Source organism: Ornithinimicrobium cryptoxanthini (genome assembly GCF_023923205.1).
In the GTDB taxonomy this organism is placed as follows: domain Bacteria; phylum Actinomycetota; class Actinomycetes; order Actinomycetales; family Dermatophilaceae; genus Ornithinicoccus; species Ornithinicoccus cryptoxanthini.
The window spans coordinates 2,581,658-2,639,328 of record NZ_CP099490.1; the positions used below are offsets into that span (position 1 = coordinate 2,581,658).

Below are 57,671 nucleotides of genomic sequence, written 5' to 3' on the forward strand. Positions count from 1 at the left end.
CGGCCGTTGAACTTAGGCGGAATCTCAATTAGGGCCTTGTTAATCAGGACCGATACAGGATTAAGGTCTGACGCGCTAGCCTCAAGCCCGAGTCTCTGTGCCTCCAATGGAATCGTTCCGCCGCCCGCAAAAGGGTCATGAATGGTCGGCGGCGAACCGTTCGTGGACTTCAGAATCTCTGCCTTCGCCGCGGCATATAGTTGCTGGTCACCGATGTTCTCCCAGATGACAAGTCGTTCGATGATGCCGTGGAGACGCTCTCGCTCCTTGCGCTGCAGCTCCTCGGTGGGGAATTCTTCTGGACGCGCGCTCGGATCGTCTACGAGTTGGGCGAAGATCACCGCGCGCGCCGTCGCGAGCGGCCGCCGAGCCCACCACAAGTGCAGCGTGGAGGGATGGCCGTGGCGGATCGACTTCTCGCGGCCCGACTCCCTATTCATCGCCTCGAGCGGCAACGCCACCTCGATCAACTTGCGCTTCTGCATTACGACGACCCCTCTGCCCGTTCCCAGACGTACAGCAGCGCAGATGCACCGCTACCTCAAGGTCCAACCTAGCCTCCTCCACAGACAGACTCCGGTTGTACCGCTGCGAGGCTCAGCCGAAGCGCATCAGTGAAGGGCAGATCGGGGTGAGCGCGGTGCGTCCAGCGTTGCCAGCGTGACGGGTGACGCGGCCCGTCTCCGACGACCCATACGGGTCGGGACAGTACATCGATGCGCTTTCGCAGCCAGACGACCTGATCGCAAAAGTGAAGCCGTGCCGGGCCAGACGGCGGCGTCGCGCCATACGCCAGCAGCACACCGTCGGCCGTAGCAAGTGCAGTTGCAAGGGGCTCTCTGGCGGCCACCCAGCCATTCTCGCTGGCTCCCAGCCTGTCAATCGCGGCGGTCGACTGCGAGGGAAAAGCGAAGAGATTCGTCACTACGAACTCGCCAAAGCCCAACAGATCGGCCGCTACCGCAACGCGATTCAACGTCCGCTTCCCGCCGCTCAGCGGAGGATTGGACAGGACGGCGACCAACGTCAGTCTGCAAGCGCTCCCCATCAGAACGGCGCCGAGCCCTTGGACCATGTCCTCGCCCAGTCGCCCCGGACGCCGGTGGCGTCGAAGTCACCGAGGTCGGTGTTGGCGAAGGGGTTGTTGAGGTAGCGGACTTCGTCATGCTGTGGGCCGCGTGGATCGACGCGGACCAAGGCCAGGCGGAAGCGCGGGACGGCATTCTTGCCGGTCATCACCTCGTTGTGGGTGACGAAGAAGTCGGTGGCTCCCTCGATGCGGGCTTTGACCTCGATGCGGTAGGTGTCGCCCTTGGCGTCGGTGGAGAGGATGTCGAAGCCGGGGTTGTTGAAGGCCTGTTCGACGGGCTTGCGGCCGAGTTCTCGCTCCCGTGTCAGGACGAGGTCGACGCCGCGGCGCTCGACTTCCTTGGTTTCCTTGGCGTGGATCGGAGCGGTCGCGGCCAGGTCATTCTCCAGAATCCGGACCGGGAGCACGAGTGCGGCAGTCACGATCCGGGGTGGCTTGATCGACATGAGTTGCTGCTGGTCGAGCAGTTCGAGACGTTTGCGGAGACGGACATCGAGTTCGACGGCCTTGCGGTTGAGGCTTTCCGAAGTCTCCTTGGGCTTGTCGCCGGCCTGCTCCTTCTCCGACGCGATCGCGGCATCGAGCAGGAGTCGGTCGCGTTCACCTTCGAGGCGCTTGGTGACGAGGTCGCGGGCCTTGCTCAGCTCGGCGCGGCGTCGCGGCTGGACCTCGGCGAGGTACTCCGGCAGCTGATTGGCGATGATCCAGCTCGTTGCCTTGTCCTCGGCGTCTGCCAGCCACGGAAGCGCACGTGCAGCTCTGGTGGCCGGGCTGTTTGGTGCGGCGACGCAGTCGAGGTACGGCGCGGGGCCGGCCGGGGTGGCGGTGCCGTGGCTGTCGACGAATGCGTAGCCAAAGCGTCGTGACACGGATTCTCCGGTCGCGTCCGCGACCTCCTCCACCACGCCGACCAGGAGGTGTGGCTCCTCTAGGGTCGAGGACACGAGGACGGTTCCTCGGTTGAGGGTGCCGCCGAATTGGCGCACCGTCTCGTCCATGACGGCGTCGTGGAGGGGGTGACCGGGAGCGAGCAGGTCGGCTCGTCCGAGGCCTTCGCCGTGGACCTTGCCGAGTTCGAAGGTCACGCGGTCGTACTTGGTGGCGATCGGTCCCTTGCGTGTGGCACGGATCTGTTGTGGCACGTTAGCGATTTCGTAGCGGCCGTGCTCGCGCTTGACGATGCGGCCGCCGAGTCGGGTGAACGCTGCTTTGAACGCCAGCTCGATGTAGTGCGGTTGGAGCCGCCGTGCGCGGGCTTCGTCCATTGCAGCGCGGAGCGCTTGAAGGTCGGCCTCAGCGAGGTTCTCTGATGCGAGGGCGCGTTCCTCGAGGAGGTCCTTGAGTCCCGCACCGACGGAGGCGTCGATGACCTGGTGCATCTTCGCTTTCACGTCTGGGCGTTCGCCGTACTGGATGGCGTCGAGTAGGAGGTTGCGCAGCGGGGTTTCGGTGAAGGCTTCGCCGAGGACGTCGAAGACCTTGCCGCCGTAGGTCTGGCGCATCTGGTCGAGCTTTTCCAGGAGGCGGGTGAAGACCTCACCCTCGCGGGTGTTGGAGGCGACGAGGTTCCACAGGCGGCAGACCTCTTCCTGACCGATGCGGTGGATGCGGCCGAAGCGCTGCTCGATGCGGTTGGGGTTCCATGGCAGGTCGTAGTTGACCATCAGGTGCGCGGCCTGAAGGTTGAGTCCCTCGCCGGCGGCGTCGGTGGCCAGCAGGATCTGGACGTCGCGATTCTTGGTGAACTCCTCAGTGATCAAACGACGCTCACCACGCCGGACACCGCCGTGGATCGCCTTGACAGAGTCCGGCTTGCCGAGCAGGGAACCGATCTTGGCCTGGAGGTAGTCCAGGGTGTCGCGGTGCTCGGTAAAGATGATGAACTTCCGCGGCCACCCTTCACCGTCCGTGGTCAGGTGGTTGTCCTGAAGGATCGTGGACAGCTCGATCCACTTGCGGTCCGTGCCGGCCTCGCGGACCTTCCTTGCGGTCTCGATGAGGTCGGCCAGTTCGATGAGTTCGGTGTTGAGCTCCGCCACCGTCTGCGCGGCGGTGGCGGCGTCGAGGAGTTCCTCCTCCATCTCCTCGATCTCTTCGGCGTTGTACTCGTCCTCGTCGATCTCGGACAGGTCGATGCCCGGGTCGGCGTCCGTGTAAGTGCCGTTGAGGATCTCGGTCTTCTTGCGCTCCAGGCGCTCGCTGCGGCGCACGAGGCTCTTGTAGATCGCCTCTGGGCTCGACGCCAGACGGCGCTGCAGGACGGTGAGGGCGAAGCCAACGGTGTTCTTGCGCTTACCGCCCAACTTCTCGGCGCGGTTCATCCCCTCGCGGACGTAGTGGGTGACGTCCTCATAGAGGTCCTGCTCCACCGCGGTCAGCTCGTAGGGCACGGTCTCGGCGATGCGCTCGGGGAAGAGCTTCTTGCCCTCGAAGGTGAGTAGGTCCTCCTTGACCATGCGACGCATGACCCCAGAAACGTCGACCGACTTCTTCTGCTTGCCCTCGAACCGGTCGCGGTCGAGCAGTGTGAGGAAGAGCTGGAAGTCCTCCTCCTTGCCCGAGTGCGGCGTCGCGGTCATCAGCAGCAGGTGACGGGTGACCAGGCCGAGAAGCTCACCGAGCAGGAACCGCTTGGTCTTCTCCAGCTTGCCGCCGAAGTAGTGCGCGCCCATGCGGTGCGCCTCGTCGACGATGATCAGGTCCCACTCGGTCTCTCTGAGCTGCGCTTGGAGTACCTCGTTGCGGGAGAGCTGATCCATGCGGGCGATCAGGAGCGGGTTGGTTTCGAAGACGTTGAGATTGATGTTGGAGTCGATCAACTGGTTGGTCAGCAGGTCGAAACGAAGGCCGAACTTGAAGAACAGCTCGTCCTGCCACTGCTCCACCAGACCGCCGGGGGCGACGATGAGGCACTGCTTCACGTCGTCGCGCAGCAACAGCTCCTTGATGTAGAGCCCGGCCATGATCGTCTTACCCGCGCCCGGGTCGTCTGCCAACAAGAAGCGCAGCGGCGTGCGCGGCAAGAGCTCGCCGTAAACAGCGCGGATCTGATGTGGCAGCGGCTGCACGTCACTCGTCGCCACCGCGAGCATCGGGTCAAACAGTCCCGCCAGCGTGATCCGCTGCGCCTCTGCCACCAGCTTGAAGTCACTGGCGTTCCCGTCGAAGGGTCGACCGCCGGCCCGCGCAATCGACAGGCTGCCCTCGTCCTTGCGGAACACCACCTGCTGGCCGAGACCGCCAGCGGCGTTCTTGTAGGTCAGCTCCACCGCGTCGGTGCCGTGCCACTGCGTCGCGATGACAGTAGTGACTTCGGCTGGGATGAGTCCCTCGATCCTCAGCCCCGGCTTGAGTGCTTCAAGCTGCACGTCTGAACTCCTCATCGACAGTCGGCCAAGGTTACGCGAGCGATCCGACAAGCCGGGCACCAGCGCCTGCCTGCAGGTCAATCTTGGCAGCGGAACGCCCAACGTACGCGAGAGGTAGTGAGAGTCGCGCTATGGGCGCCGCGTGAGCCAGCTCAGCGGAAAGCCGAACACGGCCTGCCGGTGAGCTTCATCACCTTGTAAGGCGAGTGCACAGAGCGCCCAGCGTGCACCCGGAGCGAGGACTGGTTCACCGCGGCGTGGAGCCGGCAAGCAAGTCGTGGCACGGTCTGGAGCACGCGTGTGTTGGACATAGGTGCGTGCCGTCGGCCTAGCTTGCAGCCGTGCCGGATTGATCGGCTCACGGCAGAACTCGCAGACTCCGTATGTCCCACCCTCGAGGCGTTCGATCGCGGTGTCCACCTCTCGCAAGTGCTCTCGAGCTGACGGGTCATGGCCAGCGAGCTGGGCGGCCGAAGGAATCGTCTGGTCCTCTGGGTCGTGCTCGTCATCAGCGTTGGAGTCGCGACGCCTCGAAGAGGGCAGTCATGTCGGCGGTCAGTTGCGAGATGCGTGCTTGAAGGTCGGACTGCTCCTCGTGGAGAAGCGCAGCGGGGTGGTACGGCCATGGCGCGCGACTCGGAATCGGTAGTTGAGGACATGATGGGCCGTCTAACCTGCACGTGAGTCCACCATTCCAGGCGACACTCTCAACACTGACGTTCACCGGGGTCGCATTCGGTGAGTCACTGCCTAGGATGTGCCGACCCGTTTTCCCAACCCTGTAGGAGCCACAGTGGCGCAGAAGGTGCAGACCATCCTTGTCTCGGACCTGACCGGTCAAGAACTCGGCCAGGACGGGCAGACCGTCAGGTTCGGCTTCCTCGGCGTGGACTACGACATCGACCTCTCCCAGGAAGAGGCCGACGAGTTCGCCAACACGATCCAGAAGTACACGGACGCAGGCCGACGGGTTGGTGGCCGGCGCCAGTCTGGATCCGCCAAGACTGCCCCTCGTGACCCCTCCCAGACCAAGGCCATCAAGACGTGGCTGGACGGACAGGGCATCGACTACCCCAAACGCGGACGACTCGCGCAGGACCTCATCGACCAGTGGGAAGCCGCTCACAAGCAATGAGGGTATGACGGCGTGGTCGACTCCTATGCCATCAGCAGCCTGCGCCCGGACACTGGCGATACCTCGCTGGCACTTGGCCGCCTGGCAACTTGCCCACCAAGGCAGGCTGCCAGGTCAGCGACCGCCAATCGACGCTCCCGATGGCGCCCTGCGCTTATCGGCAGTGACACCACCCGTAAGGGTTGACCATGACGTCACAGCCTGGACAGATCTCCGCTGGCTGCAGATCTGGAGCCCGAGGGGGCGCCATCACAGGACGTGCCGGGGGCCGGTCAATTGCCGGGAAGCGCTTGACTCTCGGCCGTTTCGGCAGTGATCGTCCCCGGATGTGGTCTTTGGCCATGGGGAGTGTCACGTGGTGAAAGCCGAGATCGTGCATAGCATCACGCAAGGCCCGTCCTCCCTTGCCGGGGTTCTTCCGCAACCAGGTACGAGCTGCACGCTGCCAGGGTCGCCGTGCCCCATTGGACGTAGCCTTCGGGCGAGGCGATTTGGCCCCTGCCACGCCTTGCCCCACCTGCCGGGTCATGGCTGACCCGTTCACAGGTCCACCACCACTACCGTGACGTTGTCGCGCGCACCGTCAGCGAGTGCTGCAGCGATCAAGGCCTCGCAGGACTCCTGCGGTGACCCCACGGACAGGAGCGTCTCTATCTCGTGCTCTTCTACCTCGCCGGTCAGCCCGTCGGTGCACAGCAGAAGCCGCCCGGACGGTCGCGACAGCACCTGGATCGTGGGAAACGGTGCCACCTCCTGCTGTAGGCCAAGTGCCTTCGTGAGCCACGACTGGCCCGGGTGCTCGCGTGCTCCTTGCTCAGTGATCTCCCCACGCGCGACGAGGTCGGCAGCCTCATTGTCATCCGTGGTCAGTCGCCGTAACTGGCCGCCTGCGAGGAGGTAGGCGCGGCTGTCCCCGACATGAGTGATCCCCACGTCACCGGCGGCATTTCGGTGTGCGGCGACAGCGGTGGTGCCCATGCCGGCGTGGGCTGGCCAGCGCTTCGCGCTCCGCTCGATGTCGGTGTGGGCAGTGAGCACCGCCTCGAGCATGGCCCACTCAATGTCCTCCGAGCCCTCCAGGACCCTGGCGATGCTGCGCACGGCCTGGCCGCTGGCCAGGTGACCGCTGGGGCATCCGCCCATTCCGTCAGCCACCACCCAGCTGGTGGTGCCGATCCAGAAGGCGTCTTCGTTGCGGCTTCGAACGTGGCCCTGGTGCGTGGCCCCGGATGCGGTCTGTGTGCTGGTGTCCATCTGTCACTCCTCGTCTTCAGGACCCCGTGTTGAGGTCGACTGGGAGGAGACTGCACCGATCCGTGTCCCTATATCGGGTCGTTGCGATACCTGGGTATCACGGCCCACCCTGTGTCCAGGTGCCGGTTCACGCGGCTGCTAACTGTCCGGGAAGAGCTGCTCCAGGTCTGCTTCGTTGAGTAGTCCAGCGACGTTGACCAGGTACTCCCCGAGCTCGTGCAGCGTGGCTAAGGCGACCACTCGGTGCATGTTGATCCGCCTTCTGACGCGGTGAGCACGCTGCTTAATCTCTGCATCGGAGACATGCTCGCTCTCTGGGGCGTTCCGGTTGAAGATCCTGGCCGCTGCTGTGACCAGATTGTCAGGCGGTGGCTCTCCGTGGATCAGGTGAGCGAACATGGCAGCCAACTGCTGGCGCTCTCTCGCGCTTAGCTCAACGTGCGCGCCGGGGAGGGCCGTTAGCGCCCGTGCCCGCCGATCAGCCACCGGTCGAGGATGTGCGACTCTGCGGACGTCGATCTCGGAGCGCCGTACCCGCCTGATGTCCAACTCCAGCAACACCCGCTCGTCCAACGGCCACGTCAGTTCCCAGTCACCCTGCTGCAGCATGATCAGCGCGCCCGGCTTGAAGTGTCCCTGATTGATCCACTCACTCGATACCACCACGGGCATGCTCGGTCCGTTGCGAAGATCCACCCATCGGATACCGCAAGGAAGCTGCCGAGGTCGCGCGGCACCCAAGGACAGCGGATACGGATGGCGCAATCGGGACCTCGACCTAAGCCTGCCTCTTCCGAGCGCCGAGGCAGCAAGCCGGAACGAGGTTCATCGGTTCCCACGTGGAGCACGAACTCTCCCCGCCAGACTCGTCTCCCCGCTTCGGCGCGCGGCTCAGCCACGTCGGATCCTCACGCCACCAAGTCAACCACCCGTCCTGTTCCGCCTCTATCCTGAGCGGGGGCCAGTATCACGTGCGTGACCCGACCAGGAGTGCTCCCAGCCGATTCCGCCACGACCGAAGGCCGCACGCTGCCTGGACGGCCAGGGCATCGACTACCCCAAGTGCGGCAGACTCGCCCAGGACCTCATCGCAGTGGGAGGCCGCCCACAAGGCCTGAGGACAGCCACCTCGGAGGACAAGAGGCGACTGGCGATTGATGCGGATCACGAGCTGACTCGCGCAGGGCCTCGCAACGTACTGTGCAGCCGCACTGCGGACGGCGACGCTTGCCGGTGCCGCTCTGATCTGACGGCCAAGCGTGGACGCTCCGCGCTAAGTCCCGGCGCTGGGCCAGCTTGACGCCTGCGTGATCAAGTTGTCCTCGCCTTCGCATGCTCCTCAACCGGCTCCCGCTGCCTTCTCACGACCCATCGGCCGTAGGCGACTCCGACGGCGAGTCCGGCAAGGTGCGCAACCGAACCCAGCGGCTGGCTCAACAGGAACGCGATGTTGACGGCGACCAGGACGCCCAGCCACTGGGTTGCCTTTCCGCCGAAGACGCGAGCTGAGGGGTCCAACGCGAGAACGGCAGCTGCAACCCCGAACACTGCCGCCGAGGAACCCATGAGGCTTCCGTCGGTCTCAAATGCCTGCACCACGGCCATGACTGCGAACGAACCGGCGAGTCCAGCCGTCAGGTAGACCGCGAGGACCGCCCACGAACGCGCGACCTGCTCCAGCAGCGGACCAAATGCCGCCAGCATCAGCACCATCACCGCGAGGTGCGCCACGTTCGCGTGCACAAACATGACCGTCAGTGGACTCCAGGGCCGGTCGACCAACCCTGCGACGTCCCCCGGTAGCGACAACACGTCCCAGATCACCGGGTTAAGCGTTCCTGCCACGAACAGGACGACTTGGGTGGCCACGAGCGCGAGCACGGCCGGACTGCGCATCAGCCTCTTAAGGAACGGCATGGTTCCCCTTTCCTGCAGGAGCCGCCCCGTCAAGTCGGAACATGCTCGTGCCACGATCCTGACTCCGCCACCTACGCTCCACAAGGGACCTTCGGCCCCCATATAGGGCTCTTCACAATCGAGGGCGCAGTTGGTGTCTGAATCCTGCACATCAAGCTGCCGACCGTGCTGGCCCTGCACCGAGGGCACTGGGTCGAGTACGGGGTGGTGGAGCGCAGCTTTGCCCTCAGCAATCCAGACGACTTCGCCGTGCCAGCCTCGGCGGTTCAGGTTCGGCTAGCGTGCGTCCCCCTCAAGTGGAGACCGCAATCTAGGACTCCCCACTGCCTGCTTCTCCCGTTCGGCCTCAGGGTTGACGTGAAGACGCCTTGTGCAAGCGCTTCAGCGCAGCACACTCGGACGGCGTGAGCATCACGGGGTTGCCCATCTGCCGCATGCGGATCAACTCAGACTGGGCCATGTCGGAGTCGGCCTCCGCTGTGGCTCGCGGCACGGTGACGTGCTGGACATGCCTGACACCAAAACGCTACTTGGCTGACCCGCCTGCATAGCCTGCGATCGCTTGTCCTGGACCGCCATGACCTGAGCAGCGCGACAGGATCAGTACTGGTTGGTTTCAGCCCTCGTACTGGAAGGCGCGGTAGCGCGCGCGGTATGCCCCGGGCGGCATGTGCTTGATCTTGCGGAACTCGTTGCTCATGTGACTTTGGTCGTAGTAACCGCATCTGCTGGCGACCTCCGTGAGCGGCAGGTCGGTGGTCGTGAGCAGGTCGGCCGCTGCATCCATGCGCAGTCGGCGCAGATACTGGTGCGGCGTCATCCCGAACCGGTCCTGGAACACGCGGCTGAACTGGCTGGGCGACAGCGACACAGCTGCCGCCAGCTCAACTATCGGGACGTTCCGGCCTTGGTTGCGAACCATGAGCTCGACCGCCGGCTGCAGCATGAGGTATTGGTCCTCGCTCTCCGGCCGCTCCTGCAGTCGCCGCGTCACCCCACCGACCGCGACGATCTCGCCCGACGAGTCATGGATCGGCCACTTAGACGTGATGTTCCACGCGTAGGCGCCGCGTTGCGCGACGAGTTCGACGATGTTGGGCAACTCGATCCCCGAGGTCAGCACGGCGTTGTCGTCCAAGCGGTAGTGCTCCACCAGGTGCTCGGGCGATAGATCCTCGTCGCGGGCGCCGATCAGGTCTTGCGAAGTGCGACCCATCATGGCCGGGAAGTTCGGGCTGAAGTGGACGAGGCGGCGCTCTCGATCCTTGATGAACAGGTGCACATCGGGCAGCCAGCGGAAGGCCTCGAGGCCGGACCGGATGGAGATGCTCTGTCGCATTTCCTCCCACGGCTCGAAGGCGCGCGAGGGGGTGCGATACGTGTTCGGCGGTACCGACGGTGGACGCGGATGCGGATTTTTTCCAAAACCATGCATTCAATCTCCAAGTGCCGTCGCTGATCGGACTCCTAGTGTTGAGGCACCCAAGGTTAAGAGCCCAAGCACGAGGAGACCCACTATGGCGCTTGATTCTGTCCGTCCTGACGGCGTCACCGCAAGCAGCCAGGACCAGCAAGGCCCAAAGACCGCGTTCGGCAGCTGGGCCTTCGCGTTTGGGCCATTCGCGTCAGACCCGTGGTCCTTCCAACGGGTCTGTCAGTACGTGGCCGAGGCGGGGTACGACGGGATCGAGATCAACGGCTTCCGGCCCCACCCGCACCAGGACGACTTCAACTCCGACGAGAAGACACGCAGGCTACGCGCGCAGATCGACTCGTTAGGCCTGGGCATCTCCGCGTTCGCCCCAGATATGACCTCCGCTCCGCCCACCACGAGCTCCGAGGCGGTGTACCTACGATTGGTCGACGGCGCCCGCGCCTTCTGCGAGCGGATGGGCATCACCACACTCCGTGTCGACTCGGTCTCACCACCGGTCGTGCTCGACAATGACGATTACGAGGCCCGCTTCGCGCGCATGGCTGCCAACTTCACCGCAGCCGCAAAGCGGCTCGCTCGGTCTGGGGTGCAGCTGGTTTGGGAGTTCGAGCCCGGCTTCTGGTTGAACAGCCCGAGTGAGGTAGTTCGTCTGCTCAAGGCGGTGGAGGGCGACAACTTCGGCGTGCTGTTCGACACCAGCCACGCGCTCACTAGCGCCCGCGGTAAGCGTCAGACGCCACCGGTCGAGCTGTTGGAGGGTGGGGCGGTGGAGTATGCGCGGCTACTCAAGCCGTGGGTGCGGCACCTACACCTCATCGACTCGGTGGGCGTGCTGCACGACGACGAGACCAGCGAGCACCTACCGTTCGGCACTGGCGAGGTGGACTTCGACGCCGTTATGGACGAACTGGGCGCCACCGCGACCGGCCTCGATTGGTGGACCGTGGACTACTGCTTCTGGCCCGACACCGAACGCGACGGTGTCGCGGGCGCCCAGTTCGTGCGCGACCTCGCGGCGAGGCATCGGCGTGCGTGACGTGGTCACCACCGACGGCACCCGGATCGCTTGGGAGGAGCAGGGCGCCGGAAGGACGCTGTTGCTCATCATGGGCGTCGGCGCCGACCACACCGTGTGGGCGCAACACGTCGCTCACCTAAAGCGCTCGTTCCGCTGCGTCCTGCTCGATAACCGCGGCACCGGCGCAAGCGACGCGCCGGCCGGGCCGTATAGCACCGCGCAGATGGCGGACGACGCGGCTGCCGTACTGCGCGCCGTCGGTAGCGAGCCGGCGAAAGTGATTGGCATCTCTATGGGCGGCGCCATCGCGCAGCAGTTGGCGCTGCGGCACCGGGAGCTGGTCGACCGGATGGTGCTCACGGCGAGCTGGGCGCGCATGAACCCGATGAGCGAGGACGTGTTCTCGGAGTTGCGTGACCTGCGGTTTCTGCTTTCCCCCGGGGCTTTTCAGCGTCGCCTGCAGCTGCTCATATGGAGCCCGCCCGCCTACGCGGAGCGCTCCGGGAAGCTGCGTGCCGAGCGGGATGAGCTTGTGGACGAGCCGATGACGGCCTCCGCGTTCGCCGCCCAGGTCGACGCGTGCGTGGACCACGACGTGTGCGCCGCGCTCCCTGGCCTCGACGTGCCCGTTCTGGTGACCTGCGGGGAGCACGACGTGTTCACACCCATCGCGGCCGGGCTCGAACTCGCCGGCCTCATCACCGGTTCGGCCGTGGAGCGTTTCGCGGGCGGCCACGCCCACCACTGGGAAGAACTGAACCGATACAACCTATTGTGCGAGGAGTTCCTCCAATGACGATCGACTTCGCGTCGCAGACCTACAGCTGGCAAATGAGCGGCGCCTGGACCGGCCGTCTCGGAGAGATCGCCCAGGTGGTTGCATCGAGCGGCTTCTCGGGCATCGAGTTCGAGGTGGTCATGTCTGATGGCTACGAGACCGCCGACCAGGTCGGCTTGCTGCTCGAAACTAACGGTTTGAAGCTCGCCGCCCTCACGCTCGTGCTCCCGTGGCGCGACGCGCAGGAAAAGGAAGCTGAGCGAGTCGAGGCGGACCGCGTCATCGAGGTGGTGCAGCACTTCCCCCGCTCAAAGCTCGTGCTGGTGCAGGTGCCGTTTGACGAGCCGCCCGCCGATCGCGAGACTGCCCAGAGTCACCTGCTCGGGTGTCTGGCCGGGATCACGGAGCGGGCGGTCGCGGGCGGTGTTTCGCCGACATTCCATCCGAACTCGCCACGGGGCTCCATCGTGCGCACGCGGGAAGATTACGACCGGGTGATCCCGCGATTGCCCAAGGGCTTGGGCTGGACGCCGGACACCGGCCACCTAGCAGCCGGCGGCATGGACCCCGTCGAAATGATCCGCCTCCATCGCGAAAAGGTGGATCACATCCACCTGAAGGATGCGGACGCCGCCGGCAAATGGGTGCAGAACGGCTCCGGTGCGATCGACATGGCCGGGGCGGTAGCACTGCTGGTTGGCACCGGCTACAGGGGTTGGGTTGTCGTGGAAGACGAGTCGCCCGAGGCCGAGCGAGACCCCAACGCGGCGGCCGCGGCGAACGGCATGTTCGTGCGCGACGTGCTCGGCCCGCTGACCGACCAGCTCGCTTGACGGCGCTCACCTTCTTCACCGGTCTCACGACCATCACTGAAAGGAACGCTCATGACCGCAACCATCGGAGTCAACACCTTCGTGTGGTACTCGCCCCTGACCGACGAGAACCTGCGCACTATCATTCCCCGCGTCGCCGGCTGGGGCTTCGAGACCATCGAGCTCGTGCTCGAGAACCCCGGCGACTGGAACCCGGAGCTCGCCGCCGAGCTCGTGCGCGAGCACGGCATCCAGCCTGCCGTCTCGGCCGTCGTGCCGCCCGGCCGCAACATCGTCGCGGCGAGCCATGACGAGATCACGCGCACGCAGGACTATTACAGGCATTGCGTGGACGTGGCCAGGGTCGTCGGCGCCCGCATAGTGGGCGGGCCCATGTACACAGCCGTCGGACGCACTTGGCGGGTGAGCGCCGACGAGCGACGCAAGCTGCTTCGCGACTACGCGGAGGGAATGAAGCCTGTCGCGGACGCCGCTGGCGAGGCTGGCGTCGTCCTCGCAGTGGAGGCTCTCAACCGTTATGAGACCTCATTCATCAACACGACCGAACAGCTGCTCGAGGCGATCGACCCGCTGCCGGCCGAGTCCGTCGGGCTGCTGTTCGACACCTACCACGCGAATATCGAGGAGAAGGATCCGGCCGCTGCCCTCCGCTCCGCCGCCCCACGACTGAGAGCGATGCAGGTATGCGCCAACGACCGCGGCACCCCCGGCGAGGACCACATCGACTGGACTGCATACGGCAAGGTGCTACATGACATCGACTACCAGGGCGCAATGTCGATCGAGACGTTCACGCCAGAGAACGAGATCATCGCGACCGCGGCATCCATCTGGCGTCAGCTGGCCCCCTCCCCCGACGCGCTCGCGCAGCAGGGCCTCGCATTCCTCAAGCAATGGCGGTCGACGTGGGCGTCGTAGCAGAGCCGACCGAGCCCCTCGTGCACATCGAGGACGTGGTCAAGCGCTTCCCCGGCGTGGTCGCCCTCGCCGAGGCGCGGCTCGACCTCTACGCCGGCGAGGTGCACGCGCTCATCGGCGAGAACGGCGCAGGTAAATCGTCGCTCATCAAGGTTCTCTCCGGTTACTACACCCCTGACTCGGGCGTGGTCGAGATCGACGGCGTACCGCTCCACTACAGCGTTGCGAGCGCACGCTCGCACGGGGTGGCGACCATCCACCAGGAGCGTCAACTGATCCCCGACCTAACCGTGGCGGAGAACGTGGTGCTACCTGGTTGGACGACCGGCGGTCCATGGGTGAATCCGAAGGAACTGCAGCAGCGAGCGGCCGTTGTGCTCGAGACCCTCGTGAGCGGCGTCGACATGCAGCAGCCGGCCCGCACCCTGTCGCCGGCTGTCGGGCAAATGGTGGAGGTCGCTCGCGGGCTCTCGATGAACGCGCGCATTCTGATCTTCGACGAGCCCACCACCTCCCTGTCACTGTCCGAGCGGGAGCGGCTGTTCGAGACCATCGACCGCCTGCGCGCGTCCGGTCTCGCAATCCTTTACGTGTCGCACAACCTCGAAGAGGTGCAGCGCCTCGCCGACCGCATCACGGTGATGCGAAACGGCCGTACCGTGGAAACCGGCTTGGCGAAGGACTTCACCACCCAACGCATGGTGCGCTCGATGGTGGGACGAGATGTCCGAGCACTGCCAAGCGTGAACGAGCAACTCGGAGAGACAGTACTGTCGGTGCGGAACATCACGCGGGGCGGCCGAGTGCGCGACGTCAGTTTCGATGTGCGGTCGGGGGAAATCTTCGCGCTAGTGGGCATTGAGGGCTCCGGCCGCACCGAGGTCGCCCGCAGCATCTTCGGCATCGACCGACTCGAGTCGGGCGAGGTGTGGGTGAGGGGCCGCAAGGTCAACCTCAAGAACGCAGCCGCCGGCATTGAGGCGGGCATCGGCCTGGTCCCCGAGGAGCGCAGGCAGGACGGCATTCTCCCGATGCTCACCGTGCGGGAGAACATCTCGATCTCGCTGCTCGACTTCATCTCCCGGCTCGGCGTGCTCAGCCTTCGCAAGGACCGCGCCATGGCGCGCGAGGCATTCGAGGAGCTCGACATCCGTGCAGGCTCCACAGAAACCGAGATCGGCAACCTGTCCGGTGGGAATCAGCAGAAGGCGATCCTCGCACGCTGGCTAAAGCGTGAGTGCACCGTGCTCCTCCTTGACGAACCGACCAAGGGTATCGACGTGGGTGCGAAAGCCGAGATCTACGGCCTTATCAAGCGCGCCGCCGAGGGGGGCACGGCGATCGTCCTAATCTCGAGCGACCTAGACGAGTGCCTTCCTGTCGCCAACCGCTTCGGTGTAATGCGCGGGGGCAAGCTCATAGCCGTACTAGACCGCACCGACGCGAGCAAGGGACGCATCATCTCCATCGCAACCGGCGAGCGTGAAAGGACCGTTGCATGAGCCAGAGCACCCAAATCGCTCCCGCTTCCAAGGAACCCCGTCCCGGCTTTGCCCGACGCCGCTTCGACGCCACTCGCCTCCTGCAGGACCAGGGCCTCGTCATTGTCATGGTGATCTTCGGCGGTATCCTGTCGCTGCTTAGCCCGACCTTCCTCACCACGACCAACTTGCTGAACCTGCTCCTACAGGCGTCCGCGCTAGGCGTGATGGCTCTCGGCATGATGTTCGTGATCATCGGTGCCGGCATCGATCTGTCGGTCGGCGGTATCCCCGCGCTCGTATCGGTGCTCGCGATCGGCCTTGCGGTGCGCAGCGAGCTGCCGATCTGGTTCGCCCTCCTTGTCGCCGTCTTCGTCGGTGTCGCGGTCGGGGCGGCCAACGGGTTCGTGATCACCAAGTTGGGGATCGCGCCGCTAATTGCCACCCTCGGCACCCTGTCAATCACGATCGGCCTCGCCTTCGCGTACTCAGGTGGCACGAGCATCGTGCCGGTGCCGGACTTCTACAACCTGCTACGGCGGGCGAACGTGTTCGGCATCCCGATCAACATCATTATCTTGCTGGTCCTGGCGGTGATCACCCACCTCGTGCTCACCCGCACCACATTCGGCCGGAGCCTCTACGCGGTAGGCGGTAACAGGCAGGCGGCCGACATGGCCGGCATCCGCACCACACGGATAATCTTCTTCACCTATGTAATCAGCGCGGTCGCGGCCGCCATCGCGGGCATCCTGTTCACGGCGCGGCTCGCTTCGGGCTCGCCTCAGATGGGGCTCGGCATCGAGCTGACCGTCATCGCCGCTGTTGTGATTGGCGGCACGAGTCTCTTCGGCGGGCGTGGCAACGTGTTGGGCACGGTGGTCGGCGCAGTGCTCATCACTATGGTCACCAACGCGATCAACCTGCTCGGGGTGCCGACAGCGTGGGACCGCGTGCTGCTCGGCGTCGTCATCGTGATCGCCGCCCTCCTCGACGTACTCAGGCTCAACTTTCACGAACGCTGGATGAGCCGGAAGACCTCCTGACCGCCAATCCTGGCGACCAGGACCAAACCAAGCACTAATCGAAAGGGTGTCTCCACCATGAAACACACATCCAAGTTGGTCACGCTCGCCGCCTTCGCAGCATTGACGCTCCCTGCATGCTCAGGAGGATCGTCAGACGGCGAGGAAGCGAACGAGGGAACGGCAGGTGGCGAGGCAACGAGCGAGGGATCGGGAGATCTAGGCGACGTTGCCTTCCTATACCACACCCTTGAGTTTGAGTTCATGGTTGGGATTCAGCAGGGTACCGAAGAATGCGTTGCGGAACTACCGTTCAGCAATACCACCATTCTCAGCGCCCAGGCGAACTCAACGACGCAGCTGAACCAGTTCCAGGACCAGCTGGCCGCCGGGGTCGAAGGGATCGTGTTCAGCCCGAACGTCTCGGCGGAGCTTGTTCCCGCGGTGGAGTCGGCCAACGACGCCGACGTGCCAGTCGTCACGGTCGATTCCCTAGTAGCAGAGGGAGACTTGGCCGGCAGCGTCACGTTCGACAACGTGGGCGGCGGCGCGGAGGCAGCTGACTTTATCGCTGGCGCGCTGGACGAGGAGGGCAAGGTCCTGGAGCTGACCGGTCCGCAGGGCGCGTTCCACGCGGAGCTGCGTCACCAGGGCTTCATCGACCAAATCGGCACCTACCCCGACATCACGGTCGAGACCCGCGACGCCCACTTCAACGCGGATGAGGCCCTTTCAATCACGGTTGATGTGCTCACTGACGATCCTGACTACCAGGCGGTCTTCGTACACACCGATGGGATGCTGCGCGGCGTGCTGTCCGCTCTTGAGCAGCTCGGGCTAACTCCCGGAGAGGAGGTCATTGTCGTCGGGCTGGACGGCACGCCTGAGGCACTCAACCTGATCCGCGACGGCTCAGTCGCCGCGACTGTGTCTGCGGATCCGATCGCGATGGGCTGCCAGGCAGCCGAAATGATGGCGGACGTGCTCGAGGGCGGCGAGGGCAGCGACGTGCTCGTTCCCCCGACGCTCGTGACGACGGAGAACGTCGACGACTCCGAACTGTGGGGTAACAAGCCCCTTGGCTGATCCAAAATCCGGTGGGTGCAGGTGCCCTGACGCGGCTGCGCCCACCACGGAACTTGCCACGCGTTGAACGGAGAGAGGACACCGTGGAAGAGATCGGACTGATTCAGGTAGGCGCGGGCGTTTGGGGCACCAGCTGGGCGTCGAAGATCGCGTCGACACCGGGCGTGCGACTCGAGGCGGTGGTAGACGTGCAGGAGGATGCAGCGAGGAGCGTCGCCAGCGCGTCAGCGCTAGGCGCGGACCGTGCCTATACATCCCTGGGTGCGGCACTCGAAGGCACCGACGCGACGGCGGTCGTAATCATCTCCCCGCCCCGCACCCACACCCCCCTCGCCCTCGAGGCCATCAGAGGCGGCAAGCACGTTCTCATCGAAAAGCCGCTCGCGGAGTCTGTGGACGACGCCCGCGCAGTGGTCGCCGCCGCGGAGGCCGCCGGCATCACCGCGATGGTGTCGCAAAACTACCGGTTCAAGCGCGGACCGCGTACCGTACTGCGGCTGATCCGCGCCGGTGTGATCGGACCCGTAGAACAGGTTACGATCGCGTATCGTAAGAACCCGCCATTCTTCGGCTTCCGTGCCGAGATGGACGAGCCCCTGCTCGTCGACATGTCGATCCACCACCTGGATGCATTGCGCGGAATCGTGGGCGTCGAGCCCGCCACCGTTCGCGCCCGCTCTTGGAACCCGTCGTGGTCGATCTTCACTAGTAACTCGGCCGCCCTCGTCGAGATAGTGGGTACCCGTGGCGAGCAGGTGCTCTACACCGGCAGTTGGTCCAGCCATGGGCCGCCGACCACCTGGGATGGCGCCTGGCAGATCGAGGGAGAGCGCGGCGGCATCGCCTGGGACCAGAACCGTGTGACGGTCCACTTCCCGTCCGCCTTTGACACCGTCTTCATGCCCGGCGCGCTCGAGCGCGACGGAGTCATGGAGGTCGACCTCGACGTCGTGGAACACGAGGAGCGCGCGGGTACGCTGCGCGAGTTCCGCCGCGCCATCCTTGAGAGCACGCCTCCAGAGACGTCGGTCGGGGACAACCTCGCCAGCATCTCCCTTGTGCTCGCAGCAGTGGAGTCCGCGAAGCAGGGCGGGGCCACCCTCACCCTCCAGAACACCAACAAAGGAAAGTGATCATGACACGACCAATCACACTGTTTACGGCGCAATTCACCGACCTATCTCTCGCGCAGATCGCCGAAAAAGCTGCGGCCTGGGGGTACGACGGCCTCGAGCTCGCGTGTTGGGGCGACCACTTCGAAGTGGGTCGCGTGCTCGACGATCCCGCCTATGTGAAGGAGAGCAAGCGCATCCTCGAAGCCAATGAGTTGGAGGTCTACACCGTCAGCACGCACCTCGTATCGCAGGCCGTATGCGACCTCGTGGACGAGCGGCACAAAGGCGTGCTCCCAGCGGCAGTCTGGGGCGACGGCGAGACCGCAGGGGTGCAGGCGCGCGCCGAAGAGGAGGTGAAGCGAACGGCGCGAGCAGCAGCAGCTTATGGTGCCAACACAGTCGTAGGGTTCACCGGGTCGAGCATCTTCCACATGTTCGCCGGATGGCCGCCGGTATCCGAGGAGATGATCGACCGCGGCTTCGACGACTTCTCCGAGCGCTGGAATCGGATCATTGATGTTTTCGATGCAGAGGGCGTCAAGTTCGCGTTCGAAGTGCACCCCGGCGAAATCGCGTTCGATTTCTGGTCGACCAAGCGCGCGCTCGATGCGATCGGCCACCGCGAGGGTTTTGGGCTCAACTTCGACCCAAGTCACCTGCAGTGGCAGGGCGTTGACACAGTGGCTTTCATCGACGAGTTCCGCGACCGGATCTACCACGTGCACCTCAAGGACACGCATGTGAACATGGACGGTCGCAGCGGCATTCTGAACAGCCACCTGCTCGACGGCAACATGCGCCGCGCCTGGGACTTCGTTTCGCTGGGACACGGCGACATCCCGTTCGAGCAGATCATCCGCAAGCTCAACGAGATCGATTACACCGGCCCTCTCTCGGTGGAGTGGGAGGACAACGGAATGGCTCGGGAGCTTGGAGCTTCAGACGCCTTGAAGGTGGCCCGCAAACTCAACTTCGAGCCGGCAGCAGCCGCCTGGCACAGCACCTTCGGCGACGAGTGACCGTGGCAGGCAGCGCTTCGAACTCGCGCCGAGTGGCTGTCCACAGGGGTTGTCATTGTAACGAAGGTGCGATTTTCACGTGAGCTAACGGCGACGACGCAGCGGAGGCCCTGGCCCGCTTTGGCCGCGCGCCGTGGTCTGCGGCTGCGATTCTAGGTGGTTGAGACCCTGGAAACTTGCCCTCTCTTAAGACGTGCGAGGCTCGAGGCACAGGATGTGAACACGCTGCCCCGCCTCAGATGCGAAGCCGAGACGGCGGCAATTGCCAGAGTTACAACACCTCTAGGTGACTGGTCGCAGATGACGGAGTGGACGTGGCAGCCCTCGACGGCGCCGCTCCTCTCGCGACCGATGCGCTGACTCTCAAAGCAGAACGGGAATGTCATGGAACTACACAACACCTCCACGCCTGCCGACGTGATTGCCAACGGCCGGACGGCTCTGGGGATCGAGCTCGGCTCAACCCGGATCAAGGCCTGCCTGATCGGCCTGGACGGTGACGTCCTCGCGGAGGATAGCCACGCGTGGGAGAACCAGTTCGTCGACGGGATGTGGAGTTACTCCCTCGACGCTGTTTGGAAGGGGCTGAGGGAGTGCGTCGCTTCCCTCGTCGCCGATGCCGAGCGCCGGCATGGGGTGCGCCCGGCCACGTTCGGGGCCCTTGGGGTTTCCGCGATGATGCACGGCTACCTCGCCTTCGGCGGCGACGGCGAGCTCTTGGTGCCGTTCCGAACTTGGCGGAACACGACGACGAGGCAGGCGGCGGCGGAGCTGACCGCGCTCTTCGGCCACAACTTGCCGCTGCGTTGGTCGATCGCCCACCTCTACCAGGCAGTGCTGGACGAGGAGCCGCACGTGGCGGACGTCCGGTACATAACGACGTTGGCGGGGTACGTCCACTGGCGCCTAACCGGGCGCCAGGTCCTCGGCGTTGGCGACGCTTCGGGGATGTTCCCAATCCACCTTGAGACCAGGGAGTATGACCGCACGATGTTGGGGCAGTTCGACGAGCTAGTGGCGCGGCGGGGGCTCCACCTGCGTGTAGCGGAGCTCTTGCCCGAGGTGCTCCTCGCAGGAGAGGAAGCGGGGCACCTGACTCCGGAGGGAGCACAGCTGCTGGACCCGGCCGGCTCTCTGCAAGCCGGCGTCCCGCTGTGCCCGCCCGAGGGCGACGCCGGCACCGGCATGGTTGCCACCAACGCCGTCTCCCCGCGCACCGGCAACGTGAGCGTCGGCACGAGCATCTTCGCGATGATCGTCCTGGAGCGCGCGCTCTCCCACGTTCACCCGGAGGTAGACATGGTGACCACGCCGGTCGGCGCGCCGGTCGCGATGGTCCACTGCAATAACGGGGCCAGCGAGCTCGGCTCCTGGGCCGGAGTCTTCGGGGAGTTCGCCGCTGCCTTGGGTCACCCCACCGATCCCGACAACGTGTTCGGAGCGCTGCTCCGCGCCGCGCTGGATAGCGAACCCGACGGCGGCGGCCTGCTAGCGTATAATTACCTCTCCGGTGAGCCAATCACGGGGCTCGCCGAGGGGAGGCCGCTCCTCGTCCGCACCCCGGACAGCCGGCTAACTCTCGGCAACTTCGTGCGCACACAGGTTTACAGCGCGTTCAGCGCCCTGGCCCTGGGCATGCGCATTCTCGCCGACGAGGGCGTCTCCATAGACTCCTTGTCCGCTCACGGGGGTATTTTCCGGACGGCGGGCGTGGCCCAACGCCTGCTCGCCGCGGCCGTCGGCGCGCCCGTGACCATCGCGCGCAGCGCGAGCGAGGGCGGACCGTGGGGGATGGCCCTGCTGGCCGCCTACCTCCGCGAGGCGGGGGGCCGGGACCTGAGCACCTACTTGGAGACCGTTGTGTTTGCGGGTAGCGCCGAGGATGTCGTTGAGCCCGTCCCAGCCGACGTCGCGGGCTTCACCGCCTTCCTCGGGCGCTACGTCGACGGCCTGCCAATCGAGCGCGCCGCCGTCGAGAGCGTCGGGGGCACCCTGTGAGCGTCAACGACAAGAGGGGACGTCTCCCGGTGCCGGCGCCCAGATTGGCAGAATACTCCGAGGCGGTGCGTGACGCTGTCACCCACACACGCGAGGTCGTGACGACGCTTCACGCCGAGCTGGCAAGGTACGAGCTTGTAGTCTGGACGGCCGGGAACGTCTCACAACGGGTAGTCGTCGACCCCAACGCCGGCCCAGGCGACGACGACCTCTTCGTCATCAAGCCCTCTGGGATCTGCTACAACGAACTTCGCCCCGAGTCCATGGTCGTGTGCAGGATGGACGGGACGAAGATCGACGACACAGCCGACGGCTTGCAGCCCTCCTCGGACACCGCCGCGCACGCGTACGTCTATCGGCACCTGCCCGAGATCGGGGGGGTCGTGCACACCCACTCCACCTATGCCACCGCCTGGGCTGCGCTCGGCGAACCGATCGAGTGCGTGCTGACGATGATGGCCGACGAGTTCGGCGGAGACATCCCGGTAGGGCCGTTCGCGCTCATCGGCGACGACTCCATCGGCCGCGGCATCGTCGAGACGCTACGCACCTCGCGCTCGCGGGCGGTGCTCATGCGCAACCACGGGCCCTTCACCGTCGGCACCGACGCCCGGGCAGCCGTCAAGGCCGCGGTCCTGTGCGAGGAAGTGGCCCGTACCGTGCACATCGCTCGCCAGGTTGGCGACCCCATCCCCATCGACACCGGCCATATCGATCAACTTTACGAGCGCTACCAGAACGTCTACGGGCAGGCGGGCCCCGATCCCACGAAGTTTGAACAACCACCTCGAGGCAGTCATCCAGGCTAGCCTTCAGATGGATTCCCAGTATCGAGAAGTCCGCGCCTTAAGAGCCGGGCCGCGTGGCGCATCGAGTGGGCACATAGGACCGCTGGAGATGCGGGCGCACCGGGTGCAGCAGGGCTTCTCTTGCGGTTGACCGTCCGCGAGCGATTTATTGGTCGTCCACGTCTGTCTGGTTCTTCCGTCGGTACCAGTAGACTACAACGATGTCATGGCATACTGCATCACGCGCCAGCGCGTGACTTTGCCCTCAGCGGGCACGGCAACGCGGGCACGGCAACGCTGGGCATCTAACGAGTCCTACTGCTGCCGCTGGACGACCGTGATCGGCTGAGACACGGTTGGGGCGAGCGAGGTAGCGCTGAGCCCGTTGAGGCGGACACGTGCGGCGATGATGCGGGCGATGGCCATGGCCGAGTTGACGTTCCCTGCCATGGCGGCGTCCCACAGGGCAACCTGTAGCGCGTCCAGGCGTGCGTTCTCGAGGTCGCGCAGCTGCCGGACTGCTTCGGCGTTGTGGGTGTCCAGGGCACGCTTGACGACCTGATACACCGAGGCACGGTGGGTGTAACCGAGCTCGTCGGCGATCTGCTGGTAGGTCATCCCCTGGGTGCGCAGCCGAACAGCTCTGGCGCGGCGTGCGGCTGCGAGGGCACGGTTACGGTGCCGCCCGTTGACGCGCGGCAACGGCGGCTGCTCAGGCGCGTTACTGCTCATGCCTCCATGATGCCATTGATGGCAATGTGTACCGCGCAACTACAACTTATGACTAAGTATTGCCGAGCACGCGTTAAGTAGGTATAATTTGTAGCAACGAGGACTTGGGATAACCACGCTCTCTGACACAGGGTTGGATAAACCCTCCTCGTTGTAACACAGGCTCGTCACAACCGGTGACGGGCCTTTTTTCATGCCCACTTGCAAGGAGACTCCGATGACTAGCCAATCCACGCTCACGCTGCGCCGTGAGGAGGACGTCCTGACGGTGCTGCCCTACGTACTGGGCTACCACCCACGCAACAGCCTCGTCCTGATCGTCCTGAACGACACCCAACTGGTACTCACCGAGCGCATCGACCTGCCCACCACGCAGGAGGACACCGAGGCTGTGGTGGCCGAACTCGGCCATAACGTGCTGACCAACCACGGCGACCGCGCCATCGCCATCGGCTACGAAGACCCCGACGGTGCGCCGGCCACCCCGGCAGTGGAGGCGATGTCTGCCTGGCTGCAACAGCACGACGTCGAGGTCATGGGGCGGTACCTGGTGCGCGGCACCAAGTTCTGGGTCCTCGGCTGCGCCGACACCCCCTGCTGCCCGCCAGAAGGGCGTGACGTCCCAACCGATGTGGAGGCGTCCCACCTGGTCGCCGAGTACGTCGGCAAAGGCGTGACGGTTCAGCCGACCCGTGAGGACCTGGTGGCGATGATCGAGCCCGGTCCCCTGGCGTCTCGTGTGTCGCAGATCCTGCAGACGCTCAACACCGTGGACCACGACAATGTGGACACGGGAGGCCTCGAAGGTCGGGCCGAGCAGCTCCTGGCCTGGGCGCGGATCCTGTCCCCTACCGACCGAGGGCCGACCGACCCGGTGGACGCAGCGATCGCCTCGGTCTGCCTGCAGGAGGCGATGGTCCGCGACGGTCTGGTCGCCTGGGTCACCGACGGGCTCCTCCCCCGGGACGCCACCACCGGCCCTGTCCAGGACCTCCTGGAGGCCCTGGATGAGGCGTGGGCCGAGGTCGGCGGCCCGACCGCACCGCAGAACCAGCTGCGCGTCCACGAACGCCTCGTGGCCCTGTGTCAGGCACTCCCCGATGGCGCTGCGGCTGCCGCGTTGTGCCTGCTGGCCACGCACGCGTGGTGGCGCGGCAACGGTGCCCTGGCCGGCATCGCCCTGGACCGTGCCCTACGCGCCGAACCCGACTACCGGTTGGCCAAGCTGCTCAACCTCGTCATCCGGATGGGCCTACCCGCCGCTCCGTAACAGCACACTGCCCCGAAGTACCCGGGCCTGTCGCACACCGTGCGGCGGGCCTTTCCTGTCCCCCGCCGACCCGGCAAGGGGAACCACAGGCACCCACCAGGTGCCGTACACCGAAGGAGAACAATCATGGCTACCGCCACCACCTACCCACCGCTGCACGTCGTGCAGGACCCACCCACCGTCCAGGAACGCATGGGCATGCTCCTGCGGGCACGCGCAGCAGCCCGACAGGCCCTGGACCTCGCCCTGTCCCTGCCGCGGGCTGCCACAGGCTGGGCGCTCCGACAGCTCCACACCCTCGTAGGAGCAGCCGGCGACAACCACGTCGCCGCCTGGCTGACCGCACGCACCAGCGCCGCTGTCACCTTCGTGCGCCAGGTCGGGTTCGTGCCCCTGGCTGCGACGGTCCTGAGCACCCCGCGGGTCTGGGCCGGTGCCACCCGGCTCCTCCGTGCCGCCAGCGGATTCCTGGCCCGGCTGGGCCACGGCCTCTGGACCGGTCTGGACAGGTTGCTCCATCGCGCCGGACCAGTAGGTGTACAGGTCAGCAACCGGCTGACGAGCGCCACCGCGACGGTGCGGCGCGTCACCAACAGGATGCTCACCCACGCGGTCGTGCGGACGGTCACCAGTGCGGGGTTCGAGGCTGCTCAGCTGGTCCGACCGATCAGCCGCGCGGTCCTCGCCCACCGGGTCATCAGCCTTCTTACGCCAGGTCGGTGGACCCGCGCCCTGGTCCAGGTTCTGGTCTTCACCGTGCTGCTATCCACCAGGCTGCTCACCACCGCACCAGCCAGCGGAGGTGCAGTTGATGTCCGCCCCATCGGCAATGAAGCCTCCTCCGCTGGTATCGAGCGGCTTGTCGATCCGGTGCCTGCCACCAACGGGTCGCCTGCTGGTCCAGCTGCGGATGGCACTGACGAGACCCACCAAGCAGTACCTGTGGGTCAGGTGAACCGGGCGGCGCGCCGGGCCCAGCAGCAGGAACGGGCCCGCGCACGGCGAGCCGGCAGATGAGGCACATGTGGGGGCGGCCCGTGAACCGGTCGCGGGTCGCCCCCTGCGGGTCACCAGGGGTACGGTCATGATCGTCCTGGGCATCGCCGGGATAGCCGCCATGGCAGTGATCGCTTACTCCAGGCTGCGGGCTCACTCACCCGAAGCGGGCAGCACCGCGCTGCGGGAGACCCGGGAGCTCGCAGCCGTCGTTCTCATCTGCGCCAAGGCAGTGGAAGCCGTCGTCGACGTCTTCAACGAGCGGCGACCCCGGATGGGCACGTCATCGTGGGAGCGGCTGTCCCTGTACGACGACGACGGCGAGGAGGAGTACGGGTACTAGCAGCGCCGGGCTGGGTCGGCGGTTCCGTAAGGGGCCGCCGGCTCGGCCATGCTTCAGGCTCCCCTACTAGCTCGCTTAGGTACGGCCAGAGCCCGCGAGTACCACATATCACGGCCGAGTCCAGTCTGTACACGGGGTAACACGGCGCGGTAGGCTTCGCGCAGTCATCGCCCGATGATCGCCGCACTGAAAGTGGAGGAACCATGCCCCTAGCGATCAAGTGCAGGCAGGCCCTCATCGAGCTGGAAGAGACCCGGCGCAATGTGCGCCGGTTCTGGAATCTTATCTACGCGGTTTCTGTTGCGTTCGCTCTTTTCACGATTTTCCTGGTTGGTTCTCTGGTCTGGGGTAATGACCCAAGCAAAGCTGTTGCTGCTCTGGCCACTATTGCTTCAGGCGGTGGCTTGCTTTTCGTGATCAGACAAAAGAACCAGGCTGAGAAGCGCCACGACACAGCAAAGAGCGCTCTCCGTCGAGACTGCGGAGAGGCAGCCGAACAACTACGTAGTCTCGGTCCCGACGTCGAGTTGGGGTTGCCGGAAGAAGCGGTTGACCTAATCGCCGGATCCAGCACTCAGGGTTCCACTACCGCTGATGAAGGCGCCGAGCGCTGAAACTTAGCCCCTGCGTCTAGGTCAGCGATCCGTGGTGGCCATCGGCGGCAGCGCTCCCGTAAGCACGCCAGCGTCGCCTAGTTCACTGCACGAACCGGCTCGGGAGGGCATCTCAGAGATCCCCGGCACTGCTACGGGGGGCGGCATCGTGTGGAGACTCTGGGTACTGCGCCCGATCGACCTGGGTCTGAGCGGTTCGCAGCTGCCGTGCCCGCCGCCGAAGCGGCTCGTTCAGGACATCGAATAGCGCGATGAACGCGGTCGCTCCCCACGCCACGAGACTGTCCCCGACAGCCGGGGTCACGTCCCCCTGAAGGTCCACTGCTGAGTGGTACGTGGCAATGCGGGACGCGCGCCTATCGTCGAGCCGCTCAAACGACAGTGGTAGGCCCGTGGCCCCCTCCCAGCGGTCCTCGTCACCCTCGAACTCATCGAACAGCGCCTTGTTGCGCTCGCGGTCCCCACAGTCTAAGTACGCCTCAACACGTAGGCGCCCATCGCCGGGCTGACTGATGACCCAAGACCCGAACGGACCGGAGGCGACGTTGATCCAGTTGCTCCCCTCGTTCCGGGCGGGCACCCGGATGGTGGGTCTCTGCTCGTTAACGCGCTCCAGGATGTCAGCGAATAGATCCTGTCGGGCACTATTTAGGGACGAGCCGCCTTGCACATGCGATGAGCGCGATTCGCCCTTCACGCGCTTCTGCCAGTCGTTAGGGCGAGACACCACGTCAAAGACGGGTGCCCGAGGACCGGACTGCCCGATCTGCACCACACTGAGCTCGATGCCGAAGAACTGGACACCACCGTCGGTTCTCTCGTTCAGCCAATCGAAGGCACGCCGCGTCTCATCACGAAACTGGCGTGAGATCCAGATGACCGTGGCTGCCTCAAGGCCAGCGGCGTAGACCAAGCACTGTCCCAGATGCGAGTGATCGGTGCGCTCCAGCTGGTTCTCAATCACGACAACCCGCCCGTCCTCGTCCGTGGCCTTGATGTCGAGACGGAACTGCCCCACAGGGACCTCAGTCGCCTCAACCGTCAACGTCATGCCGAGCTCGTCACCCAAGATGTCGATGTTCTCCGCCAACCAGGGTGTGAAGTCTCCCGACTCCGACAACCAGACCGTGCGCGGATCAGCAACCCGGACGAGGCGCCCCAGTCCACTGCTGTCGATATCTGTCACCTGCTGCTCCTTCAAACGAGTAGACGGAGCTGACGACCTTCCAGGTCCACGTCGGACCCGCTGACCGCTCCCAAACAGCATGCTGCCAGTGAACGACCCCCGACCGTCAAGAAACGAGCGTTTCTGAGAAGCCCCGCGGCCGAACCGTGCCGCGGGGCTTCTTCGTGTCCACAACCCGTGTCCGCAATCAACGTCCCAGAAGGGAGTCCCACCATGAGTATTGAGACAACACAGCACCACCTACTCGGCTACGCGCGCGTGTCCACCCTCGAGCAGGACGAAGCCCTCCAGGTTGACGCACTCCAGGCCGCCGGGTGCGGCCGGATCTTCATCGACAAGGCATCGGGCGCGCTGCAGCACCGACCCCAGCTGGAGGCGCTCCTGCAGCACCTGCGACCCGGCGACACCGTGGCGGTCTGGCGCCTCGACCGACTGGGCCGCAGCCTGCGCCACCTCATCGACACCGTCGAGAAGCTTCAGAGCCAGGGTGTGGCCTTCCGCAGCCTCACTGAGAACATCGACACCTCTACCCCAGGAGGACGGCTCATCTTCCACGTCTTCGGGGCTCTGGCGGAGTTCGAGCGGGACCTCATCCGTGAGCGCACCCATGCCGGGCTTGCCGCGGCACGGGCTCGCGGCCGCAGAGGTGGACGACCCACCGTTTGGACCCCCGAGAAGCTACGTGTCGCACAGCAGATGTACGACGATGGCCAACACGACGTGAGCACCATCGCCCGCATCTTGCAGGTGTCCAGGGCATCCGTCTACCGCGCCCTGCAGTCTCCACGTGCTTCCGCGTAACTACGTCCTGACCTCACGGCCCACCGCGCCCCAGGCGCGGTGGGCCTCATGGCTCCTCTGTGTTATGTGCTCGTCCGTTCAGCCCCAGACCGTTGAACCTGGATAGGGGGGGGCAGCCTCCACTGCGCGCCGGACAGCTCAGGCGGCGTGTCCGGTGAGTGACATCACGATTCCGCCGATCTCGGGATGTGCGGCGCGGATGAGAGTGCACCACATCAGGTGCTCGCGCAACCTGCGCAACGCGCCGATGGAAGTGGCAAGCGCCTTGCGCTGCTGACGTTCGGGTTTCCAAGGGGTTAGTCAGGTGTCCATGGCCGTGGCAAAGTCCCCGCTGGTGGCCACGTGAGGTCCCCGCTGGTGGCCAAGTAGAAGTCCCCACCCTCTGCTCGTGTCGTCCATGAGCTGAGCCCCTGGGCGGTGACGGTGTCGGTGTCGAAGCCAGTCACCGCACCGCCCAGGGAGCTCCATTGAAGAACATGAGGGAAGAGTTGGACATCATCACCGCCTACAACAACGTGGGCACCTACCGCGGCGCCGCCGATATCTGCGGCACTACCCACAAGACCGTCAAGCGGGTCGTGCTACGTCATGCCGCTGGTCAGGCCCGCCCGGTCAAGGCACCTCGGCCGGCGAACTACGAGGACGTGCGCGGCCTCGTCGCCGCCGGTGTCGACACGGCCAAGGCCCGGATCAGCGCCAAGCGGCTGCTGCCCAAGGCACGGGCTGCCGGGTACACCGGATCACCGCGCAACTTCCGCCGCCTTGTCGCGCAGGAGAAGAAGGCATGGCGGGCCCAGCACGGCCGCACTCACCGGCCGGCGTCGTGGTCCCCGGGTGAGCACCTGGTCATCGACTGGGGCGTGATCGCCGGCGTGCACGTCTTCGCCGCTGTCCTGGCGTGGTCCCGCTTCCGGTTCGTCCGTTTCGCCGCTGATGAGAAGGCCGCGACGACGATGGCGATGCTGGCCGAGTGCTTCGAGGTCCTCGGCGGCACACCCAAAGTCGTGCTCGCCGACCGGATGGGCTGCCTCAAGGGCGGCGTGGTCGCCAACCGGGTCGTGCCCACCCCGGACTATGTCCGGTTCGCCACGCACTACCGGTTCCGGCCCGACTTCTGCGAGGCGGCCGACCCCGAGTCCAAGGGCGTCGTCGAGGCCCTCGTGCGCTACGGCAAGGACGACCTGGCCCTGCCGCTGCTACTCGATCACGCCGGCACCGGGGGCGACCTGACCGTCGGCGCCGCGCGCGTGCTGGCCAACCTGAACGCCGCCAACCGACACGCGACCGACTGGTGCGCGGAGGTCAACGCCGCCGTCCACTCAGAGATCGCCGCGGTCCCCGACCAGCGGCTGGCCACCGAGGCCCCGCTGCTCACCGAACTGCCCTCACTGCGCCCGGTCATCGGGCCGGCACCGGCGACCCGCAAGGTCGACAAGCTGTCCACGATCCGCCTCGGCTCGGCCCGGTACTCCGTGCCCAACGCGCTGATCGGCACCCAGGTCGGTGTGCTCGTCGACGGCACCCGGGTCCTGATCCTGGACACCGGCACCGGGCAGGTCCACGCCGAGCACCCGCTGGTCGCGCCGGGTGAGGCGTCGGTCCTGGACGAGCACTACGGCGGTGCCCGCCCGGCTGCCCCGGTGCGGGCGATCCGGCCGCGCAGCGCGGCCGAGGTCGCCTTCTGCTCACTCGGCCCGGCTGCGCAGGAGTTCATCGCCGGTGCCGCCGGGGCCGGGCATACCCGCCTGGGCCCCGAGCTGGCCGAGCTGAACACCCTGACCGCCGCCCACGGGCAGGCCGCGATGGTCGCCGCGCTGGAGCGAGCGACCGCGTTCGGTCGGTGGAAGGCCAGCGATGTCCGCTCGATCCTGGCCGCCGGCGCCGGCGTGGCCACACCACGAGAGGCCGGGGAGGCGCTCGTGCTGGACCTGCCCACCTCTTCTGGACGGTCGCTGGCCGAGTACGCCCCGGCACCGAAGGCGGTGTCCTCGTGAGCGCCTCGACCGCGCCGGCGCTGGATGCGGACCTGACCGCGGGGCTGCGGAGGCTGAAGCTGGCCGCGATGCGTCAGCTCGCCCCCGAGCTACTCGTGACGGCCAAGACCCAGCGGTGGTCCCCCGAGGAGGTGCTGCGGGCGCTGGTCGAGGCCGAGATCGCCGCCCGGGACGCCTCCAACGAGCGAGCACGGCTGAAAGCGGCGACGTTCCCGGTGCTCAAGACGATCCAGGACTTCGACCTGACCGCCTCCTCGATCCCGGCCCCGACCTGGGCGTACCTGACCTCCCTGGAGTGGCTGCGGGCCAAGGAGAACGTCGCGCTCATCGGCCCGGCCGGCACAGGGAAGTCCCACACCCTCATCGCGCTCGGTCACGCCGCCGTCCTCGCCGGCCACCGGGTCCGGTACCTGACCGCGGCCGACCTCGTCGAGACGCTCTACCGCGGCCTGGCCGACAACACCGTCGGCAGAACCATCGAGGCGCTGCTGCGCAACGACGTCGTCCTGGTCGACGAGATCGGCTTCGCACCGTTGGACGACACCGGCGCCCAGTTACTCTTCCGGTTCGTCGCCGCCGCCTACGAACGCCGTTCCCTCGGCATCGCCTCGCACCACTCCTTCGAGGACTGGGGCCGCTTCCTGCCCGAGCACACCACCGCCGTGTCCATGCTCGACCGGCTACTGCACCACGCCACCACGGTGGTCACCAACGGCCAGTCCTACCGCATGCGCGAAGCCCGTCAACGCCGAGGAGGTGAGCTGCCCACCACGTAATCAACCCCGCAGAGGGTGGGGACTTCCACCTGGCCAAAACCGGGGACTTCCAACTGGCCATTGACATCAGGGTCTGGTCAGTGGATAGATTAGAAGGTAGGTTGCTGCTCGTGCTTGGAAGGCGACGGAAGAACCGAAGGGAGGACGGTGTTTGGCTCGGAGACACGGCGCGAGAGGGCACGTGATGACGAGTCGAGGGTGCGCTGGACGACATGATTAGGAGGTACGAACCACCTGTCACGGTCCGCTACCGGACGAAACGTTGGGGCTCGAGCAGCGATCGTCGGCCTCACCGCTGCTGTCGCTTTCACCGACTGACAACGGCAAAAAAGGTGCTCATCCTGGTGCACCCATGGCGCATGCAGGCAAGAACAGCACCATCGTTGTAGATCACGAATAGAGGGATTCAAGTGCATCCAGTTCTTTTTTATGCGGCTGCCGGAGCATTTCTTGCAGGTGGGACGGGCGGTGGCTGGTACATGTGGAATCGCGGGCAACAGGAGGCAGCCAAGCGTTTGCAGCATCAAGACGCAGAAGCGACAAAGCGGGCGCTAAAGGATGCCGCCGAAATCGGAGAGCTTCGAAGTGCGGCCGAGGAAGCAGGCATGAATCCAGACGAGGTCGTCGCCGGGTACCAGGCATTGCGTGACTCCCAGATCTCACCAGAAGACGTTCTTAAGAGGGTGCAGCGGGCGCCCCTGAATTGAACGGGTCCGGGTGTTCGCTGCGGGCGATCAACTTGATGATCTGTGACCCCAAGCCGGTCACGCCGTCGGACCGCGCACCAGTTCGTGAATGATTGGCGTGAGCATGTTGGATATCGCCAGCGCACAGCTCCACGATGCTCTGGCCTGACCAGATGCGCCGGACGACCGAGGCGCGACCCATGAATCGCTCAGCGAAGGATGGGTCCCAACCGATCGTCCTCGACGAGCAACGGAATGTTGGCCATCACCAAGCGGAAGTCCTCCTCGAATCGCCCCAGGACGAACGACATGAGGCTGGGACGGTCGACCATGGAAACAACCTACTGCGGGGACCGTCCCGAGGCGTGGCAGGTAGCTCCACTACCATCACCAGACCGTGCACGTCCACAGCGCCGCGTCCAACAGCCGCAGTCGCTGACGATCTAGTTCCACGGGTCTGCCTGCCCCCGCCAGTGCTACCAGCCCGGGCAGCTCGTCGATGGCCGCTACGACATCAGGATCCTGGACCAGGTACTGGAAGACTGCCCAGTCGGCCCTGAAGTCACTGAGACCCAGGATGCCTAACAGCCCGCAGACGTTCCGGTCCCGGACCGGGAACAGAGCGGGGCGCTTGCGAGCACACAGTTTGCTCGTGGTGACCCAAGGGTTCGAAGACTTCGACGAGCTGGACGACAGTGCGGCTTTGACCGTGCTGTACAAGCTCTCCATGGCGAGGAACGTCTCGGCATTCGCGAGCTCAAGCTCAACGTCCGGTACTGCTCTGAGAGCTCGTAGCGTCTGATCCCGAGCCGTACCCGACGTCAGTAGTCGTCGCGTCGCCTGCGGCCCCACCTCGACGCTCAGCAGCGAGGTGGCATGCAGGTCGGTGCTGGTGATGTCCCCCAACTCGTTGGGTGTGAGCCCGGCGAATGTCGCCCCAGCATAATTGGTGCTGACATCGTAGAAGACCGACAGCCGCTCGGCTGCGGAGGCTTTGTCAGTGCCATGGATTGCCTGGAGCGCGCGCTCTCTTGCGCGAGATAGGACCTGACTCGACACGGTGGGCCACTCGGGGGGTACGGAGGCGCGGTCCCAATCAGACATAGCTTGAGTCTGTCACAGCGGCTCGGGGTATGTGGTTGGGTCGTGAACGGCGAAGCCCGAGCACTCAGCGGGAGTCAGCGATAGGCGCAAATCAGTCACTAAAGCATCGATTTGACCAGTTCGCGCAGGAGTCCCGCCGGCTACGAGACTCGCGCCGAGCGCAGATGTATCGAACGCCCATACGTACGGTGAAGAGTCTCGGGATCGCCTCTAACAACTCCTCCACGATGGCGGAAAACAACTGATTCCAGTGACTTCGTAAGGCAGTCAACGAGGCCCCCAAGGCAGTAGGCGCCGCCGAGAGTGGACATAGATCGAGCTGTCGCTTGCTTTCGTCAGCTTCGTTTATGCGACGTTTCAACGTAATGCCGGCCCGTCACAAGGGTTTGCGGGGTCACGTCAATCATTCGGGATTCACCGCGCGACGGGTCGATGCGAGAAGTCACCGAGCGCGCGCGGGACTCAGACGAGGGGATGCTGAACGTGATCATACCGAGCCTCACCGGTCTACGTCCCTTGACGTTACGTCTCTTCATGACTCGAGCCATCGTCTTCTCCCTTCGGTCGGCCGTCTTCCATACCATCATCATGGTCGTCACGTGTGACAGACCCATTGCCCTGGCGCAACGCCCCACAGATGAGCGCGCCGCCAAGCACTCCCGAGACAATGCCGCCCAGTGCCCACAGCGCAAGCCTGGGTCCGGAGCACAGGTGTCCAACGATACTCCCAGCGCAGGCCAAGAGGAGCAAGGCGCAGAAGATGACCACGTGTCGCAGAACCGACGATGCATGGCTCACCACGGCGTTCTCCCCCTGCCGCGCGAGCAAGGCTAGGACTACTGCCGGCACAGCCAGCAGGAGTGCCGCGGCCCCGTCGTTGGCCGCAAGGAGGGCATTCTGGGCGTTAGGGAGCCATCGGCCAAGGCACAGGATGACCGAGGTGGTTAGCAGGACCATGAACGTCAGCTGGCGGAGTCCGCGCGTGGGGCCGAAGGTGATGTGAGCTGGCTCTGGGGCGTTCGCGTCCTGCGAATAACGACCAACGCCGTGCAGAACCCCAAGAGGGCCAGTGTCCGTCGTGTTGCGCCGCGCTGTGTCGGTGTCGGTACCGCTCGGCATAGTAAGGGCCCGCGCCTCCAGCCCGTCGGGAAAGACGACTTCTAAGTGGTGAGAGGCCGCGCCGGATGGATGACTCAGTTCCACTCTGAATGCAAAGTCATCGAAGCCGAATGCTGCCCAGGCGCGGTTGAAGTAGTTCAGATGTAGGGGTTGAATACTCCATTCCAGAGAGTACTTGAGAACGACGCGATGGCCAGCATAACCTGCAGGGACTAAAGCGACCATTAGATAATTGGAGGGGAGAATAGTCAAGAGTCTTTTCGCCCAAGTGGAAAGCGCCCCGGTTTCTAATACCTTCTCGTCGTCAATCATTCCCTCAACACCCAGCCGGTCCGCATGAAGTTGCGCTCGCTCAGGATCACCGTCAATAATGACGGCCAGAGTCTCCAATAGTCGGCCCTCGTCATAGTTTTCGCAGAGCGCATCCTGTAACTCATGCTGGAGGACCCCTCGAACTAGCGGAAGGTCCTCTCGACGCCCGAGGATGGAAAGGGCAGTCCCGTCTGGCCCCTCAATATTGAATTGGCGCAGGACGCCCTTCTCTTGAAAAGTCAGGGGGACCAGGACGTAGTCGCCGCCGCCCGCTTCCATGACGTCAGGGGCGTAGCGCAGTGACAGGTGGGCAGGCACAAGGACGTCCAAGGAGACTCTCCGTCGTCCATGCGTGCCACCAAGCAGATGTAGGCTCTCGACCTTACGTCGCTGCCACTCTTGGCTGAAGCGAAGGGCTGCGGCCAGCACGGCCGCGGTATCAGACCGATCGTGACTGGATTCGTCAACGCGACGGGACCGCAGGCGCTGCACGCGGCGACTTCTATAGGCGGCTGGAGTCACCCGTACTTTCTATCGTGTTCTGGAGTTCAGGCTTGGGTCCGCCACTCAGTTCACTTCGAGTAGTTCCGTCGAATCGCCGCCCCTGGCTCCCTCTGTCGCGGAGAACGGTGAGGACGCCCACCCCAGTCCCACCTCGGGCTTGGTGAGAACGACGGCGTTCTGCGTGGCGCTCTCGGTTGCCCTCGGCGGCAACCAGCCGGGAGCAATGCCTCGTGACAACTGGCGCACAACCGCTTCGGGACGCACACGCCAAAGCCTCAGCCCCAAGCCACGGGTTGGGCCCCGTGGGTTCGTCCACGGGTAACCGCGAGACCGCGGACCAGGCCGGGGTGGGGGGATCATCCAAAGGCGTCCCAAGTTGTCCGTTGGGTGGGCATCTGCGCCATTGCGCCGGACGCCTTTGGGCGTCCCGAGACCTTGAAGGCGTCCCCCTACAGACGCGGCGTCGGCGGTGTCAGCCCCGGTGAGAACCACTACGGACGCCCTTGGACGCCTTCGGACGCTGAGTCGGCAGGAAGGTACCGTTCGAAGGCGTCCTTGAAGTCCAGGCGCCGGTATCCACGCTTGCTGCGCGCTTCGTTGTGTCCCGTCTTGATGCCGTACGGAGCCAGGCGGCGACCCAGCTTCGAGGGGTTGAGGTTGAGGTCTTTCCACGGGGCGTCGTCGAGGTCTCGCAACCGGGTACACAGATCCGCAGACTGCATGAACCTGAGGCTTATGACGTCGAAGATCTCCCGGATGTCCGCCAACAACATCACGCCCTCGGACTGGGACTGCCCGTCCTCCTCGAACTCGTTCACAAAATGCTGGCACGCCGCTCTCGCGCGCTCTGGCCAAGCGCCGCCGGCGAGGTCTGCAACAGCCAGGAGGGGCTCCCAGGTATCGGCTGCCCTGTCCTCCACACCGGGGGGCATGCTCGGCTCGGCGCCGTCAAGGTCTACCACGGCCGCCTCGGCCCAGTCGGCGAGCTGACCACGCAGCTCGAACAGGGGCAGGGCGTCGCGGCGGCGCCGGAACGGGGCGACCTTTTCCGTCGGCTTGCGTCTGCGCAGGTTTAGCACGACCGCGCGGTCCTCGATGGTGTCCGGCATCCTGCCGATGCCTGCCAGCATGGCCATGGCAAACGTTGGGAACTGCACCGGCCTGTAGGGACCTAGGAGTCTGCCGTACGTGAGGCCCCGTTGGTGGCCGGCGTTGAGCAGCCCGCGCAGGTTCTCGTTGCCTCGGGCGTTCCTGCCGAAGATCGTGTCGGCCTCGTCCATCAGGATGGTGGGCTGTCTGCCTAGCGCCATCGAAGAAGGGATGAACGCTGCTGAGACGTTGACGGTCCGGATCGGGTCATGGACGAGGCAGGCCAGGACCTCAACCAGTCGGGACTTTCCGGACTGCTTCTCAGCTGACCGGGCGACCAGTCGGGGCGCGTAGTCGAAGGCGTTGATCACGTGCGTGGTCGCTGCCCACAGTGTGACCGCCACGTACGCGTGCTCCGAGGGCAGCAGGCAGTACTTCCTGATGGCAGCCTCGCTGTCGTCCAGGATCGAGTGGGGAGAGATCGGGATTCCTTCGCGAGCGGGCAACGCGACGACAGTCCCTGGTCGCCGGAGGATCAGTGCATTCGACCCGGTCTCGCTCATGCTGAGCCCCTCCGGTCAACGCTCCACGAGGTCATGGGACAGGGCCGTCTTGCGCAGGGACCTGCCCTGGGTCCGGATGCACGCTTATCGCCGATCGAGCACCTGGCGTCTCGTCGGCCGAACCAACACGAGAGTCTGCCTGCGGCGAGTCGAACCTCCTCGCCACACAGTGCGGCAGTGGGACGCTCAGCCGCGTCACTGGTCCGAACCTTCCATCTATGTGGTGGCATCGGAGTCGTCCAAGGGCTCACGTGGTGTGACCGGGTGGTTGTCCTGCCAGAGGACCTGGCCGGACTCGGCGTCGGCGTAGATGACCACACCGTCTGTGTCGACACGACGCACATAACCCTGCGCTGTGAACAGTTCGTGCCTTGCTCTGCGCTGGCGCTCCCAGACCGCACGCCGTTCTGGTGTGGGGTCCTCGATGTGTGCCCGTCGCGCGATCCAGTCGGGGTCGGTCAGGTACCGCCACCACCGGTTTCGGTCATCCCGGAAGGCCAGCCCTAGCTGCCCAAGCTTCTTCAGGTGCCCTCGGACCGTGGAAGGGTGCCGGCCGGTGACCTGGACGAGGTCTGCCACCGTGCGGCCCGATCCACGTGGCGGGGGCGGCATCCGACGGGAAGGCTGCCGGGCCAGGAACCCAGCAGGTGTGCCAGGCGTGACCCTGCGCAGGGTGCCTTTCCTCCTGATGAGCTTCATTCGAAGCTCGGGGAGGTGCCGGTAGGTCTCGGCCACGCCAGGACCTACTCCTCCGCTGCCGAAAATCGGATGCAATTCCCTGTGCAGAACCGGAACATCTAGATGCCCTCTGGCCAGAGGGTCCTTAGATGTTCCGCTTATGCACATTGGTAGGGCCAACTCCAGGCCCAGGGTGCCGAACTCGTTTCGACCCTGCCGCTCCAACCAGCCTTGCTTCACCAGCCGCGCGATGGCCCTGTTGACCGTCTCGAGCCGGATCGTCGTCGCCTCTGAGATCTGCCGCTGCGACTGCCACACCACCCGACGGCGCGTGGACCTGGCGTTCCAGGCGAGGTGCTCCAGCACCAGGCTGTCGCTGGTCCGCGCCCGACCCTTGCTGACCTCAGGGGGTGCCGCCGCGCGGTAGCTAGCCAGTAGGCCCTCGATCCAGCACTCACAGAAAGCCGGGTTCTCCGTACTCAGCCAACGGGGATGCCCTACCTGCGCCACGGCACCGGCCACGGACCTGTCCCACTGCTTCGCAGCAGCACGAAGACCACCTCTGCGATCACCGCGCAGTTCGACACGGTGCAGGAACTCCTCCCTGACCAAGACCAACGCCTGGGGCACACCCTGGTGGCCGTCGGCGGCCAACCGGACAAGCCTCATCACCGGTCCGAGCACCGCGGGCGTCAGCCGGTCCTCGGCCAGCTGCTTCGACACGCCGTCCACCTGCTGCTGCACACGCCAACAGGGCTCTGCCTCTGGCAGCCGGTCAAGCCATGACGACTCCTGGTGGCCACGGGCAGCATCGATGCGTCCGGGAGTGGTGCCAGTGGCGTCAGACAGCGCCCGCAGACGATCTAGGTACTCATCCAGCTGCCCAGTGGTCACCCGATGGGGCGCGAAGCCCTCGGGGAGGTCCCCGCGGCCGGGCCCGAGCGCCACCGCGTACTGGCCGGTCGCGCGCAACTCAGCCAGCAGGACTGTCCCGTTATCAGTGCGTCGCTCGACAAGTCGGCCACCCCGACCCGTGGGAGCTGGCCCGTCCGTTACCTGGAGGTAGGCGTGCTCCCCCCCCGGACGCCGATGGGCGCTGGCACCGGGCCGGCAACTCCGCTAGGAGGTCTCGGATGCCTCGTCCCTGCGGGCCGGTGTCTGACTAGCCGGCGGCTTCCACGTCCAGGACCACCACCGCCATGGGACCGCCGCACAGCACCGCCCACCCATCGGGGCGCTGCTCCAGCCAGGTGCGGACCTCTTCGTCCGTCGGGCGCTCGAAGACGTAGTCGCACCTACCGCGGCGCCACTTGACCAGAGGCTTCTTGCCGCTGCCCATGGGAATGACGTGGAGCCCCAGGTCCAGCAACCGCTGGAGGTCCGCTGGCCGCCAGGCACTGTCGGTACCCGGAGCTATCCTGCTCCCGAGCACTCGGTCCCCACCGCTTGCGCTCATCGCCGCCCCGGGTTCGCCTCCGGGGCGGCTTCTCTTACCCATGGTGCTTCACCAGGTCGGTCGAGATGACACCGTTGCTGCTGAGTCGAGTTATCCGCCAGGAGATCTCGCTCTTTGGCACGCCGAAGTGGGTGGTCAACTCGGTCAGCGTCCAGCCTTCAGCGACTTTGTCTACCAGCGCCTGATCGTGCTCAGCGGTCCAGGCGGAGCCGACCTCGGCTCTGGTCCTGCCGCCCTCGAGTCGGGTGGCCGAGGCGTCAGCAGTTGCGGACTGCTGGAGCAGTCGCGTGAGTGCCTCGATCTGGTCGGGTCGCAGCCGCGGGGCGGTGGCGACCGTTGCGTCGATGTAGGCAGCAACCTTGTCTGCCGTCAGATCCTGTCGTGCTTCGAGCACGGCCGGGTCGGACTCAAGAGGAGTGCCTCTGGCGTGGGCCTTCTTGGCGGCGTTGCCGAGGCGGGAGCGTGACTGCGAAACGGACACTGGGGAGCCCATCCTTCTGATCGAAGGACGCACGCCCTATGTCGCGTCGGAGACTATGCAGGGCTGGGATCCTCTGCCTGCCTGATCCCTCGGACGGCTCTCATCTGTGTCCGTCCATGACCCTAAGGGACAAGGAACCGGGGGTCAACCGCCTACCCAGCGGACTGGGTGCCCACCTCCCTGATGAGAAGGCGAAGCGTGCCCTTTCGCCACCGCAGCTTCCCTCGCAAGCGTGCGAGGTCGATCTCCCACAGGCCTTCGTCTGGGCAGTCAGCGGTTCGGCACCACGCACCGATGACGCCTGCCCGGCTGTCGCTCAGCTGGATCGGTTCCTGGCCGGTGTAGAGGCTGTCTGGGTCGCGGGTCAGGACTGCCATGAGGTGGCCTTGGCTGCACACGACCTTGCCTCTGACGCGTTCCCTGGGAACGTCGCCTAGTGCCACGTGCAGGTCGGCAGCGACCTGACCGAACGAAGAGTCGCTCATCACTACCTCCTCACGCCGGCGGAGCACCGCTGACCGGTGACCAGATAGTGCGGCACGATAGCCGCAACTGTGACGAGGGCAAGCCCCAGCTTGTGGTGTATGCCGCCGTGATGCTTCGCACCGCCATCGTCGCTGAGCGGGCGCCCGGGCCGCACCGCTGACCGGTGACCAGATAGTGCGGCACGATAGCCGCAACTGTGACGAGGGCAAGCCCCAGCTTGTGGTGTATGCCGCCGTGATGCTTCGCACCGCCATCGTCGCTGAGCGGGCGCCCGGGCGCTGGGAGGTGCACCTCGCCAACGAGAAGTCAGTCGGGTCAGTGTTGACGCCCCTCGTTTCGCAGGGCTCCTGCGTTGCCGTACGCGCCTTTGTACGCACGGCGTCTGCCGCCAGCTGAGGCTGCGCAACTCGACGGCGACTCTGCTGGGCGGGCACGTCCTCAGGGTGGGTCCTTCCGGCCTCAGACGCTTGCTCGCTTCTCCTGCCCAGGGAGGGGATAGGGCTGCGCTGATCTGATAAGGCAACACCTGGCCTGGGTCCGGTATCCCCCAGGCCTCCACTGGACTATCAGGTTTGGCGTCGGCGGAGCAGCAGGAGGCAGAGGAGGGCATAGCCGACGGAGAGGACGCCGAGCATGCCTATGGCCAGGCCCCAGGCCCCCGCGGTGGGGTCCCATAGCTGGTCTGGCGCGACTGCGCCGGGAGGGCTGTGTGCCTGCAGGTTTACGGTGGAGGCGGCGGCGGCAAAGCCCCAGCGGGATGGAGATAGCCAGGCGACCTGTTCGAGGACCGGCCGGTCGACCGTGAACAACCCGCCGGAAAGGACCAGCTGGGCCATGATGGCGAGGACGAAGATGGGCATGACCTGCTCGGGCGTCCTGACAAGCGCAGAGAACGCGAGGCCAAGGGTGGCGGCAGCGAAAGCGCAAAGGGCTGAGGCTGCGATGAGCTCCACCGTCCCGGACGGGAGCAGGGCAGAGTTGGTCGGCGGCTCCTTCATGATGATGGTGACCAGAACCAGGATGACAGCCTGGAGGATGACTAGGATCGCGTACACCATGAGTTTGCCTGCCAGATATATGGCGGGTGACAGGCCGACGTCGCGTTCTCGTCCGAAGATGGCCCGTTCGCTGACCAGTTCGCGGATACTTAGTCCCATGCCCATGAAGCAGGCGCCAATGATGACCAGGATGAGTACTTGCCTCGCTTCGGAGCTGCCCAGGGGGTCAGGAGCGCCCGTCGGCGACGCCATACCGAGGTCGCCCGGCACAAGCCAGGTGAGCATGCCGAGGACGGCCGGAAGCACGACGACGGCCACTGCGTACATGGGGTCAGCCGCGATGATGCGCAGTTGGCGCCGGAGGAGCGTGGAGAGTTGCTGGCGCGCGCTGCGGCGGCCTGACGCTGCGGGTTGTGCAGCCGACGGCGCGTTCGCGCGGGCCGCAGGGGGAACGGGGGTCTGTGGGGTGCTTGCATGCCCCAGGGGTGACTGGGCGAAGCGATCTCGGTGGGTGTCAGGCTCCCTTGCAACGTCGATGAACACGTCCGCATAACGGTCCCTGTTGAAGTGTGGGAGCAGCTCACTCGGAGGACCGTAGTAGGCGACCTTGCCACCGGGTGCGAGAAGCAGCACCCGATCGCACTGGTCTAAGTTGTCCACGCTGTGAGTGACGACGACGACGGTCCGCCCGCCGTCAGCCAGGCGTCGCAGGGTTGCCATCACTTGCGCGTCGAGTCCTGGGTCCAGCCCCGACGTCGGCTCATCCAGGAAGAGCAGGGAGGGCTTCGTGAGAAGCTCCAGGCTCACAGACGCTCTCTTGCGTTGACCGCCTGAGAGGCGGTCGATCCGCGTCGATGCATGTTCCTGCAGACTGAGCTCCTCGAGTACCTCATTGACGCGCTCGGCTCGAGCATCCGTGCCGAGGTCAGGTGGAAAGCGAAGTTCGGCCGCGTAGTCGAGGGCTTGGCGCACGCTTAGTAGCCGGTGTACGACGTCCTCCTGGGGCACCAGCCCTACGCGTTTCCGCATCTCGGCCCGGTTGGCGTACATCTCACGCTGGTCGAAGTACACGGCCCCACCTGATGCGCGTCTGGCACCGGTCATCACGGTGAGCAAGGTGGACTTGCCCGCGCCGGATGGGCCGATAACGGCAACCAGCGAAGCGGGAGGCACCACGAAGTTGACCTGTTCAAGCAGCAGGCGTCCGTCGGGGAGAGCGAAGGAGACTTCCTGGCAGATCACGGATTGTGTTCTCGGGTCTGACGTGGCGACGGTTAGCAGCTCCCCGTCGAACCGGAGGCGCGTTGTACCGATCGTAATGGTGTCCCCTCGCGTGAGGGCAGAGTCCTCGACACTCACTCCATTGACCTGGATACCATTCATTGATCCAAGGTTCTCAATCGCATAGCCATGCGACGTTTTCTTGAGCACAGCGTGGTACCGCGATGCCTGAATATCTGAGAGGACCACGTCGTTGTCAGCCGCTCGCCCGATCGTAGTCAGCCCCGCCGGATTGATCAGAACCGAGTCGTCGCTGGGTTGATCCTCATTGTCCGACGGGGCTGGCGGACTTGTTCCAAGGACCACCTGTCGGCGCCGCTCTACGTGCACCTCCCCCCTTGGCGACCCGGATGTTGCCGCCTCGATGTGGATCTCGATCCCATCGTCCGGATCGGCCAGTAGCAGTCTCGCAACCCGGTCCAATTGCGTGATCTCGGGCAGGCGGTGTCCGTCCTGAAAGGTCCCGTTGCTACCGACGCTCCGGTACACCCAGACCCCGTCACGCTGAGCGACTTCTCCATGGAGTCGGGAGATCCGTGAATCCAGGATCACGACCTGGCAGTTGTGGCCCCTTCCGATCCTGAGAACTTCCCCAGGCCGAACCCGCCACTCCCGATCATTGAGACGCACCACCACCTGTGACGTCCCTCTCATATGGGCGTTCACGAGGGCACGACACGAAGCACTGTGGAGTAGGCGCCGCGCTCGTACTCCGAAACACGAACGACGACCCAGCCCTCTGGGAACCACTCCGAGATGTAGGCGTCGGTGGTGGACCCGCTCCCTTGCCCAGCGTGATCGTCAGAGTAGTAGGACGTCAGGTCATCCATGCCCACAATCCCCATGACGACGTCTCCGGTCTCGGAGACCGTTTCGAAAGTCCAAGAACCCTCAGTCAGGTAGTAACTCACGAAGTGAGCATTCCACCCTTCCCCTTCCACACTAGGCCCCTCGAGCGTAACGTCGCTTGTGGCATCGGTTGCGGCGGACACCGAAACGTAGAAGGCGGCGTCGCCCCCCCCAGAACTAAGAACGTCAATCGCCACGTCGTAGGTTCCTGGGATTAGTCGTGCAGCCAAGGCGGGATCGAGAGCGTGATTGTCCAGCCCCCCGATTGCCTCCGGTCGATCGTCGTTGGACAACTGGAACGACGAAGCCGTGTGCGACAGGCTCAGGGATAGATCGTCATCTTCTTCACCATGTACCGAGACAACGACGGTCGACTCTGTCGCTATGTCGAACCGACCAAGCCAAGTCTCCCCAGCTGCAACGGCCCCATTCACCGACTCACCTACCGTCAAGGGCGTGACAGTCACCGCGGGAGTGGTCGGCTCCGGAGTGGTCGGCTCCGGAGTGGTCGGCTCCGGAGTGGTCGGCTCCGGAGTGGTCGGCTCCGGAGTGGTCGGCTCCGGAGTGGTCGGCTCCGGAGTGGTCGGCGATGGGGTGGTGGATTCCCCTGCGTCGCCGTCCGCGTTGTTGTTGTTCGCGATCGCTAGTCCTCCCACTACCACGGCAGCCATCAGCGCGGCAGCCCCTATGACCATCGGTTTCGTTCGTGATGGTGACGCCGGATCATTGGTTGGTGGGGGCGATGCTCCTGCGTCGTGATCGCCACGGTCGACACGCTGGGTGAGAGCGTCGTGCAACACCGCGTCCTCAGCGGTGGCAGTGTCCGTGGTTCGACCCGGTGCGAGAGCGGTGTGCTCGTCATCGGGCCAGACCGGCGCGGGGGTGGCGTGCGGCCGGGGCGAGGGAGGAATACCTCGGAGTGCGGGCGCCATTACCTCCAACCGATCAGCCACCTGCCCCGCCGAGGGCCGGGCCAGCGGATGCTTTGCCACCATGTCCAGGATCAGGCTCCACAAGGGGTCAGGCACCCCCTCCGGGCGGCCCGGGAGGGCGTGGGCATGCATCGCCATCACCCGCGCGGTGGAATGCCCGGAGAACGGCGCACGGCCGTGGAGCATCTCGTAGAGCACGAACCCCAGTGAATACACGTCCACCGCGGCGCGGCAGTAGGTTGCTTATCGTCGAAGAGCTCAGGCGCGAGGTACTGGGCGGTGCCGATCAACGCGGTCTGCGTCGTTCCCGACGCCGACGCCAGAATCGCGATCCCAAAGTCGGCCAGCCGAGGCTCGGGCTTCGATCCGGCGGAGGTGTCGATCAAGATGTTGGCGGGCTTCAGATCTCGGTGTACCACTCCGGCCTCGTGCGCATACGCCAGCGCACCAGCCATCTTGGCCCCCATCCGGGCGACCTGGGCAGGGGCAATCGGTCCGCCCGCGCCGATCAGTTCAGCCAGATCCCCACCCTCCACCAGATCCATGACGATCGCCATTGTCTGACCCTCAATGACCATGTCATGAATTCGTACCAGGCCCGGGTGGTCAAGGCTGAGCAGAACCTCCCGCTCACGGATGAACCTGCGAACCACGTCTCGATCTGTGGCCAGGTCCTGCCGCAGGGTCTTGATCGCATACCGACCACCGCGATGATCACGGCCCAACCAGACCTGACCCATGCCTCCGTGACCGAGCTCCCGCTCGATCACATACCCGCTCCCGATGGCTCTATCGTTCACCAGGCACCACGGCCTTCCACGCGCATGACTGGGACCCTTGTCCGCCGCCTGGTGACAATGTAGCGCCCCCATCACCCCAGAGACTGGGTTCAGGCGAGTCGGCACATCAACTACTGACCGCCACCCCTTCAGCCTGATGCTCTCATTCCAAGCGGTGACCTCGGGCGCCAACGCGGCCGAGAGCATCTGTCGAGCTGCGTCACCCACGAGCACGTCCAGCAGCGACCCGCGGGTGGAGGCGCGTCCACTTGGACTCAAGATCCCTCGGACCACCGTGAGCAAGCGCGTTCCTTCCCAAGCCGCTGCTCCAACGCGACCCTGATCGGAGCTCTTACGGGCGTGACTTGCTCGGGAGGTACGCCACTTCAGGTCACCCCGCTCAGGGTCATCCACTCGTTCTGATCTTTTCTCCAGGCAAGCTGCAACCCTAACTACGTGGCTCGGCCCTAGGCTGAGCTCGCCGGCCTGCGGTCCGTTCAAGCGACGGACGGCCGGTAGGAACTACTTCGCCGCCGACCACACGACGGCGACTGACCACTGACCCCGCCATGAGTGCCCTGATGAGACGGGCCGGGACGGTTACACCCTCCTAACCCACGACCCACGCTACCGCGACTACATCAAGTCAATCTGGGTTACCCCCGGCAACAGTACGGGCTTAGACCCAATTCAGACCGACCTGGACAGGGACGGCCACGCCGATGCCAGTCCCTGCACGAACACCGTGTCATCGACGCGAATGGACATCGAACCGACGCCGCGACGTCGCCGCACCACCGCTCTGGACGTCGACCACAGGGTGTGCTACTTGTCCGCCCTCCCATGGATCGACAGCCAGTCCGCCGCGAGACGGACAGGGCGAAAGTTAATGTCCCGACCAACAGAAGTACGTGCCGGACCCGTCAACATCGACCCGGGCGGGGTGACTGCTCGGGACTCTCGCCAGATCTACCTGCATCAGGCGCCATCGCTTCTGACGCGCCCCATATCCGCGCCACCCCTGGCTGATTGCTACAGCTCATAGTCGGGGTATTCCATCCAATGAGCGGTCAGGTCGGAGGCGGTGCCCTCGTATGTGTGCAGGCGGCTAAGAGTCATCGTCGACTCATCGCTCCAGATAACTACGGCTTCGTTCTCTGCCTGTCGCTCGAAACCCCGCACGCCCCCGTCGTGGTACTCCAACGTAATGTCAATCGGTGCGTAGGAGACGCTCCCATGCATGGAGACGTATTCCTCGAAGGCTGCCCGAGCGTCCTCCACCGACTCGTAACTGGCGATCACTAGAGTGGCCGGCATGGCGGTGAGCGGGTCGTCGCAACTCATGCGGACGACGTGTGGCTCGGCGTCCCACGGCCAGAAGTGCGGGCCTTGACCATCGGTCAGTTCGCTACAGCTCGATCGATACGCAAGCTGATTGTCGGCGATTAGCTTGAGCATATCTCCTCCCGAGGCGATGACCGGGTGCGTGTTGCCGTTGGCCAGAGCCATGACGACGACCACCGACACCGCTGCCGCGGCGACGACACCCCCTGCCATTACGAGCATCTTCGCCGGTCGCCGTCGCGGCTCACCTTCATCCCTCTCACTTGGCAGGTCCAGCTTCTGCACAGCGGCGTGGGCCTCTGAGGAGCGTGATGGTGACGCCGGATCATTGGTTGGTGGGGGCGATGCTCCTGCGTCGTGATCGCCACGGTCGACACGCTGGGTGAGAGCGTCGTGCAACACCGCGTCCTCAGCGGTGGCAGTGTCCGTGGTTCGACCCGGTGCGAGAGCGGTGTGCTCGTCATCGGGCCAGACCGGCGCGGGGGTGGCGTGCGGCCGGGGCGAGGGAGGAATACCTCGGAGTGCGGGCGCCATTACCTCCAACCGATCAGCCACCTGCCCCGCCGAGGGCCGGGCCAGCGGATGCTTTGCCACCATGTCCAGGATCAGGCTCCACAAGGGGTCAGGCACCCCCTCCGGGCGGCCCGGGAGGGCGTGGGCATGCATCGCCATCACCCGCGCGGTGGAATGCCCGGAGAACGGCGCACGGCCGTGGAGCATCTCGTAGAGCACGAACCCCAGTGAATACACGTCCACCGCGGCAGTAGGTTGCTTATCGTCGAAGAGCTCAGGCGCGAGGTACTGGGCGGTGCCGATCAACGCGGTCTGCGTCGTTCCCGACGCCGACGCCAGAATCGCGATCCCAAAGTCGGCCAGCCGAGGCTCGGGCTTCGATCCGGCGGAGGTGTCGATCAAGATGTTGGCGGGCTTCAGATCTCGGTGTACCACTCCGGCCTCGTGCGCATACGCCAGCGCACCAGCCATCTTGGCCCCCATCCGGGCGACCTGGGCAGGGGCAATCGGTCCGCCCGCGCCGATCAGTTCAGCCAGATCCCCACCCTCCACCAGATCCATGACGATCGCCATTGTCTGACCCTCAATGACCATGTCATGAATTCGTACCAGGCCCGGGTGGTCAAGGCTGAGCAGAACCTCCCGCTCACGGATGAACCTGCGAACCACGTCTCGATCTGTGGCCAGGTCCTGCCGCAGGGTCTTGATCGCATACCGACCACCGCGATGATCACGGCCCAACCAGACCTGACCCATGCCTCCGTGACCGAGCTCCCGCTCGATCACATACCCGCTCCCGATGGCTCTATCGTTCACCAGGCACCACGGCCTTCCACGCGCATGACTGGGACCCTTGTCCGCCGCCTGGTGACAATGTAGCGCCCCCATCACCCCAGAGACTGGGTTCAGGCGAGTCGGCACATCAACTACTGACCGCCACCCCTTCAGCCTGATGCTCTCATTCCAAGCGGTGACCTCGGGCGCCAACGCGGCCGAGAGCATCTGTCGAGCTGCGTCACCCACGAGCACGTCCAGCAGCGACCCGCGGGTGGAGGCGCGTCCACTTGGACTCAAGATCCCTCGGACCACCGTGAGCAAGCAGGACCACCCGGCCTCACGGCTCAAGTTGCGAAGAGAAACCTAGCCGATAACGTCAGGCTCATTGATCCAGATCTCCTCGACGTGCGGGTCGTCGAGGTACTGCTGCAGCGGCCCGAGACCGGCCACTGACTCGAGCAGCAGCCGGCGGGCTTCCTCGGGGTCCTGCAGCGGACGGATCCCGCCCTCCAACGCACGGTCATCGAAGCCGGTGACGACCTCGCGCACGAGCTGCCGCAGGGCAAGATCATCGGTGACCGGGTCCAGGCGACGATGCCGGATCTGGTCGCGGACCTCGTCCTCCAGCGACTGGAATGTGCTCGACTGCACCCTGTCCCCCTAGCCTCCGGCAGCACCGGACCAAAACCTCCCCTGCGCTTCCCGGCAGGCACAATGGGAACCACATAACTGGCTCCACGCCCTCAGGTAAACAGATCTGACGAAACCTTTGCGAGGTTTTGGCAAATCTGTGGACAACTGCTGGGCTGTGGACAACTCTGCGGCTCAGGTGGCCAGAACCGGCACGATCGGACCGTGCAGCTGCGACTCTCCTTCGTCGACGGGCTCCGAGTCAGGACCGTGAGCGTCCGCGCTCCCCGGGGCTCGACCTGGGCGACCCTGGCCCCCGCCCTGGGCCTCGCCTGCCGGGACAGGCTGGTGGTGGAGTATGCCGGACGCACAGAAGCGTTGCGACCTCACGCTGTTCTGGGGTCACCACCACTGGTCCACGGCGTCACGATCCGCCCCGGAGAGCTGGACGAGCGGCTGGGACCTGAGGCCCCGGTGTCGGTCCTGGTCACGTCGGGACCAGACGCCGGGGCAGCCCATCGGCTGCGCCCGGGCAGCCACGTCACCTTCGGGCGGGACCCGTGGGTTGACGTGGTGGTGCACGACCCCGGCCTGTCTCGCCACCATGCCACCCTGTCCACCACACGAGCAGGGATCGTGGTCGAGGACGCAGCATCGACCAACGGAACCCGCCTCGGCGAGACGGTCCTGGACGAGCCAACGGTGTGGCCGCCCTCCGTCCCGCTGCGCCTCGGGTCCACGGTGCTTGAGCTGGCTCCGGACGCTGCCGCGGTGTCACGTGCGGTGCCCGACGGCGAGGGATACCTGGTCGTGCCTCCCCGGGACCGGCAGCCGCCCCCCATCGAGCCGGTGGCGTGGAAACTGCCGTCGCTGATCACACCCACCCCGCCGACCCCACCCGCCGTCCTGGGTTGGTTGCTGCCCGTCCTGGTGTCCGTCCTGCTGGCTGTCGCCCTGCGGATGCCTGCTCTCATGCTCTTCGGGCTCATGGCCCCCGCCATGTCGCTCGGCGGATATCACGGCGAGCGCCGCCGGCATCGTCGCGAGTGCGCGCGGACACGTCAGGACCACGCACGCCAGGTGTCGCAGGTCCGTCGCACCGTGCTCAAGGCGGTGTCCGACGAGGCCCACACCCGCGCCGAGCGGGTGCCCGACCTGGCCCGCCTCCTGCGGGCAGCAGCATCCACCAGCGACCTGCTGTGGAGCCGCTCCCACGACACCGTGCTCTGTCGCCTCGGCCTGGGTGTGCAGGCCACGATGGTGTCGTTGGACGGAGACCTGCAGGCCGGTGTCGGCATCCCGATCGAGGTGGACCTGTCCGGCGGGCTGGCCCTTGTCGGTGTCCCGGAGGCGGTGCACGCACTTGCCCGCAACGTGCTGGTCCAGCTCGCCGTGCTGCACGCACCGAGCCGACTCCGGATGAGAGCACGCGAGGCCGGGCCCGCGTGGGACTGGCTGGCCTGGCTGCCGCACACGCGAGAGGAGTCGCCGGCGCGCGAGACCACCGCCACCATCACCCTCCACGACCTGACGGGGAGCGGACAGCACGGAGTCGGGCACCCACCGATCTCCTGCGCTGCATCGGCTCCTGCCGGACGCGACGCGGGCTCCGCTCTCGTCCGGGACATCCCGCTCGTGTTGTGCGAGGAGGAGTCACAGGTGCCTGACCTGGCGACGGTGGTGCGCGTCAGCGGCACACAACTGCAGGTGCAGACCGCAGACGTCGTGATTGCGGGCACTCCCGACCTGCTCTCGCGGCCGCGGGCTGTCCGGGCGGCTCGCCTCCTTGCCGCGCTCGCCGACCGTTCTGGCGGTGCAGCCACCAGCGCGGTCCCAGAGACCGTGCCCTTTTCCGCGGTTGCCCCGACCACCATCACCGGGGCCGAGGTCACCGACCTATGGCGGGCCGAACCCCGGGCGACCCGCTTCCCCCTCGGTCAGGACGCAGAGGGCGCCGTCACCCTCGATCTCGTCGCGGACGGCCCGCACGCACTGGTGGCCGGCACCACCGGGTCGGGCAAGTCCGAGCTGCTCCGCACGCTGATCGCCTCCCTGGCGCTCGTCAACCGCCCCGACGAGCTAGTCCTGGTGCTGGTGGACTACAAGGGCGGATCGGCCTTTGCCGACGCCACGGCGCTCCCGCACGTCGTGGGCATGGTCACCGATCTCGACCCCCATCTCGCGGACCGTGCCCTGACCTCACTGACTGCCGAGCTCAGACGTCGAGAGCGCATCCTGGCCCATGCCGGCGTGCCGGACCTTCCGGCATACCAGGCTCTCAGCGGTCTCGCACCGCTGCCACGACTCGTGCTGGTGATCGACGAGTTCCGCGCCCTGGCCGAGGAACTGCCGGACTTCTTGGAGGGGCTGGTCCGCATCGCCGCGCTGGGCCGCTCCCTGGGGGTGCACCTGGTGCTCGCGACCCAGCGACCCGGTGGCGTGGTCTCGGCAGACGTGCGCGCCAACGTCAACCTCCGGATCGCCCTGCGGGTGCGCGATTCCTCTGACTCCTACGACGTCCTCGACTCCCCTGCGGCCGCGCAGCTGCCCGAGGGTGTCCCCGGACGGGCGCTGGTCCGGACCGGTTCCTCGCCGCCTCGTGAGCTCCAGGTCGCCAGCGTCACACTGCCCGCCACACCGTCCGAGGACGTGCGCCATCTCAGCATCAGCACCGTGTCCGATCTCTGGGCCACCGACAGACACGCTGTGCCAGAGACGAACTCGACCGACATTCCTGACGGACAATCCACGCTGGTGCGTGTCGTCGCCGCCACGACCGAGGCCGCAACCTTCGTCGGCGCCCACGCCCCCTCCTCCCCGTGGCTGCCGCCGCTGCCGGAGACCCTCTCGCTCGCCGGTCTGTCGGGCCACACCGACCCGCCGGCCGAGGGCGAGGGCGAACACACGGCCTACGCGCTCCCCCTCCTGCTGACCGACCTGCCGACCCAGCAGGCCCAGGCCGTGCACGTCTGGCAGCCCCTGCTGGAAGGTCACCTCGGCATCGTCGGGGCCGGTCGGACCGGCCGGACCACGCTGGTGCGCACCGCCCTCGCTGGACTGGTGGCGCACCACCCCGACGACGTGCACATCTATGCCTTCGACATGGGCGCCAGCATCGGGCCGATCGGTGACGCCCCGCATGTGGGTGCCGTGCTGGGCCCGGCGGACGTCGCCAGGGGAGCTCGGGTGATCGGCCACCTGATCACGCTGGTGGAGGCGCGTCAGCGTGACCTCGCCGCACGAGGACACACCTCGCTGTCCGAGCAACGCGCCTCAGGCGACCAACCATGGCCGCTCGTCGTGCTGGTCATCGACGGCTGGGCCCGCTTCGCCGAGGTGTTCGGTGAGGCCGACCGTGGACGGCCGTTCGATCAGGTGACCCAGCTCCTGCGCGAGGGCCTCGCGGTCGGGGTGGTCGCGCTCCTGACCGGTGACCGCACACTGCTCGGGGGACGCATCGCCCCGCTGGTGCCGCAGCTGTGGGCACTGCGCCTGACCGACCCCTCCGACCTGCTGCTGGCCGGACTGACCCGAGGACAGGTGCCATCGCGTATGCCGCCAGGCCGGGTCGTCCGTCTGCGGGACGGCGTCGTGGGGCAGGTCGCGACCGTGGGTGCGTCGGCTGAGGGAGCCGACCAGGTCACCGCGTTGGACCGGCTCGTGCGGGCGAGCCTCGACCACTCCGCCAGCGTGCCACCGCGCCGCTTCCGCCCGCTGCCGCGGACCATCACCCTGTCCGAGCTCGCAGGCAGGGGGCCGTTGCCTGCCGGGCTGCTCGTCGGCGCGGGCGGGGACGGTGCGGATCCACGCGTGATCCCGGTCGGGCCGGGTGGTCCCGGGGCCATTGCCGTCCTGGGACCGCCGGGCAGCGGTCGCACCACGACCCTGCGCACACTCGAAACGGCAGCAGGGCAACGGGGCTGGGTCGTCGTGTCCGTGGCCGACGAGCATCTGCACGACCCTGCCCTGCTCGCGGACGCGCTGCACGCTGCGAGCAGCGAGGAGCGCGGAGTGCTGGTGACGACGGAGCTGGAGGACCTGGCCGGCACGCAGACGGAGGACGCGCTGATGGCCTGGCTCGCTCAGGCGGGGGTCCGTCCCGCTGCCGGCCCAGCGTCACCGAGCAGACTCCTGGCGTGTGCTGGCGGCACGGACAGCTTCGGCGGCTTTCGCGGACTGGGTCAACGCGTGGCCCGCGAGCGCACCGGGATCGTGCTGCAACCAGTCAGCCCCCACGACGGGAGCGCCCTAGGATTCAACGTGCCCTGCGGTGACCTGCCCCTCCCGGGTCGGGGCGTGCTGGTGCTGCGCGGTGAGACCAGCCCGATCCAGGTGGCTCACCCGGGCAGCTGACTGCTCTCATCCAGGCGGCCCATCAGCAGCGTGGAAGCGATCGTGACGATGGCTGTGACCAAGATGGCGGCGGCCAACCCGGCCGGCGCGAACTGGAACATCGCGATGCCCAGCGGCACCAGCAGGAAGTTGAACGCGATCGCCGGTGCCTGGGCCCGAGGGTGACGCCGCCACAGGCCGGCTGCGACATAGCTGAGTCCGACGACGAAGACCACCATGGTCACCACCGACATCAGCACGATCATCACGTCGGTGCTCTCTCCGAGCACCAGCTCGACCAGATAGAACACGGCAAACCCCGCAATGGCCAGTGCCTCCAGCCCGATCAGCACGGCGGCACACCGACCGAGCGCGAACTGACGGCTGGTGGGTGCGGTGGAGGTCACGGGCATGGAGCCAAGCGTAATCTCCCGGCCCCGCGCTGCGGGACCGGGCGAGCACGGGGTCCGCGACCTGCAGTCAGCTCGTCGACAGCAGCCGGATCACCGCACGCTCGAGCTTGGCGCGCACGTGCGGGCGGTCCAGGTTGTCCGAGCCGACGCGCTCGATCGCTGCGGCGATGGTGCGACCGGACTCCTGGGCGCTCACCACGCGCGGGTCGACATAGGAGCCCCGGGCCACCGCGGGGGTGTTGCCCAGGTCGTCAGCAACCCTGCTCATCACCTCACGCAGGATCCGACGCCGCTCGGTGTCGCTGGCCGGCTCCTGCGCCTCCGCCAGATAGAGCGCCGCCCGCACCGTCGCCTGCCACGTGCGCAGGTCCTTGACCGAGCACTCCTCCCCCGCGAGCTCCTTGAACCTGGTGTTGATGTCGTCGGCGTGCACCTCGCGCCAGTCGCCGCCGGCCGCGGGGCGATAGCAGAACAACCGGTCCGTCCCGGTGCGCGCACGGCGCAGTGCCTTGACCAGCTCGGACAGGTCCTTGTCCTTGAGCGTGACATCCCGGTCCAGACCCCCCTTGGCGACGAAGCTGAACCGCACGGCCGTGCCCTTGACAGAGACGTGCTCGCGCAGCAGCGTGGCGACGCCGTGCGTGTCGTGCTCCTCGGCATACGCCTCGCCACCGGTGCGGAACGCGCCGGAGTCCAGCATCCGCAGCATCCCGGCCAGCACCCGCTCGGAGGTCAGGCCGTCCGAGCGCAGGTCCTTGGTGATCTGCGCACGCACGGTCGGGAGCCGCCGGGCCATCGCGACGACCCGGTCGTGCTTGGCATCGGCCTGCTTCTGCGACCACCCGGGGTGATAGATGTATTGCCGCCGGCCCGCGTCGTCGGTGCCGATCGCCTGGATGTGGGTCAGCTCGTCGGGACTGATCCACACGTCCCGCCACGCGGGTGGGATCGCCAGGGCATCGATGCGTTCTTTGACCGCGGCACCCACCGCACGCCCGGTCGGTCCGGCATAGCTGAAGCCCCGGCCGCGACGGCGCCGGGTGATGCCCGGGGCATCAAGGTCGGCGCGGCGCAGCCGGGGCATCGTCTGTGGTCCGCTCAGAAGACCGGTTTGCCACCGGTCACGCCCACCACGGTCCCGGACACATAACTGGCGTCCTTGGGCGAGGCGAGGAAGACGAACGCGCCCGCCAGCTCGGCCGGCTGACCGGCCCGACCGAGCGGGGTGTCGGCACCGAACTTCTCCATGCTCTCGGCCTCCTTGGTGGCCGGCTGCAGCGGCGTCCAGATGGGCCCGGGCGCGACGGCGTTGACCCGGATCCCGCGCTCGCCGACCTGGGCCGCCAGGTTGACCGTGAAGTTGTTGATCGCGGCCTTGGTCGCGGCATAGTCCAACAGGCTCGGCGACGGGTCATAGGCCTGGATCGAGCTGACGTTGATGATGCTGGCGCCTTTGCCCAGGTGCGGGAGCGCCGCCTTGGTCAGCCACATCAGCGCATAGAGGTTGGTCTTGAAGATCCGGTCCATCCGCTCGGTGCTCATGTCCTCCAGACCCGAGTCCCGGGCCCACTGCGCACCGGCGTTGTTGACCAGGATGTCGAGACCACCGAGCTCCTGGACCGTCTTGTCGATGATCTCCTGGCAGGTCGACTCCTGCATGATGTCGCCCGGGCACAGCACTGCCGTGCGACCCGCCTTGCGGATCCACTCGGCCGTGTCCTCGGCGTCCTCCTGCTCCTCAGGCAGATACGACAGGACGACGTCGGCACCCTCACGGGCAAACGCTATCGCGACCGCCCGGCCGATGCCTGAGTCGCCTCCGGTCACGACCGCCCGCAGTCCCTCGAGCTTGCCGCTGCCCTCATAGGTGTCCTCACCGTGGTCGGGCACCGGGTCCATCTGCTTCGTGCTGCCGGGAGGCTCCTGGCGCTGCGCCGGGAACCCGCCGGCGTCGTTGGTCATCTGCTCGGCCTGCTGGGCCACTGGTGACTCGGGCATATCCTGACCTCCTGCGGTCGCTTCGGTTTCACCGTCCACGCTAGGACGCGGCCGCAGCCCACGCGCTCCGAGAGGTTGCCCCCGGTTGACCCTCACCCTGGTTGAGGCCGCACAGTGGTCCCGTGACCGACACCTCCTCGCGCCTGCTCGCGATCGGCGAGCTCTCCCGCGCCAGCGGCCTGACCGTCAGCGCCCTGCGCTTCTATGACCGCGAGTTCGTGCTCGTGCCCGCCGAGGTCGACCCGGACACCGGCTACCGCCGCTACTCCCCCGGCCAGGTGCAGCAGGCCCGGCTGCTCGCGGGGATGCGCCGGGTCGGCATGCCGCTGGCCGAGATGAGCGCGGTCCTGGAGTCGCTGCCGGACACCGAGGTCGCCGAGGACCTGCTCTCCGCCCACCTGCGCCGACTCGAGGACGGTCTCACCGACGCGCGCCGCGAGGTGGCGCGGCTGACCGGACTGCTCTCTGGGCCCCGTCAGGAGCCGCTCGAGCTCGTCGTCGACGCCTCCGCACTCGCCCGGGCGATCGACAGCGTGCGTTATGCCGCGTCGACCGATCCTGACTTCCCGATGCTGTGCGCGGTGCTCGTCGACCCGCACCCGGACGGAGTGCGGCTGGTGGCCACCGACCGCTACCGCCTGGCGGTCGCCGAGGTCGAGGGTGCCCCTGCCGGCCACGCCGAGGGGCGTATGTCGTTGCTCCCGACCACGCTCGTCGACCGGTTGCGCAGGGCCCTGTGGGAGACGTGGCACGAGGCTGGCGGAGGCCTGCGGGTCCAGCTGCGGATCTCTCCCCACCACTTCACCGCCGTGCTGCCCGGGGGCGTGGGCGGCGGGAGCGAGGAGGTCGTGGGCGAGACCCTGGGGCTGGACTTCCCTGACTACCGCCGGCTGCTGCATGACGAGCGCGCCCCGGAGGCGACCTCGACGCGCATCCCGGTGGTCGACATACTCGCTGATCTTGCGGAGCTGTCGCAGCCTCGCGTCCACCTGGGGACAGCGGGTGTGACGACCGATCCCGGCGACGGGGTCTTGGTGGACCGGGCCTTCCTGTGGGAGGCGGCGAGCACCCTCGGTGAGGGCTATGCGGTGCTCCCGACCGATGGCGAGATCGCGCCCCTGGCGCTGCGTGGCGCCGATGGTGCCCGCCTGTCGCTGGTGATGCCGGTCCGTCCGGAGCCCGCACCGTGAGCGTCCTGCTGCATGTGTGCGGCGCGTGCCGGCACCGGGAGACCTCCCACCAGGGCGGTGACCGCGGCTACAGCGGCTGTCCGTGTTGCCGGGACACGGGAGACATCGACCCCGAGCCGCTGCTCGTGCAGACCTGGGCGCTGCCTGGCTGGGCGATCGAGCCGCTCTATCGACCTGGGTCCCAGTGGAATGCCGGCACCACGCACCGTCTGGAGCTGTGTGACTGCGCGGGCTGTCACGCCCGCTACCGCGAGCTCGCGGCCGAGGCAGCCACCGCCTCCTCGACGACCGGCACCAACCTGGCGCGCAGCGGCTCAAGCAGCGAGACGGCATAGGTGTTGGTGATGTGCGACCCCTGGCGATAGACCAGCACGTCACCGATGACCGGTGGGCAGTCCTCGAGGGGGCAGATCCAGTCGTTCATCGTCAGGAAGGTCGCCGTCGCGACCCGGGCGGCCGCCTCCCGAAGAGCCGTGGTGCCACTGCCGTCGGAACGGCCAAAGGCACAGTGGGAGACGTCGTCACGGTGCTCGGAGACACACTCATAGACGGACACCTCACCTGGGCTCGGGGTGTCTGAGAGCACGATGACGGGCACCCCGACCCGACCCAGGTCCGACCAGTAGTCGACATAGCCCGCCGAGAGCCGGTCCCGCCGCTCCTGCCCCGTGCCCTCGCCGGCACCATGCTTGACACCCGAGACGATCACGACGTCTGGCTGCTCGGGGCCGAGGAGCCGTTCGTGGACCCGCTGACCCCACTGCAGGCAGCTGCCGTCGTCATCGATCGTGGCGGCCGTCCAGGTGCACCCCGACCGGGTGTAGAGGTGCAGCGCCCACCCCTGCTCGGTCGCGAGCTGCTCGAGGACATCGCCCCACTGGCCGATCTTGGAGTCGCCGACCAAGGCCACGACCAGCTCCCCGTCGGGATCGCCCGCCACGCAGCGGACCACCTCGGTCTCACCGAGCTTGCCGGAGCAGCCGCGAGCATAGAGGGCGGGCACGTCCTTGGTGGCCAGCAGGGGATCAGGCGAGATCGACTCCGGCGTGAGGTCGATCCTGGAGAGGTCTGGCCCCGTCGCGGCCAGGTCCGGCACCCGGTCGCCCTCGCCCTCGCCCTGGCTCGTGTTCGGGGCGGTCGAAGCGGTCGCCCCGTTGCCGTCGCCGTCGCCGTCGCCGTCGACGTCGACGTCGACGTCGACGTCGCCCGAGCCTGGCCCTGTGGGCTCCACGGCAGGCTGGTCCCCGCCCAGCATGGCGCTGGCTCCCGGAGCCGCCTCGGCCTGCTCGATGGAGGAGGCCATCCCCCGCACCAGGGTGAGCCCCGCGCCCACCCCGAGCACGGTGCAGGCTGCTCCGAGGCCGAGCGCGAGGGTGGGCAGCCTGGACATCACCGGTGCCGAGCGGATCGGGTTCTCGACCAACGCATAGGTCAGCCGTGCCGGGACATAGGAGAGTGCGGCGATCGCCACGCCCTGCCAGAGGGAGAGCTCGCCCCAGGCCGCTGCCGCGACCACCAGCAGCGGCCAGTGCCACAGATAAAGGGAGTATGACGTGGCACCGATCTCGCGCATCGGTGCGGCTCCCAGGAGCCGGACCGGGCCACGGGAGCGAGCAGCGAAGCCTCCGGCGATGACGGCGGCGGTGCCCAGCGTCGGCAGGAGTGCGGCAGACCCGGGCCAGGGCGTCGCCGGTCCCAGGAGCGTTGCGGACGAGGCCAGGGCCAGCAGTCCGGCCCACGCGATTCCGGTCGCCGGCCCCGGGGCCACGCGCTGCCAGAACGGCGCGGTGATGGCAACCAGGCCGCCGATCCCCAGCTCCCATAACCGGGTCGTGGTGACGAAGTAGGCGGTCTCGGGCTGAGTCGCCGTCGCCACCACCGACCACCCGAGCGACGCCAGGACGACCAGCACGAGGAGCGCACCAAGCACGGGGCGGGTCCGCAGGCGGTGACGGTGGACCAGCCACGCGCCGAGCACAATCAGCAGGGGCCAGAAGATGTAGAACTGCTCCTCCACCGCGAGCGACCAGTAGTGCTGCACCGGTGACGCGACCGAGTCCTCGGCCAGGTAGTCGACCGACCGGCTGGCCAGGCGCCAGTTGACCAGATAGGCCGCTGACGCCACCAGGTCGCCACCGATCTCGGCCCACCGGATCCTGGGGATGAACAGCCAGCTGAGGATGCCGG

Annotated in this window: 47 protein-coding genes and 1 pseudogene (2 of these 48 running past the window's edge); 22 read left to right on the forward strand and 26 right to left on the reverse strand. The window is 66.3% G+C overall.

Going from position 1 to position 57,671, the window contains the following annotated elements:
* The 3 genes from NF557_RS11935 to NF557_RS17860 form a co-directional block, all read right to left on the reverse strand.
* Positions 1-485, reverse strand: the 5' end (the start) of a protein-coding gene (locus NF557_RS11935; protein WP_252619628.1) for a DUF1156 domain-containing protein. Its footprint begins 2,269 nt before the window's first position; only the first 485 of its 2,754 coding nucleotides appear in the window; its start codon is at positions 483-485; the stop codon falls past the left edge of the window.
* 562 nt (positions 486-1,047) lie between these two features.
* Complete coding sequence (locus NF557_RS11940; protein WP_252619630.1) at positions 1,048-4,518, reverse strand: helicase-related protein; 3,471 nt, start codon at positions 4,516-4,518, stop codon at positions 1,048-1,050.
* A 69-nt stretch (positions 4,519-4,587) separates the two neighbouring features.
* Positions 4,588-4,878 carry a TraR/DksA family transcriptional regulator gene (locus NF557_RS17860; protein ID WP_370584436.1) on the reverse strand — a complete coding sequence of 97 codons (291 nt, stop codon included), beginning with the start codon at positions 4,876-4,878 and terminating at the stop codon, positions 4,588-4,590.
* A 385-nt stretch (positions 4,879-5,263) separates the two neighbouring features.
* Between NF557_RS17860 and NF557_RS11945 the strand changes: the two genes are divergently transcribed.
* Positions 5,264-5,593: a histone-like nucleoid-structuring protein Lsr2 gene (locus NF557_RS11945; RefSeq protein ID WP_252619632.1), complete on the forward strand. Its 330-nt coding sequence runs from the start codon at positions 5,264-5,266 to the stop codon at positions 5,591-5,593.
* 540 nt (positions 5,594-6,133) lie between these two features.
* On the opposite strand, the gene NF557_RS11950 is transcribed toward NF557_RS11945, so the two are convergent.
* From NF557_RS11950 to NF557_RS11965, 4 genes are all read right to left on the reverse strand, one after another.
* Positions 6,134-6,847, reverse strand: coding sequence for a PP2C family protein-serine/threonine phosphatase (locus tag NF557_RS11950; RefSeq protein ID WP_252619633.1), 714 nt, complete (start codon positions 6,845-6,847; stop codon positions 6,134-6,136).
* A 138-nt stretch (positions 6,848-6,985) separates the two neighbouring features.
* Entirely contained in the window at positions 6,986-7,543 is a 558-nt protein-coding gene (locus tag NF557_RS11955; protein ID WP_252619635.1) for a hypothetical protein, read from the reverse strand.
* 615 nt (positions 7,544-8,158) lie between these two features.
* The gene (locus tag NF557_RS11960) at positions 8,159-8,797 is read right to left on the reverse strand and encodes a rhomboid family intramembrane serine protease (protein WP_252619637.1); all 639 of its coding nucleotides are present in this window, start codon (positions 8,795-8,797) and stop codon (positions 8,159-8,161) included.
* Between the two features lie 583 nt (positions 8,798-9,380).
* Positions 9,381-10,199, reverse strand: coding sequence for an AraC family transcriptional regulator (locus NF557_RS11965; RefSeq protein WP_252619639.1), 819 nt, complete (start codon positions 10,197-10,199; stop codon positions 9,381-9,383).
* Positions 10,200-10,281: 82 nt separating this feature from the next.
* Here NF557_RS11965 and NF557_RS11970 point away from each other — a divergent pair, with 82 nt between their 5' ends.
* The 11 genes from NF557_RS11970 (at position 10,282) to NF557_RS12020 (ending at position 22,279) form a co-directional block, all read left to right on the forward strand.
* Positions 10,282-11,235, forward strand: a complete 954-nt coding sequence (locus NF557_RS11970) for a sugar phosphate isomerase/epimerase family protein (RefSeq protein WP_252619641.1) — start codon at positions 10,282-10,284, stop codon at positions 11,233-11,235.
* On the forward strand, positions 11,228-12,013 hold the full coding sequence (locus NF557_RS11975) for an alpha/beta fold hydrolase (RefSeq protein ID WP_252619643.1): 786 nt from the start codon (positions 11,228-11,230) through the stop codon (positions 12,011-12,013). Before NF557_RS11970 ends, NF557_RS11975 begins: the two co-directional genes overlap by 8 nt.
* Complete coding sequence (locus NF557_RS11980) at positions 12,010-12,828, forward strand: sugar phosphate isomerase/epimerase family protein (protein ID WP_252619645.1); 819 nt, start codon at positions 12,010-12,012, stop codon at positions 12,826-12,828. The genes NF557_RS11975 and NF557_RS11980 overlap by 4 nt, the downstream gene beginning before the upstream one ends.
* 51 nt (positions 12,829-12,879) lie before the next feature.
* Positions 12,880-13,746, forward strand: a complete 867-nt coding sequence (locus NF557_RS11985) for a sugar phosphate isomerase/epimerase family protein (RefSeq protein ID WP_252619647.1) — start codon at positions 12,880-12,882, stop codon at positions 13,744-13,746.
* Positions 13,722-15,248 (forward strand): sugar ABC transporter ATP-binding protein, encoded by a 1,527-nt coding sequence (locus NF557_RS11990; RefSeq protein ID WP_252619649.1) that lies wholly within the window; start codon positions 13,722-13,724, stop codon positions 15,246-15,248. The genes NF557_RS11985 and NF557_RS11990 overlap by 25 nt, the downstream gene beginning before the upstream one ends.
* Positions 15,245-16,273, forward strand: coding sequence for an ABC transporter permease (locus tag NF557_RS11995; protein ID WP_252619651.1), 1,029 nt, complete (start codon positions 15,245-15,247; stop codon positions 16,271-16,273). Before NF557_RS11990 ends, NF557_RS11995 begins: the two co-directional genes overlap by 4 nt.
* Positions 16,274-16,330: 57 nt before the next feature.
* Positions 16,331-17,338, forward strand: a complete 1,008-nt coding sequence (locus tag NF557_RS12000) for a sugar ABC transporter substrate-binding protein (protein WP_252619653.1) — start codon at positions 16,331-16,333, stop codon at positions 17,336-17,338.
* A gap of 83 nt (positions 17,339-17,421) precedes the next feature.
* Complete coding sequence (locus NF557_RS12005; protein ID WP_252619655.1) at positions 17,422-18,471, forward strand: Gfo/Idh/MocA family protein; 1,050 nt, start codon at positions 17,422-17,424, stop codon at positions 18,469-18,471.
* Positions 18,472-18,473: 2 nt separating this feature from the next.
* Positions 18,474-19,472, forward strand: coding sequence for a sugar phosphate isomerase/epimerase family protein (locus NF557_RS12010; RefSeq protein ID WP_252619657.1), 999 nt, complete (start codon positions 18,474-18,476; stop codon positions 19,470-19,472).
* 384 nt (positions 19,473-19,856) lie between these two features.
* On the forward strand, positions 19,857-21,470 hold the full coding sequence (locus NF557_RS12015) for a xylulokinase (protein WP_252619659.1): 1,614 nt from the start codon (positions 19,857-19,859) through the stop codon (positions 21,468-21,470).
* Positions 21,471-21,514: 44 nt separating this feature from the next.
* Positions 21,515-22,279, forward strand: a complete 765-nt coding sequence (locus tag NF557_RS12020) for an L-ribulose-5-phosphate 4-epimerase (RefSeq protein WP_306254937.1) — start codon at positions 21,515-21,517, stop codon at positions 22,277-22,279.
* 294 nt (positions 22,280-22,573) lie between these two features.
* Here the strand turns inward: NF557_RS12020 and NF557_RS12025 are convergent, their stop codons facing one another.
* The gene (locus NF557_RS12025; RefSeq protein ID WP_252619661.1) at positions 22,574-22,990 is read right to left on the reverse strand and encodes a helix-turn-helix domain-containing protein; all 417 of its coding nucleotides are present in this window, start codon (positions 22,988-22,990) and stop codon (positions 22,574-22,576) included.
* Positions 22,991-23,207: 217 nt separating this feature from the next.
* Here NF557_RS12025 and NF557_RS12030 point away from each other — a divergent pair, with 217 nt between their 5' ends.
* The 4 genes from NF557_RS12030 to NF557_RS12045 all read left to right on the forward strand — a co-directional run bounded on the left by NF557_RS12030 (position 23,208) and on the right by NF557_RS12045 (position 26,213).
* Positions 23,208-24,260: a DUF4192 domain-containing protein gene (locus NF557_RS12030; RefSeq protein WP_252619663.1), complete on the forward strand. Its 1,053-nt coding sequence runs from the start codon at positions 23,208-23,210 to the stop codon at positions 24,258-24,260.
* Positions 24,261-24,386: 126 nt separating this feature from the next.
* Entirely contained in the window at positions 24,387-25,277 is an 891-nt protein-coding gene (locus NF557_RS12035; RefSeq protein WP_252619665.1) for a hypothetical protein, read from the forward strand.
* Between the two features lie 67 nt (positions 25,278-25,344).
* Positions 25,345-25,599: a hypothetical protein gene (locus NF557_RS12040; RefSeq protein ID WP_252619667.1), complete on the forward strand. Its 255-nt coding sequence runs from the start codon at positions 25,345-25,347 to the stop codon at positions 25,597-25,599.
* Between the two features lie 203 nt (positions 25,600-25,802).
* Positions 25,803-26,213 carry a TRADD-N-associated membrane domain-containing protein gene (locus NF557_RS12045; protein ID WP_252619669.1) on the forward strand — a complete coding sequence of 137 codons (411 nt, stop codon included), beginning with the start codon at positions 25,803-25,805 and terminating at the stop codon, positions 26,211-26,213.
* A gap of 112 nt (positions 26,214-26,325) precedes the next feature.
* Here NF557_RS12045 and NF557_RS12050 read toward each other — a convergent pair whose 3' ends face one another.
* The gene (locus NF557_RS12050) at positions 26,326-27,399 is read right to left on the reverse strand and encodes a DUF4268 domain-containing protein (RefSeq protein WP_252619671.1); all 1,074 of its coding nucleotides are present in this window, start codon (positions 27,397-27,399) and stop codon (positions 26,326-26,328) included.
* Between the two features lie 213 nt (positions 27,400-27,612).
* Between NF557_RS12050 and NF557_RS12055 the strand changes: the two genes are divergently transcribed.
* From NF557_RS12055 to istB, 3 genes are all read left to right on the forward strand, one after another.
* Positions 27,613-28,200 carry a recombinase family protein gene (locus tag NF557_RS12055; protein WP_252619673.1) on the forward strand — a complete coding sequence of 196 codons (588 nt, stop codon included), beginning with the start codon at positions 27,613-27,615 and terminating at the stop codon, positions 28,198-28,200.
* 467 nt (positions 28,201-28,667) lie between these two features.
* Positions 28,668-30,194, forward strand: coding sequence for an IS21 family transposase (gene istA / locus NF557_RS12060; RefSeq protein ID WP_252619675.1), 1,527 nt, complete (start codon positions 28,668-28,670; stop codon positions 30,192-30,194).
* On the forward strand, positions 30,191-30,970 hold the full coding sequence (gene istB / locus NF557_RS12065) for an IS21-like element helper ATPase IstB (RefSeq protein WP_252619677.1): 780 nt from the start codon (positions 30,191-30,193) through the stop codon (positions 30,968-30,970). The genes istA and istB overlap by 4 nt, the downstream gene beginning before the upstream one ends.
* An 895-nt stretch (positions 30,971-31,865) precedes the next feature.
* Here istB and NF557_RS17595 read toward each other — a convergent pair.
* The 13 genes and pseudogenes from NF557_RS17595 to NF557_RS12120 all read right to left on the reverse strand — a co-directional run bounded on the left by NF557_RS17595 (position 31,866) and on the right by NF557_RS12120 (position 47,572).
* Complete coding sequence (locus NF557_RS17595; RefSeq protein ID WP_256855741.1) at positions 31,866-31,988, reverse strand: hypothetical protein; 123 nt, start codon at positions 31,986-31,988, stop codon at positions 31,866-31,868.
* Between the two features lie 55 nt (positions 31,989-32,043).
* Entirely contained in the window at positions 32,044-32,760 is a 717-nt protein-coding gene (locus NF557_RS12070; protein ID WP_252619679.1) for a DUF6308 family protein, read from the reverse strand.
* Positions 32,761-33,282: 522 nt separating this feature from the next.
* Positions 33,283-34,509, reverse strand: a complete 1,227-nt coding sequence (locus NF557_RS12075) for a hypothetical protein (RefSeq protein ID WP_252619681.1) — start codon at positions 34,507-34,509, stop codon at positions 33,283-33,285.
* Positions 34,510-35,186: 677 nt separating this feature from the next.
* Positions 35,187-36,347, reverse strand: coding sequence for a DUF3631 domain-containing protein (locus NF557_RS12080; protein WP_252619683.1), 1,161 nt, complete (start codon positions 36,345-36,347; stop codon positions 35,187-35,189).
* Positions 36,348-36,563: 216 nt separating this feature from the next.
* Entirely contained in the window at positions 36,564-37,748 is a 1,185-nt protein-coding gene (locus tag NF557_RS12085; protein WP_252619685.1) for a helix-turn-helix domain-containing protein, read from the reverse strand.
* 439 nt (positions 37,749-38,187) lie between these two features.
* Complete coding sequence (locus tag NF557_RS17865) at positions 38,188-38,364, reverse strand: hypothetical protein (RefSeq protein WP_252619687.1); 177 nt, start codon at positions 38,362-38,364, stop codon at positions 38,188-38,190.
* Positions 38,365-38,515: 151 nt separating this feature from the next.
* Positions 38,516-38,962, reverse strand: a complete 447-nt coding sequence (locus tag NF557_RS12095; RefSeq protein WP_252619689.1) for a hypothetical protein — start codon at positions 38,960-38,962, stop codon at positions 38,516-38,518.
* Positions 38,963-40,014: 1,052 nt separating this feature from the next.
* Entirely contained in the window at positions 40,015-42,393 is a 2,379-nt protein-coding gene (locus NF557_RS12100) for an ATP-binding cassette domain-containing protein (protein WP_252619691.1), read from the reverse strand.
* Complete coding sequence (locus tag NF557_RS12105; RefSeq protein ID WP_252619693.1) at positions 42,390-43,247, reverse strand: hypothetical protein; 858 nt, start codon at positions 43,245-43,247, stop codon at positions 42,390-42,392. Before NF557_RS12105 ends, NF557_RS12100 begins: the two co-directional genes overlap by 4 nt.
* Before the next feature lie 327 nt (positions 43,248-43,574).
* A pseudogene (locus tag NF557_RS17870) lies at positions 43,575-43,694 on the reverse strand (hypothetical protein); the annotation flags it as partial.
* Complete coding sequence (locus NF557_RS12110; RefSeq protein ID WP_252619695.1) at positions 43,646-44,278, reverse strand: serine/threonine-protein kinase; 633 nt, start codon at positions 44,276-44,278, stop codon at positions 43,646-43,648. The gene NF557_RS12110 and the pseudogene NF557_RS17870, both read right to left, overlap by 49 nt.
* A 1,041-nt stretch (positions 44,279-45,319) precedes the next feature.
* Complete coding sequence (locus NF557_RS12115) at positions 45,320-46,930, reverse strand: serine/threonine-protein kinase (protein WP_252619697.1); 1,611 nt, start codon at positions 46,928-46,930, stop codon at positions 45,320-45,322.
* 354 nt (positions 46,931-47,284) lie between these two features.
* Entirely contained in the window at positions 47,285-47,572 is a 288-nt protein-coding gene (locus NF557_RS12120; RefSeq protein WP_252619699.1) for a hypothetical protein, read from the reverse strand.
* A gap of 204 nt (positions 47,573-47,776) precedes the next feature.
* Here NF557_RS12120 and NF557_RS12125 point away from each other — a divergent pair, with 204 nt between their 5' ends.
* Positions 47,777-51,904 (forward strand): FtsK/SpoIIIE domain-containing protein, encoded by a 4,128-nt coding sequence (locus NF557_RS12125; RefSeq protein ID WP_252619701.1) that lies wholly within the window; start codon positions 47,777-47,779, stop codon positions 51,902-51,904.
* Here NF557_RS12125 and NF557_RS12130 read toward each other — a convergent pair.
* From NF557_RS12130 to NF557_RS12140, 3 genes are all read right to left on the reverse strand, one after another.
* Entirely contained in the window at positions 51,889-52,296 is a 408-nt protein-coding gene (locus NF557_RS12130; RefSeq protein WP_252619703.1) for a hypothetical protein, read from the reverse strand. The two genes, NF557_RS12125 and NF557_RS12130, sit on opposite strands and share 16 nt — an antisense overlap.
* A 67-nt stretch (positions 52,297-52,363) precedes the next feature.
* On the reverse strand, positions 52,364-53,380 hold the full coding sequence (locus NF557_RS12135; RefSeq protein WP_252619705.1) for a DNA topoisomerase IB: 1,017 nt from the start codon (positions 53,378-53,380) through the stop codon (positions 52,364-52,366).
* Between the two features lie 14 nt (positions 53,381-53,394).
* Positions 53,395-54,294, reverse strand: a complete 900-nt coding sequence (locus NF557_RS12140; RefSeq protein ID WP_252619707.1) for an SDR family oxidoreductase — start codon at positions 54,292-54,294, stop codon at positions 53,395-53,397.
* A gap of 122 nt (positions 54,295-54,416) precedes the next feature.
* Here NF557_RS12140 and NF557_RS12145 point away from each other — a divergent pair, with 122 nt between their 5' ends.
* Positions 54,417-55,484 carry a DNA polymerase III subunit beta family protein gene (locus NF557_RS12145; protein ID WP_252619709.1) on the forward strand — a complete coding sequence of 356 codons (1,068 nt, stop codon included), beginning with the start codon at positions 54,417-54,419 and terminating at the stop codon, positions 55,482-55,484.
* The gene (locus NF557_RS12150) at positions 55,481-55,819 is read left to right on the forward strand and encodes a hypothetical protein (protein ID WP_252619711.1); all 339 of its coding nucleotides are present in this window, start codon (positions 55,481-55,483) and stop codon (positions 55,817-55,819) included. Before NF557_RS12145 ends, NF557_RS12150 begins: the two co-directional genes overlap by 4 nt.
* Here NF557_RS12150 and NF557_RS12155 read toward each other — a convergent pair.
* Positions 55,729-57,671, reverse strand: partial view of an acyltransferase family protein gene (locus tag NF557_RS12155; RefSeq protein ID WP_252619713.1) — the 3' portion only. Its footprint extends 274 nt past the window's final position; 1,943 of the gene's 2,217 nt are visible here — the last part of the coding sequence; the start codon falls outside the window, past its right edge; the stop codon is at positions 55,729-55,731. The two genes, NF557_RS12150 and NF557_RS12155, sit on opposite strands and share 91 nt — an antisense overlap.

Excerpts from the sequence above, each read along its gene's own strand:
- NF557_RS12035 (WP_252619665.1), top strand. The coding sequence starts at position 24,387 with ATGGCTACCGCCACCACCTACCCACCGCTGCACGTCGTGCAGGACCCA.
- NF557_RS12055 (WP_252619673.1), top strand. The coding sequence starts at position 27,613 with ATGAGTATTGAGACAACACAGCACCACCTACTCGGCTACGCGCGCGTG.
- NF557_RS12070 (WP_252619679.1), bottom strand. The coding sequence starts at position 32,760 with ATGTCTGATTGGGACCGCGCCTCCGTACCCCCCGAGTGGCCCACCGTG.
- NF557_RS12135 (WP_252619705.1), bottom strand. The coding sequence starts at position 53,380 with ATGCCCCGGCTGCGCCGCGCCGACCTTGATGCCCCGGGCATCACCCGG.
- NF557_RS12040 (WP_252619667.1), top strand. The coding sequence starts at position 25,345 with ATGATCGTCCTGGGCATCGCCGGGATAGCCGCCATGGCAGTGATCGCT.
- NF557_RS11965 (WP_252619639.1), bottom strand. The coding sequence starts at position 10,199 with ATGCATGGTTTTGGAAAAAATCCGCATCCGCGTCCACCGTCGGTACCG.
- NF557_RS12030 (WP_252619663.1), top strand. The coding sequence starts at position 23,208 with ATGACTAGCCAATCCACGCTCACGCTGCGCCGTGAGGAGGACGTCCTG.
- NF557_RS11995 (WP_252619651.1), top strand. The coding sequence starts at position 15,245 with ATGAGCCAGAGCACCCAAATCGCTCCCGCTTCCAAGGAACCCCGTCCC.
- NF557_RS12130 (WP_252619703.1), bottom strand. The coding sequence starts at position 52,296 with ATGCCCGTGACCTCCACCGCACCCACCAGCCGTCAGTTCGCGCTCGGT.
- NF557_RS11970 (WP_252619641.1), top strand. The coding sequence starts at position 10,282 with ATGGCGCTTGATTCTGTCCGTCCTGACGGCGTCACCGCAAGCAGCCAG.
- NF557_RS12000 (WP_252619653.1), top strand. The coding sequence starts at position 16,331 with ATGAAACACACATCCAAGTTGGTCACGCTCGCCGCCTTCGCAGCATTG.
- NF557_RS11980 (WP_252619645.1), top strand. The coding sequence starts at position 12,010 with ATGACGATCGACTTCGCGTCGCAGACCTACAGCTGGCAAATGAGCGGC.
- NF557_RS17595 (WP_256855741.1), bottom strand. The coding sequence starts at position 31,988 with ATGGTCGACCGTCCCAGCCTCATGTCGTTCGTCCTGGGGCGATTCGAG.
- NF557_RS12080 (WP_252619683.1), bottom strand. The coding sequence starts at position 36,347 with ATGAGCGAGACCGGGTCGAATGCACTGATCCTCCGGCGACCAGGGACT.
- NF557_RS12045 (WP_252619669.1), top strand. The coding sequence starts at position 25,803 with ATGCCCCTAGCGATCAAGTGCAGGCAGGCCCTCATCGAGCTGGAAGAG.
- NF557_RS12105 (WP_252619693.1), bottom strand. The coding sequence starts at position 43,247 with ATGGCTGCCGTGGTAGTGGGAGGACTAGCGATCGCGAACAACAACAAC.
- NF557_RS12015 (WP_252619659.1), top strand. The coding sequence starts at position 19,857 with ATGGAACTACACAACACCTCCACGCCTGCCGACGTGATTGCCAACGGC.
- NF557_RS12140 (WP_252619707.1), bottom strand. The coding sequence starts at position 54,294 with ATGCCCGAGTCACCAGTGGCCCAGCAGGCCGAGCAGATGACCAACGAC.
- NF557_RS11990 (WP_252619649.1), top strand. The coding sequence starts at position 13,722 with ATGGCGGTCGACGTGGGCGTCGTAGCAGAGCCGACCGAGCCCCTCGTG.
- NF557_RS12025 (WP_252619661.1), bottom strand. The coding sequence starts at position 22,990 with ATGAGCAGTAACGCGCCTGAGCAGCCGCCGTTGCCGCGCGTCAACGGG.
- NF557_RS11950 (WP_252619633.1), bottom strand. The coding sequence starts at position 6,847 with ATGGACACCAGCACACAGACCGCATCCGGGGCCACGCACCAGGGCCAC.
- NF557_RS12010 (WP_252619657.1), top strand. The coding sequence starts at position 18,474 with ATGACACGACCAATCACACTGTTTACGGCGCAATTCACCGACCTATCT.
- NF557_RS11985 (WP_252619647.1), top strand. The coding sequence starts at position 12,880 with ATGACCGCAACCATCGGAGTCAACACCTTCGTGTGGTACTCGCCCCTG.
- NF557_RS17865 (WP_252619687.1), bottom strand. The coding sequence starts at position 38,364 with ATGGGCAGCGGCAAGAAGCCTCTGGTCAAGTGGCGCCGCGGTAGGTGC.